Below are 53179 nucleotides of genomic sequence, written 5' to 3' on the forward strand. Positions count from 1 at the left end.
CGCCGGGCCTGAGCAGCTGCAGAAACAACGCCATGAACAGCAGCTCGGTCTTCTTCGTCTTCACCACCCGCTGCAGCCGGGCGCTGGTGCTCTCGTAGTCGAGTGAGCCGGCGAACGGCGGGTTGGCTAGGATCAGGGTGTATTTGTTCTCCTCGCTGGCGCTGTCTTCGGAGAGCGAATCGCGGTAGCTGACATCGGGGTTCTCCACCCCATGCAGCAGCATGTTCATCGCGCCGATGCGCAGCATCGTGTTGTCGAAATCGAAACCATGGAAGAGGCCATGGTTGAAGTGCTCGCGCAGATCCGGATCGCTGAGCACCTCCGGGTGGTGTTCACGCAGGTATTCGCCCACCGCCACCGGGAAACCGCAGGTGCCGCAGGCGGGATCCACCATCACATCGCGCGGCGTGGGCTCGGTCATCGCCACCATCAGTTCGATGATGTGGCGCGGCGTGCGGAACTGGCCGTTGGTGCCGGCGGTGGCCAGCTTGCCGAGCATGTACTCGTAGATGTCGCCCTTGGTGTCGCGGTCCTCCATCGGCACCGCATCGAGCAGCTCCACCACCTTGGTGAGCAGCGCCGGCGTTGGGATCGTGAAGCGGGCATCACGCATGTGGGTGGCGTAGGCCGACTCCTCACCACCCAGCTCCCGCAGGAAGGGGAACACCCGCTCGCCCACTACCTGGAACATCGAGGATGGATCACCCAGCTCCTTGAAGCGGCTCCAGCGCAGCTCGCTCCAGGGCCGCCCTTGGGGATCAGCTCCTTCCGGGAAGATGTGGCGCCGCATCGGCTGGCCCGAGCGCTGGCTGCGGCGCTCCTCCAGGGTTTCCAGCTCATCGAGCCGGCGGATGAACAGCAGGTAGGTGAGCTGCTCCAGCACCTCCAGCGGGTTGGCGATGCCGCCGCTCCAGAAGGCATCCCAGATCCGGTCGATCTGGTTGCGCAGCTCGCCGGTGAGCACCGAGGCCGCCGTGGTTCCGGGGGCGATGGCGGCCTGGGGGCCGGTGCGCCGGCACCGTTGCCGCTGCGGCGGGTGCGCTGGCCAGTGCCTGCCGCGGCAGCACGCGGTGGGGGTGCCACGCCTGGCGCCTTCAAACCGCCTCCGGGGCCGCGAGCCTTTTAGGCGTCGCCCATCGCCACCACCCGGTTCTTCACCTCCTCCAACACGTCATCGCTCAGGGGCTCCCCTGCCTCCTGCTCCAGGGCCTTGCGGATCTGGTCGTTGCTGATCCGGCTGCCGTCCTCCGGGATCAGGGCGATCAGGTCGTTGACGAGGTCGGCGAGGACGGGCATCAGGTCGGGGAAGTGGATGCTGGACTCAGGGAAGCAGAGCCGGGGACTGGGTCGGTGCCTGGCCTCAATGGGGTTCACGATGCCTGGTTGGGCACCAATCCGACTCAGTTGTCATGCGAAGGACGGTCCGTCCGCTGGTTGGTGGCCATGGCCCGCCTCAGCTCCGCCCCAGTTTGCCGCCAGTTACAGCGTGCTGTCTCCATTCGGAGTGGAACCTGCATCCTCAGGAGGGCGAATCTATGCACGCGCTGCATAGTTTTCCGTTTGCTCCCTTTCTGGCCTGCGCAGGAGGCTTGCCCTGACAGCCTCCCCCCTCCTGTGCACCGTCTGTTTGAGCTGGTATCCACTCCTCCTGGGCCTTCTCCACCCGCTGCCGCAGGATCCTGATCAGATGCCTGGCGGTGGCGCTGCTCAACAGCCGCCCTTCCGGCAACAGCAGCCAGAGCGTCTCCCGCAGCGATGGCTGTCCGGGGTGGGGGATCAGCTGCTGGGCCTCGAGCCAACCTGGCGTCACCAGAGCAGGGCAGATCGGCATCGACAGCTCGCGATCGCGCATGCGCTTCAGCCAGGCGGACACCTCCTGGCAGCTGGCCGGTTGCTGTTCGAGCTGAAAGCCATGCCAGGCGAGCGTTTCATGCAGCAACGGGGTGGCCCCCTTACGAGGCAGCAGCACCCTCTGCGGGATCGACTCCTCGAGAGAGGCCGTTGCATGGCAGACCAGCTGCATCGGCAGTTCCCCGAGCAGCACCGCCTGAATCCCTGACCAGTTGGGCCGTTGTTTGGCCTTCACGGTCCGTGGATGGCACCAGGTTGCGCCGATGGGCCCGCAGGCTGTAGCTGTGCCGGAAGGAGTACGGCACCAGCCGCTCGCCGCGGGATTCCACTTCATCCCGCAGGCTGCGCCAGGCCGGCTGGCGCTTGAGGTAGGTACCCAGGCCGTCGGCAGCGCCGTTTCCAGACTGAAGCGGCGGGAGGTGAATCAGCCTCGCCTGCCACCGCGCCAGCAGATTCCACGACACGAGGGCTCCTTCGTCCTGCAGCGGCAAGGGGTAGACCCTGCGAGGCTCTGTGATTCCGCCCCCGCTGCGCTTGCGGTAGTTGCACCACCAGTGGGGCTCGCCTGTGCTGCGGTCCATGCGAACACTGAGATGCAGCAGCTCCACTGGCCGCAGCCCGAGCTCCGCCATCAGCCGGATCGCATCGCGCCAACGCAGGCCTGCGGCATCGTCGGGCAGGGAGGCGATCAACCGCAGGATTTCGGCATCGCTGATGGGGTCGCCACCGCCCTTCCCCTCACTACCTGCGGGTTTGCGGCCCACGTGGTGGGACAGGTCGGAAGGCGGGAGCCAATGGGCGGGGAACTGCTCACGCTCGACGCAATGCCGCAGAAATTGGCTCAGGGACTGGCAGCGGATCTGTCGCATGCGCGATCCAGGGGCCCAGTCAGCCACACAGCGGTCAATCAGGTCCAAGGGCCGCCCAGGCGGGCGGCTGCCGCTGAGCAGACTCACCGCCATCTCCAGCACAGGTCGGTAGCCCTTGTCCCAGGTGGCTTCCGAGATGGTGTTGCCGTGCTGGAGTTTCTGCTTCCGGAAGCGCTCAGCTGCGCCCTGCCAGTCACGAATCACCTGTGGAGCCTTGCCGTCAGCCTGGTCAGCAGCAGCGCGAAGATCCAGGCCCTGATCCATCAGTTTATAGATGCTACGGACACGAATATAGGCATCACCAACGTCGTTATTGCTCCACTCAAAAGGTAGAACGACGGACTGTTCTGCCTGCCCTGGAAGTCTCACCTTGAGACGTATTCGCCCCCGAGATTCGACCGCGTTCCAACCGCTGGCGAGGTTGCGGACCTGCTCCCTGAAGGTCTTCTCCCAGTGCTGGAGGTTGACGACTTTCGGCATGGGCGTGCCCAAAACGTGCCCAAAACTAGCCGTTCCAGGCCGGACAGGGCAAGACAGCGCCTCCCAGAACCCTTGGTATGACTAGAAACGCCAGATGGGGCCTGGTGCCGGCTTTCGCTTTGGGAGCACTAGGTCGCAGGTTCGAATCCTGTCGCCCCGATTGAATTCTCGAGGATTGGCCCAAGGGCTTGCAAGAGAATCTGCAAGAGAACCCCCTCCTCACCAGCCTCTCCAGGTCCCGCCTGTCGCGTACAAGAGGTTCACCGGCCAGCCTCCAGTGGCATTGCCAAGGACGAAGCCCGTCCGTTCAGCTTCGTTCTCTTGCATCTCTTGCACCGTTCGGCTTGAGGCTGTCAGGTGCGGGGCAAGACTGAGACTCATGGCATCCCGTCTGATCGTCTCCGACAATCGTGACGACCCGGGCAATCCGTTGGTGCTTGACGGCGACGCCATTGACGCTGCAGCCAGAGATCCGCTGGCGATCGGCAAGTGATGGTCGACCAAGTGTGGGCAGAAGGAACTGATCCAACTGGCGGCGGTCTGTATTACGAGCGCAGCAGCAACCGGCATCGGCGGCTGCAGGCCTTCGAGACGGGGCACGAGGACTTCATGACCGGCGGTTGGGTACGAGTGCTGGCCACCGCGGAGCAGGTGCAGCGTGAGCGCCCCGGCATGGAGCAGGCAGCCAGGGCGGGCCTGGTGAAGATCCACGGCATCCACCGGGGCGTGCTGCTGGTGGAGTTCCTGGACGTTCCCTGGGGCTGAGCAGCCACCGCAGGGCTCTGGTCGTCGTCGGCCGTCCTTCAGCGTGCCACGGCTGAGCCGTGGCGTGCATCGGCCAGCCGCCGCCGCCCTCCGCGCTGGGGCCGGTGTGGTGGGTGGTAGCGGGCTTGGCCGCGCTCCCGCGGCTGCGGTGGCGTGGCGGCCCGTCCCTTGCGGTGCGCGGGGTGCTGGCTCAGGTGGCCTCGCGCGGCTGCGCGGCCGGTGTTGGTTTGGTGGCTCATTCAGTGCCCCTTCTTTGCATCGAGATTCCTCGGCTTCCAGTGGCATCGGCCCGTTGAGTTCCATTGCCCTGCAGCGGCTCTGCCGGCCCCGTACTGCGCTTGTACTGGTAGAATAAAGGTTGCGCCAAAGGCCACGAGCCCATCGCCGGCGGCAACGAAATCCTCAGACAACTTGCCCCGTTCGTTTGCTCTGTAGCCATGATCTTGTCTTCTGCTGCAGTGGCCCCGGCCGCTGCATTGGCCCTCCCTGGCCTGCTGCCTCGTCCTGTTCAGGTCCATCGCTCGGTGGTGATCGTCGCTGGGGGCGGCCGTGATCTGGCCTGGCCCGTTGAGCGCATCGCCTCCGCTCTGCTCCAGCGCAGCGGTGTCCGTGCCGTTCATCTCCTTCTGCATGGCGGTGCCCGTGGTGCCGATCAGGCCATCGGTCGGGCTGCCCATCAGCTCGGCTGGCGCGTCCAGTCCCTCGCTGCTGAGTGGCGTCGCTTTGGCCGCTGCGCCGGGCCCATCCGCAATCGGCAGCTGCTTGAGCAGGCGCTCATCGAGGCCCAGGCCCACACCTCCCCTTCGTTCTCTGCCTCGGTGCTGGTGATCGCCTTCCCCGGTGGGTCCGGCACCGCCTCGCTGGTGCAGCAGGCCCGCCGCTGCTCCTCCCGGTCCCCGGTGCCGTTCGCGGTGATGGAGGTCTCTGCGCCCTTCTCCCCCGAGCCCCTCGCCGCCTGAGCGGCGCCCTCCTGGCTTCCCATGCCGGCCCGGTGTTGTGGGTCGGCCCTGTTCCTTCTGCTCTCCATTTCCATGGCTGTCCTCTCTGCTTCCTCCTCCGCCCTTATCCCAGTCCCGCCCGCTGCCGTCGGCCCGGCCTGCTCCCTGCAGCGTTCCGGTTCCCTGTGGCAGCTGGGCATCGAGGCCCAGGAGCTCACCACCGCCATCGGTCTGCTCGCCGAGCAGCTGGAGGCCGATGACGACGACACCCGATCCCAGGGCCTCGCCGAGCTGGAGGCCGCCTTGCTGGCCGAGGAAGGCAATAAGGCGGCCCTGGCCGCCAAGGCCGATGCCACCTGCTGGGTGATCGAGCACCTGCGAGGTCAGGCCGCCTATCGCCAGCAGCAGGCCAAGCGGCTCACTGAGCTGTCCCGGTCCGATGCCAGCCGCGCCGATGCCCTGGAGGAATCTCTGGTCCTGGTCCTCACCCGCCTGCAGCCAGCGGCCACCCGTTTCTCGTTCCCCAATCACGAGCTCACCTCCCGCAAGTCCCAGGCCGTCGAAATCGACGACGAAGACGCCCTCCCCTCTGAGTGGCTGAGCTTCGCCACCACCAGCAAGCCCGACAAAGCCGCCATCAAAGAAGCCCTCAAAGCCGGCCGGCAGATCACCGGCGCCCAGCTCGTCTCCCGCCGCTCCTGGCGCATCCACTGAGGGGGGCAGAGCCCCCTTTGTGATGGGCGGCTGCAATTGCGGGGCCAGGCGCTGCAGCAGACCTCAGGCCACCAGATCCCAGGCCCCGGCATCGGCAGCAGGCCGTCGGGGCCGTCCCTCGATGCCACTTCTCACCCACACCACGCCATGACCGTCACCACCCCCACCCGCAATGGCCGCAGCGCCCCCAGCCGGCCGCCGACAGCCCTGGAGCTGATCCGCCGGGCTGACGCCACGCCGGAGCCCTTGCCCGCAGAGGCAACGCCCTCACCGCAACACTCACAAGGCTTCTCCCCCGAGCAGGTGGCTGCGCTGGCTGCCCCCCTCGATCGGGCCAATGTCCGCCAGCGGGAGCAGGGCCGCGGGAAGGTCAACTACCTCGAAGGTTGGCAGCTCATCGCCGAGGCCAACCGCATCTTTGGCTTTGACGGTTGGCAGCGGCAGACCATCGCGGTCCGCTGCGTCGCTCAGGCCGAACGGCTGATCGGGCGGGACCAGAAGCCCGGTTGGGGTGTCACCTACACAGCCCGGGTCCGGGTCACCGTCAATGCAGGCGGGCTCCCCTCCCTGATCCGCGAGGGCACCGGGGCTGGCCACGGCATCGACACCGATCTGGGCCAGGCCCATGAATCGGCCATCAAGGAGGCCGAGACCGATGCCATGAAGCGGGCGCTGATGACCTTTGGGAACCCGTTTGGCCTCGCCCTTTACGACAAACAGCAGCGGGAGGTCACTGGGGCCAGCGGGGCACCAACCTCCTCAGTGCGCCCTGCCGCTCGGCCGGCGGCAGCACAGTCGCCCAACGGCAGGCCGCAGCCCACCCAGGGCCCGCCCCCATAGGCGAGCGCTCAGCCCAGAGCTGCCTCACCAGCGGCCCAGGCTTCTGCAGCCTCCGAACCAGCTCAGGTGCCCCTGCCGGCCGACACCATCCAGCAGCTGCACAGCACCCTGCGCAGCCTGCCCCGGCCACTGCTCGACTCCCTCACCCACGGTTTTCGGCGGCGCTTCCAGGTGCCGGAGAGCGCCGTCACCATTGCCGATCGGATCACCCTCCAGTGCCATCACGACTGGATTGAGGCGTTTCTGGTGTCGCACTGGGAGGTGCGCTCTCCAGATCAGCACCGGGAGGTGCGCTCTGGAGATCAGCACCAGAGCAGCAGCGGCTGAACCTCCACGGATTGGTGACGGGATGAGACCGGCGCCGGCCTGAGCGATCAAGCTGGCCTTGTTCGGGTCTTCTCCGGTTTGGAGCTGAACCACTGGCGATATCCGTCAGACTGAAGGGATGGAGAAGACAGACCGCAACATCCAGCCAACCTCGCCATCCCGTGGCGCTGTTGCCCTTGAGCCACCAGGGAGCGCACCTCCCCTGGTGAACGATCCGGTGCAGCCGCTGACGGGCAGGGCCGGAGCCCTTGCCGCGGTTGAGCGTCTGTATCAGGAGCATGGCGATGAGCTGAAGCAGCTTGCCGATGCCTGAGCCGCAGTGGCTCGATCGCGACCTGGTCGATGCGCTTCATGACCAATCGCTGCGCCTGCACGGCGGGCTTGCCGGAGTCCGTGACGTCCATGTTCTGGAAGCAGCGATTGCCTCACCACGCAACCTCTGGGCCTACGACGGGGAAGAGAATCTTTTCCGCCTGGCTGCCCATCTGCTGGTGAGCCTGGCCAAGGCGCATGCCTATAGCGATGGCAATAAACGGATCGCCATCATCTCAGCCGTGGCCTTTCTGGGCGGCAACGGCATTGAGCTCTCGATCGGCGCCGGTGAGCTGGTGCCGCAGACGATTCGGGCAGCACGCTGCCGGGAGCAGGATCGAGGCGTAGAGGAGGAGGCCATCGCGCTCTGGCTCGAGCTTTCCAGTCGCATGAGCTCCTCATGAACGAGAACCACGCCGCATTCGATCAGCGCTTTGAAGCCGGGCAATCCGTCATCGAGGCGATTGACCTCTCCGCCGCAAGGCGTCCGTACCTTGAACCGAAGCCGGATCAAGAGGATCTCCGCTCACACAGTCAGCAAAAAGCGACATCCGAGGGCCCATGACGTTGTCCCGTATCCGTCACGATCCGGCTGTGATGGGCGGCAGGCCCTGCATCCGTGGCCTGCGCATCACGGTCGCCACGATCCTGAACCTCATGGCCAGTGGTGCCACACCGGAGCGCATCCTGCAGGCGTACCCCCAGCTGGAGGAGGCTGACATCGACGAGGCCCTGGCCTACGCAGCCTGTCAGTTGCCATAAAGCCCTGCACTTGCGCTGATCCTGTTCAACGGCTGCTCAGCCAGCACCACAGCCAGGCCACCGCCAGCTGCAGCCCCACAGTCGGCAGGCCGTAGGACAGCCAGGTGCGGAAGCCCAGCCGCGACCCGTGTTGCCGGGCCACCCCGGCCGCTACGAGGTTGGAGGAGGAGCCGATCACCGTGGCGCTGCCGCCGATCACCACCCCCAGCATCAGGGCTTCGAAGAGGGGAAGGGCGGCCGGCAGCGGAATCCCCCCTGCCGCCATCAGCCCGCTGCGACCGCAGGCCTCCAGCAGCAGCGGCGTCAAGGCCGCCACCAAGGGGATGTTGGGGATCAGGGCCGAGAGGGCGGCACTCACCAGCAGCAGCCACAGGCTGCTGGTCAGCACGTTCTCCCCCACGCGCTGGGCCAGCTGGGTCGCCAGGGCATCGAGGGCACCGCTGCGCTCCAGGCCCCCCACCAGCACGAACACGGCGGCGAAATAGAGCAGCGTCGCCCAGTCGATCGAGGCCAGCAAATCGTCCACCGGTTTCAGGCCGCTGTGGTGGCTGATGAACAGGGTGGCCACCGCGCCGCCGAGGGCCACCGCGGCCGGATCGAGCGGCACGGGCAGGGAGCTGCCGGTGATGAACAGCACCAGCATCAACAGCGCCACCAGCAGCAGCCACGGCAGGGCGCCGCGATGGTGGGCCGGAGCCGGCCGCAGGTCGGTGACCGGTAGCTGGGCGCGCCACAGGGGGCGATCGGCTGGTGCATCACTGCCACATCGTCGAGATCGGCGGCGACAGCCACCGCCGCGCCGATGCCGAACGCCGCGCAGGGAGGCGGCGCAAGGAGCAGGGATAGGGCGAGGAGACATTGACGCGAGGCGACAACCTGGCGCCGATCAGCGCAGCCCCCGGTGGTGAGCTCCGCGCTGCCGGCGGACTATGGGGTCCGCCGGCTCGTGCGCTCCGCCAGAGGTTGGGGCGGAGAGTCACCAGCGGTACCGGCCAACCGGGTTGTCGTCTGCTGCCGAACACGAAAAGCCAGTGCTGATCGGACTTCTGGCAGGCAGGTGGCTCAGTTTTCATGTCGCCGCCCCCAGGTTGTCGCCGGCGACAACCTGGGGGCGATCAGGGACTCTCACCGGCCAACTTGGTTGTCGCGAAACGGCCAAGGGGGTTGACGCGGATCAGCTCGATCCCTGGCGTTTCCAGAAAAGTCCAGAGCGCCTGCTTGCGCTGCAGCAACTGGCGACAGGTTCGCACCGTCTGGGCCCAGGGCGTCTGCTCGCCCCGCTCACAGCCCAGATCCACCACCCGCTGCAGCGTGGCCTCGAACGCCAAGCGGAGGGGGTGGCATCGATGCAGGAGCTGGGGCCGGTCGATCGCTCCGCTCTTCCACTGGTGCCAGTGAGCGAACAGATGCTGCTGCAGAGCCAGCATCTGGGCTCCGATCTCCCTGCTGGCGCCCTGGCGTTCAGCGATGGCCGCCAGATCCCGGATCAGGTGGGCCCAGCACAGCTGCCGCTGCTCCACGGGCAGGTGGTTGTAGGCCGAGAAGCGATCACTCACCACGATCCCTGCAAAGGTATGGCCCAGAAGCTCCATTGCCGCTGCACTTGAGCGGCTCAGGCCCTGCAGGAACACCGTAACCAGTGGTGTGACCATGACCCACTGCCAGCCGCGCCTGCCAGCAGGATTACAACCGTCGGCGTTGCCGGTGGGGGCGCCGGTTTCATCCACGTAGGCCACCGGCTGCTGCCGGGCCACCTCCAGGGCTTCCTCCACCGCCTGCTGCAGGGCTGCGCTCAGACGTGCCCGGATGGTGGCGATAGCGCCGCGGCTGATTTCCACACCCAGCAGCTGATCCAGCAGCGCCTGGGTTCGGCCGAAACTCAGGGGAAAGGCGCTGCCCAGCAGTCCCACCAGGCCGCTCAGGCGTGGGCCGTAGCGGCTGGGCTCCACATCCGCCGGCAGCTCGGCGCAGGTGCTGGTGGAGCAGCAGGGGCAGACCAGACGGTGCAGACGGTGTTCGATCACCACCGGGCTGATCGGTGGAATCTCGATCACCTGATGGCGCAGCGGCTCCGCATCCTCCCCCTGTAGGGCTTCCTGAAAAAGTGAGAGGGAGGTCAAGCTGTCAAAGAGCCGAGCCTGAGTGAGGCGGAGACTGGCCGTTCATGTGGGGCTGAGATGAGTGCTCACACACACGAATGGTGACCCCTTGCCTGGTTGATTGCACAGGAGAAGTTGCAGCCAGGACGCAAAAAGAACAAAAAGAAGCTCCAGCAGCTTCTCGAGGTTCATCACCAGAATATTGAGTGCGATGGTTGAACCCTGGGTCACAGCGAGCTTCTCACGTATCAGGCCCAGTCCAAAACGCCTCTTGCCTTGGCCGATCTTGCCTTCAACGGCATTCCTTTGGCGCTGGTCATCGATGAACTGCTGCTTCTCGGCAGCCACCAATTCAGGATCGTTCTTCGGCCGTCCAAGTCGCGGGCCACTCAAACGGATTCCATGGCGCTGGCAGAAAGCACGGTTCGATCTTGTGCGGTAGATCTGGTCAGCACAAATCACCTTCGGATAGTGACCATGGCGACGCCAATAGGAAATCGCTTGACCCTTGAGGTCTTCTCCTTCGTTGTAGGGGTCATAACTCAGGCGATCGAGGAAGGTGAATCCCTCGCCGGTGACAGAGATTGAGATCTTGGCTCCGAACTCAACATTGCAACGAGCTTTCCCGCGGACAATCGGCCTGATATGTGCCTGGCAGAGGCTGACGATGCGATCTGGGATACTTCTGCTGTCTGCGTGATAGAGAATGGTCTGCTGGCGGACCAGCTCGCTGATCACCAGCAACTTCCGGTAGATATGCCGTCCGGCGGCCAGAAGGCAGCCACCACAGGCGATCAGGGCGTCAACGCTTGCCAGATTCCGCTTGAGGTGACCAAGCTGCTGTTTGATCGCTTTGCGGATCTTGCTGATCCTTGGCTTCTTCTTTTTGGCCACTGCAAGAAACTGCCGCCTCGCCTTTTTGCGGTGTGTACGCGGCTTGTGGCCAAAGCGTTCCCTGACGTGGGGATGCATCGCATCAATCAGGATCTCAGTCATCTCCCTGGCTTCATTGAGCAGGGATAGATCGGTGGGATGACGGATATCCACCGGCGCACAGGTGGCATCGATCAAGAGTGAACCCTGATTCGGCTGCTTCTGCGAGGATGGCTTTGGTTGGTCGGGAGGACTGGTCGATCCGCCACTGCTGTCGTCATCCGCTGGGCCCTGGGGATCTGATGAGCGAATCATTTTCAGGCCGTGGCGCACAATCCGTTCATTGCAGTCATTCACAATCGCTTCTGGCAAGCGCTTGCGGAAATACACCATCATCGATGGATCAAACGGCGCCGAAGACTGGAACGCTTCCAAGCCAATGAAAAACTGGAGATAGGGGTTTTCCTTGATCTGCTCCACCAGTTCTTCATCCGTGAGCCCGAGACGGGCCTTGATGATCAAGGCACCCAGTGCCATGCGAAAGGGTTTTGCCGGTGCTCCAAAGCCCTTACAGAATTGCGCCGCGTAGTCGTCCTCCAGTTCATCCCACGGAATGAGCTCAGCCAGCTTGATCCACCGATTATCACCGGAGAGTTTGCCGCCAAACGGCAGGAAGAAGTTTTCGAACGAGAGCTGATAACGATGCTCACGCCGATACATGTGGAAACCTCCGGACCGCTTTTGGGCTCAGATCGGCCCGTTCACGCACATTTTACCGTCAGAAACTGCCGAGATCCATTGCACTGCAGTGGATCTGCCCTTATTCAGGAAGCCCCCTGTAGCAGGGTGCCGCAGCGGCGGCAGGCGTCCGGGTGGTGCTCGAGCACCTCATCCACACGCGCGATCGGCAGCAGCTCCGGCCCTGCTCCCGGGTGCCCCTGCTGACCACCCCGCTTGCGACCAGTGCCTTTGCAGCGGGTGGGCGGCTTAAAACCCGTGCCGTCACTGGAGGGCGGCTTGGAGGAGTTGCGGGAGTTGCGGCCGATCCGCTCGCGCAGGCTGGCCAGTTCCGTCGCCAGGTCGGTGAGCTGCGCTCGGAGCTGGTCGTTCTCCTGCTGTTGTCTCTGGAGCTGTGCAAGAACCTCAAGGAAGCCAGCCCTCACGCCCACCGGAGTGGAAGCCCAGTCCGCTTCTGAAATCCCGGCCGGAGGGGTGGTCATCGCAGGAAGTCTCTGCCTGAGATGCAACCGGGATTCAAGCCGACGTCAAGGGTTCAGTCGTATCGATGTTCGCGATGAGCTGTCCCGCCCCCCTGAATGGGTACCAGGGATGACAGGACTTGCTGCTCAGTGGTGCGGGACTGCACCTATGGCATACCGACAAGAACTTGAGGCCAAATGGGAATCTGAAGACCGGCAACCACCCGAATGGGGTGTTCGTAGAGCTGTGCTTAGGGACTCCTGAAAAACGACTCGCGTGCCTCACTGGGGCAAGCCGACGAACAGGGGTGATGGCAGCTCGAATCCGCGGCTTTACAGCAACCGGCGATTCGGCTGCCTCAAACTGGCAAATGCTTCTTGGCGCCACCAAGAGCCAGCCAAGACGTTGTAACGCACAAAAACCAGGAATAAATCGCGACAAAAAAGAGGCGGAGGAGCCTCAGGATCTTCTCGGCACACATCACCAGGAATGCCATCGAGATCGTCGTTTCTGCACCCTGAGGCAGGCGAGCCATGATCAACTGAAGTGAATACTTGCGCTTCCCTGAACCAAAGACACCCTCAACCTCGTTTCGCTTGCGCTGGTCAGCGCTGAGCTGCTGCTTGTGCACAGCGTTGACTCCTGGATCCTTCGGTGGCCTCCCAAGTCGTTTGCCAGATAGTCGGATATTGTTCCTCGTACAGAAGTTTCGATTCTTAGTGTTGATGTAGATGCGATCGGCGCAGATGCGCTCAGGGTAGCAGCCATGCTCTCGCTTGTACTTCTTGGCTTGTGAAATCAAGTCTTCGGACTCATTGTACGGATCCCAGCTGATCCTGTGAAGGAAGGCAAAGCCATTGCGCACGGAAACACTAATTTTGGCACCAAACTCAAAAGCGGCTCTTGCTTTGCCACGAGCAATGGGGCGAACATGTCGCTGAATCAAGTTGACGATGCGGTCGGGCATGCTGCGTGTCTTGGAGTACAGCAAGATCGTCTGCTGTCGGTGCAGCTCACTGATCACGAGAAGCTTCTGCCACCAATGCGTCTTGAGACCCGAAAGGCTTGCGCCAGAGGCGATCAGGGCATCGATGACATCAAGATTGCGCTGCAGGTAGTCGAGCTGGCGGCGTATTGCGGCTTTTGTTTTGCGACGACGTGGCTTTTTCTGCTTGGCGACATTGAGGAAAGCAGCACGCGCCCTGCCTCGATCATATCGAGGCTTATGCTTACGCAGATCTGGGTGCTGACTGCGCAGATCATCAATGATTCGTTCGGTTGACTCCCTCGCCTCATTGAGTAGCTTCAGATCAGTGGGATAGGTGATGTCGGCTGGCGTGCAAGAGGCATCGATGGTCAATGTTCCCCAGTTCTTGTCCTCGGGCCAATCTGCTGGCTTCACGAAATCGTCAATGGAGATCTGGGTTCCAGCATCAACACTTGGATCGTCGGGGTGGTCGTCATCTTGCCGTGACGACACAGCCTCGATCACCATGGCCTTACCGCGTTCTGCAATCAGTTCGTTGATCCGCTTGAGGTCATCCTCTGAGAAACGCTTGCGGAAATGCACCATCATCGACGGGTCGAATGGTGATTTACTGGTGTAGCCGGCAAAACCCAAAAAATACTGCATGTATGCATTTTCTCGGATCTGCTCGACGGTTTCCTCATCGCTCAAGCCAAGGCGCTGCTTAATGAACAGCGCACCAAATGCCAATCTCACAGACTTCGCGGGGGCACCAGTCGTGGGGCTGAACTGAGGGGCATACGTTTCTTCCAGCTCTTCCCATGGCATCAGAGAGGAGAAGATCACCCAGCGGTTGTCCGGGTCCAATGTTCCGCCAAAAGGGAGATGGAACGCCTCGATTGAAAGCTGCCTGTTATGGTGTTTCCGGTACATCTACTGGGTTGAACAGTTGCAGCAATCATCGATTGCCCCTTGCAAGGCCAGTTTAGCGAGCCTCGACCGCTGAAACCAGCTGCGCTGCAGTCGATCTGGCTTTTTCAGGAGTCCCTGCTTAATGACCTGGGGCCGGCGGCCTCATTCATAGCAGCCGGTTTTAACCTGAAATTTGACGTACAGCAGTTCGAACAGGAGGCCTGGCGCATTCTTGATGAAGTGGAGCACCAGCTCGGATGGATGTACGAGGTGCTTCACACAGACGGCAACAGCAGAGGTCGGTTGAACTATATGGTCTGGAGTGAGATATTTTCATGCTCTGAATGCTCTGGTGAAATTAACTTTGTAAGCGAAGCACTTGAATCCGAGACTGGGAAGGCTCGGGACTCGTTTCCGTGCCCACATTGCGGCTTTCAACTTAACAAAGACAGGCTTGAGCGTTGTTTCGTCACCAAGCTTGATCCTGTCACGCAAGAGCCATGGAAGCGAATTGACCTTCGTCCAGTCTTTATAAACTATAGCATTGGCAGAATTTCCTATGAGCGCCCTGTTACCAAGGATGATCTGGATATCTTGGCTCAAATCTACAAGTTGCCATACCCACACGAAGTGCCCAGCTTGATTTTTCCTGTTGAGAACATGTATCACGGCTCCCGAATAGAGCCAAAGGGATTTAAGAGTGCGCACCATTTCTACTTTTCTCGAACAGCGCATGCGCTTGGAATGCTATGGCGACTAGCCAGCGAAGTCAGCGAAAAGAATGCCTCGCTAGCTCGCGCACTGAAATTCTGGCTGGATAGCCACTTTGTAAATCTTTCGATCGAGAATCGCTACAGACCCGGCGTATCGTATCCGTATAATCTCCTGTCAGGAGTCTACTATGTATCGTCAATGATATGCGAGGCTGACTACCTTAAAGCATACGCCAATAAGCTAAAGCGCATCTCTAGTGCTTTTTCTCAGTGTTCAGCTTTCTCGAGCAGCAATGCAGCGATTACCACCGGTGATTGTGCCAGCCTTTCGGTCCCTAATGAATCTATCGACTACATCTTTACGGACCCACCCTTTGGTGCTAACATCTTTTACGCAGATCTTAATCTTCTCGTGGAGTCATGGCATGGCGTGATTAGCGACTCTGCGAACGAAGCGATTGTTGATTCAGCCAAGAAGAAGGGGGTGAACGAATATCAGAATCTAATGCGCCACTGTTTTTCTGAGTACAGTCGGGTATTGAAGCCTGGCCGTTGGATGACTGTTGTCTTCAGCAATTCCAGCAACAGCATCTGGCGTGCTATCCAAGAGGCAATGGGTGCGTCAGGATTCGTCGTTGCCGATGTCCGAACCCTGGACAAACAGCAGGGCTCGTATCGACAGGTGACCAGTACCGCAGTAAAGCAAGACTTGGTAATCTCGGCTTACAAGCCAACAAAGGAGTTGCAAAGACAATTTGATATCGGTGAATCCTCTGCAGAAAGCGCATGGGCGTTTGCGCGTGAACACCTTCACAATGCCCCTCGATTTGTAGGCAATGCAAATGTTATTGAAATCGTGGCCGAAAGAACACCCCAAATGCTGCTAAGGAACCCCTGAAAAACCCGATAGAATCAGTACAGTTCCAATAATGAGACTGGCAGCGGATGGCGGCCCCCTCCAGTTGGGTTTCACGGACTACGAGCAGACCTACGCCAAGAAGAAAACGCGCCGGCAGCGCTTCCTCGATGAGATGGAAGCCACAGTGCCCTGGGATCCTTTCCTGGCCTTGATTTCGCCTGTGTACCACAGGCCTTCTGCCAAGGGCGGGCGCCCACCGTTTCCGCTGGAGGTGATGCTGCGCATCCACCTGCTGCAGCAGTGGTTCACGCTTTCCGATCCCTTGATGGAGGAGATGCTGATCGAGACCCCCTGCTTCCGCCGCTTTGCTGGGATCGACATGGTTGAGGACCGGATCCCTGACGAGACGACGATCCTGAACTTCCGCCACCTCCTGGAAGAGAATCGGATAGCAGAGCAGATCCTGGAGACGGTGAACCAGAGCCTGCGGGAGAAGGGCGTGATGCTTAAGGAGGGTACGATCCTCGATGCCACAATCATCAACGCTCCCAGTTCAACCAAGAACAAGACGGGCGAGCGGGATCCTGAAATGCACTCGGTGGCCAAAGGCAACCAGTGGTTCTTTGGGATGCGGTGCCACATCGGTGTGGATGCAGCCTCGGGTCTGGTCCATTCCGTGGTGAGCACGGCTGCCAACGTCCATGAGCTGAACACGGCACCCGATCGCGGCCATGGCGAGGAACGCATGATCTACGGCGACTCTGGCCACATCGGCATCGAAAAGCGTGAGGCGTTCAAGGACTGCGAAGCAGAGATGCGCATCGCCATGAAGCCCGGACAGCGCCGAGTTCTACCGGACACCCCAGAGGGAAGACTGCTGGATCTGATGGAGGCGGCGAAAGCACATGTCAGGGCAAAGGTGGAGCATCCATTTCGGATCATCAAGTGCCAGTTTGGATTTCGGAAGGTCTTCTACCGAGGCATCCGCAAGAACAACCTCAAGCTGACGATGCTGTTTGCCCTCGCCAATCTCTGGATGGTGCGCGAACGTTGTCCTTCTACAGCGTAAATGACAGAATAAGTGTGCCGTAAGCGTTCAGGGGTCGGGACACCCCAGTGCGTCAGTCAATCTCCGATCTCTCCTCTGAGAGGGGCCATCTGTTCCTTCCACGTGTGATCGCTGCCTCAGCGATCCGGCACCAGCGATGGCATCACGCCGCCGAGGCGATGGGCAATCCAGGCCTGCTCCAGGAATTGCCAGACATCGCGGCCCTGCTGCCGCAGGGTGGCGGTGACGGTGAGCAACCGGCTGCGGCAGATGGCGCCGCCGGAGGACTGGACGCCATGGCTGATCTTGCGGTGAATCACCGATTGCCGCAGTGCCCGCTCGGCAGCGTTGTTGGTGGGCTCGATCCCTGGCGTTTGCAGAAAAGTCCAGAGCGCCTGCTTGCGCTGCAGCAACTGGCGACAGGTTCGCACCGTCTGGGCCCAGGGCGTTTGCTCGCCCCGCTCACAGCCCAGATCCACCACCCGCTGCAGCGTGGCCTCGAACGCCAAGCGGAGGGGGTGGCATCGATGCAGGAGCTGGGGCCGGTCGATCGCTCCGCTCTTCCACTGGTGCCAGTGAGCGAACAGATGCTGCTGCAGAGCCAGCATCTGGGCTCCGATCTCCCTGCTGGCGCCCTGGCGTTCAGCGATGGCCGCCAGATCCCGGATCAGGTGGGCCCAGCACAGCTGCCGCTGCTCCACGGGCAGGTGGTTGTAGGCCGAGAAGCGATCACTCACCACGATCCCTGCAAAGGTATGGCCCAGAAGCTCCATTGCCGCTGCACTTGAGCGGCTCAGGCCCTGCAGGAACACCGTAACCAGTGGTGTGACCATGACCCACTGCCAGCCGCGCCTGCCAGCAGGATTACAACCGTCGGCGTTGCCGGTGGGGGCGCCGGTTTCATCCACGTAGGCCACCGGCTGCTGCCGGGCCACCTCCAGGGCTTCCTCCACCGCCTGCTGCAGGGCTGCGCTCAGACGTGCCCGGATGGTGGCGATAGCGCCGCGGCTGATTTCCACACCCAGCAGCTGATCCAGCAGCGCCTGGGTTCGGCCGAAACTCAGGGGAAAGGCGCTGCCCAGCAGTCCCACCAGGCCGCTCAGGCGTGGGCCGTAGCGGCTGGGCTCCACATCCGCCGGCAGCTCGGCGCAGGTGCTGGTGGAGCAGCAGGGGCAGACCAGACGGTGCAGACGGTGTTCGATCACCACCGGGCTGATCGGTGGAATCTCGATCACCTGATGGCGCAGCGGCTCCGCATCCTCCCCCTGTAGCAGGGTGCCGCAGCGGCGGCAGGCGTCCGGGTGGTGCTCGAGCACCTCATCCACACGCGCGATCGGCAGCAGCTCCGGCCCTGCTCCCGGGTGCCCCTGCTGACCACCCCGCTTGCGACCAGTGCCTTTGCAGCGGGTGGGCGGCTTAAAACCCGTGCCGTCACTGGAGGGCGGCTTGGAGGAGTTGCGGGAGTTGCGGCCGATCCGCTCGCGCAGGCTGGCCAGTTCCGTCGCCAGGTCGGTGAGCTGCGCTCGGAGCTGGTCGTTCTCCTGCTGTTGTCTCTGGAGCTGTGCAAGAACCTCAAGGAAGCCAGCCCTCACGCCCACCGGAGTGGAAGCCCAGTCCGCTTCTGAAATCCCGGCCGGAGGGGTGGTCATCGCAGGAAGTCTCTGCCTGAGATGCAACCGGGATTCAAGCCGACGTCAAGGGTTCAGTCGTATCGATGTTCGCGATGAGCTGTCCCGCCCCCCTGAATGGGTACTGGGGAGGAGACCATTCAGCCCATTGGCCCACTGCTCTGCTGGCTTGTGCTGAATCCTGGCAGTGCGCATGCACCTGCTGGCAAGAGCCGGTGCCTCCCCACGCACCTGGGTCTCCGTGCCATCCAATCCGATCTCTGCTGCAGCGACTGATGATTTCCCCTGGGCAGCACGCCCCACCCTGACCGCCCTGCGGGACTCCCTCCAGATCACCGCCGACTGCTGGGCCCTGCTCGCCGCGCCCGACGGCAGCAGCCGCAAGGAGCAGTACCTGCCCAAGGGGGGAGCGCGAGCCCGAGACCGCCTATCGCAAGCGTCTTGATGCCGCCCGCCCCTCCGGCTTCTTCCGTGACGCCATGCGCACCTATGCCGGCATGCTCAGCCGTGGCAGCTGGATCAGCCTTCCGTCCAGCCTGAGCTCGGTGCTCACCGATGTGGACGGCCGGGGCACGGACCTGGGCGTGTTCCTGGCTTCCGCTGATCTGTTGGTGCTGCGGGATGGAGCGGCCCTGGTGCTGGTGCTGCCGCCCGAGCACAGCTGGCCCAGCGAGGGCGACCGACAGGAGGCACTGCGACGTGGTGATCGACTGTCGCTGCCGCGGCTGCAGCTGGTGCCGCGGGCCAACTGCCTGAACTGGGAGCTGCCGGTGTCGTATGGCCTGCCGGGGCTGATCGTCTGGCGGGAGCCGGTGAACCAGGCCTCCTCCCCTGAGGCAGATACCGCTGAAGCCCATGGGACAGCCGGGGCTGTGAAGCAGCAGATTCAGGCCCTGCTCGGCGATGCCGACGCTCCTGACCGCTGGCTCTACCGGAGCCTGGCGCTGCTCCACTCCGGGGATGCGGTAACGGGAATGCAGGTGGCCCACCATCCGGTATGCATCGACCCCCAGGCCAGTAGTGGCTGGCGGTTCGAGGAGCCTGTGGCCAGCACCTTCGAGGGGATCCACCGGCTGCCGGCCTGCTGGTACACCTCCGATTGCTCGGCCTTCGGGGATGGGGAGCTGCCGCACCTGGGTCTTGCGCACCAGTACCTCAATCACTTCCGCTGCAAGAGCGAGTACGAGGAACTGCTCTCCCGCACGGCCCTGCCGGTGGGCGTGCGGATGGGGATGGTGGACGCCATGGGCAACAGCCAGCCGGGCCTGTGGTGCTGGGCCCGAACACCTGCATGGACCTCCCCGCCGATGCGTCCTTTGAGTTCGTGGAGATCCGGGCCCGCTCGCTGGCGGAGCACCGGGCCTGGCTGCAGATCCTCGACGACACCATGCGCCGTGATGCCCTGATCCGCTCCCAGAACCGCGGTGCCGCCCGGACTGAGATGGAGATCAGCCTGACCGCCAGCCAGAGCTATGCGCTGCTGCAGGCGATGGCGATCCAGAAGGCCTCGCTGGTCCCGCCCCTTCTCCAGCACTGGAGCGCCCTGACCGGCGAGCAACTCACGCCGGGTGCCGGCTTGCAGGTGACGGTGAGCCCGCTCACCCCGCCGATCCAGCCGCAGCCCCAGGTGAAGGAGTGGATCGAACTCTTCGACAAGGGTGTGATCAGCCGGGAAGAGCTGCGCCACCAGCTGGCCCTGGCCACGGCGAATGCGATCAGCAGCCCGACCCTCGATGACAGCCCGGCGACCAGGGCGGGGGAGGGTGACGTTCCACCTGGTGCTGAGCCGGCAGCTGCTCAGCCGCCGATGGCTTCAACCACCTCTTCCAGGCCGAGGCCGCACTGACTGGCCACGTCCTTGAGGATCTGCCGCAACGTGCCGACCCGCAGGGGCTTGTGGGCCGGGATGGTGAGGTGCTGCTGCTGATCCCCGCCCTGGCGGCTGAGGCGCATGTGACTGCCGCTCTTCCGGGTGACCACATACCCGTAGGCCGCCAGCCGCTTGGCCAGGTCCACGCCATTGAGGTCGCGAGGGATCTTCACAGGGCCAGCAGTTCCTGGCGGACGTGGTGGAGCCTGATCAGGGGCGGGGCTGCTCCGTCTTCAAAGTGGCAGTGGACCGCATCGCGGATCTCACGGTGCAGCTCTTCCAGGCTGTCGGCCTCGGTGTGGATGGCGGCGCCTACTGCGCTGGCCCTATAGGAGCCGTCGTCGGCTTCCTCCACAACAAACAGGATCTCGTTCATGGCTCGGCCTTCTGGTTGAAGTCTGGCAGCGCTGCCAAGCCGCTGGCCTGGCTCGGCAACAGCAGTCGTGAGCAGGGACTCAACCCCACCCTCACCGGCCGGCCCTCGGATCCCCTGCCGGTGGGCAGCTGGCTGTTCATCCCCAAGCGCCGCGCCGCTGCCAATGCCGACACAAGCACCACCACACTCCCCTCGGGCTTCTACACGCCGGAAACCCTGGCGGCCTATCTGGGCGTCTCCACCTCGACGATCTACAGCTGGAACTCCAGCGGCTACGGGCCGCCCTTCGTGAAACTGGGCAACCTGGTCCGCTACACCTACGAGGACGTGGAGCTGTGGCTGGCCAGGCAGCTGGAGCTCTCGCGGGGGTGAGATGGCCACGCAGCGGTGATGGCTGGGCTGACCGAACGCGATGGGACCGGTGGCTTCGGGCGGGAACCCGCTACGGCCAGACCGTTCACATGCCGTTACAGTGCTTGTAACAATCTGAAACGTGCATGACCGATCCCGCTCCCCGCTTTGGCTTCGTCGCCTTCGCTGAAACCTGGAATGGCCGTCTGGCCATGCTCGGCTTCGTGATTGGCCTCGCCACCGAGCTGCTCACCGGGCAGAGCATCCTCCAGCAGATCGGCCTCGGTTGAACGCCATGAGCACCGACTACTCCACCGCCATCGCCGCCGTCATCGGCCTGGTCGTCGTCCTCACCGCCATGACGGTCTTTGTTCTCCGTCGCCCCAGCGATCTCGCTCCCACCCCCAGACGATGAACACCGGCACCCTCGCTCTTCTGCTGATCGGTGCCTGGCTCACCGCTGCTCTGTTGCAGCCGCGCGGCGCTGCCGACTGAGCACTGGCTTTCCGGCCTTCCGCTCCAGCTTCAGCTTCCATCCCCCATTCCAGAGATTCAATGACCAATACCTCCGCCAACGACCAGTGGTTCCAGCACCGCGCCGAGCAGCTCATCCACATGGAGCAGCTCAAGCGGGTTGAGCGGTTCAACGGTCGTGCCGCCATGCTCGGCATCGTGATCGGCATCCTCACCGAGGCGATCACCGGCTCCGGCATCGCCCATCAGATCGGCCTTGGTGCCCTGGTGGACGGCTATGCCGCGTGCCGCACCCAGTTCCTGCCCTTCTGCTTCTGAGGCTCCGCCCCTCCGGGCACACCCATCAGCCCCTGGCCATGCCGGGGGCTTTTCCATGATCAGCGCTCCTCACGTCACCACCCCATGACCGGCAACCTCCAGGCAATCGGTTTCCTCTTCTCCTGGGTGCTCGGCTGGGGAATCGGTGGTTCCCTGATCGATGCGGGGCTGATCAACGCGGGCGTCTATTCGCTGGAAGGACCCCAGCTGGGCACGCTCGCGACCTTCGTGATCTGGAGCCTGATCTGGGGTGGCGGTGGGGTCTGGCTCTACTGGCGCTGGACCCACAAAGTCACCAAATGGGGGGGGGGGGATGCAAGGTCAAGTCGAGCTAGAAGATCGGCGTGAGCAACAGGGATATTCATGGAAGCACCTGCCCTGTTCCACCCCGGCGGTTTCCAGCGATCAGCGTCAGCCCTCGGCTCCAGCCTCGCCACCGCAATGGATCGGTGGCTGCCGTGCTGCCGATGGCGTTGCCGCTTCACCCTGCTGGTGTTTGCGCCCTCGGCCGCCGTGCTGCTGCTGGCCGCCAGCTGGCTGGCACACAATGCGCGCCAGCAGGTTCTGACGGCCTTGAAACTGCATCAAACCCACGCCATCGCGCTGGCGAACCAGTCCCTCAAAGACAGGCTGGCTCAGGCCGAGGGCGACCTCGACATGCTGACGGCGCGGCCGGAGCTGCAGCGCTGGCTGGCCGAACCCAGCCCTGCCAACCGCGCCGCCCTGGCCCAGCTCACGGGCGTGGTGGCCGAGGCCAGCGGCCACTACGACCAGATCCGCTGGCTGGATGCCGCCGGTCGGGAGCAGGTGCGCATCAACTGGCGCGGCGGCCGCGCCACACCCCTGGCTGCTGACGCCCTGCATGACAAAAGCCGCCGTTATTACGTCATTGCCGCCAAGCAGCTGGCGCCGGGGAGCACCTACATCTCACCGCTGGATCTCAACGTCGAAAACGGGCGCATCGAAACGCCAGAGAAACCGGTGCTGCGGCTGCTCCGCCCGATCGCGCCGGATCCCGCCAACCCGCAGCGGCTCATCACCCTGGTGCTGAACCTGCTGGGCCAGCCGCTGCTGGAGAGCTTCTCCGCCGTGGGCACCGAAGCTGACAGCACCCTGCTGCTGCTCAACCGCAGGGGCTTCGCGCTCTACAGCCCTGACGGCAAGGCGGACTGGGGCTTCATGACGGGCAAGCCCGCCGCCTTCCCGCGCCGCGATCCGGCGGCCTGGCGGCTGATCCAGGCACAGACCAACGGCCAGCAGCTCCTGGCCAGCGGCCTGTGGACCTGGCAGTCCCTGCATCCGTTTCAGACCAACCTCTTCACCAGCGAACACGACGGCAGCGATCTGCGGCCGTTTGACACCAGGCCGCGCTGGATCGCCGTCAGCCACATCAGCGCAGCGCAGCTGGCGCAACGGCAATGGGCCGTCACCCAGCCGATTGCCATCAGCACCGCACTGGGCCTGGCCGCCCTGGCGGGATTCAGCGCCTGGGTTGGCCGCAGGCTAGAGCGGGGCCACCAGGCCGACAGTCGGCTCGCCCTGGTGGCCCAGAACGCGGCGAATGTGATCTACGCCGCCGATGCCCAAGGCCGCCTCATCTGGGTGTCGGATTCCACCCAGACGCAGCTGGCGCTCGACCCCAGCACCCTGCTGGGCCGTCCCCTCGCTGCCCTGCTCCTGGAAGACGACCGCCCCCTGGCCGAACAGGCCCAGGCGCAGCTCAGCCAGGGCCAGACGGCCACCTTCCAGGGCCGTATCCTCGATGGCGCTGGCGTTGAGCACTGGCTGGAGATCAGCAGCCGCTCGGCGGTGGCCGCCGATTGCAGCCTCCAGCAGGCGGGCGCCTGGCGCCTGATCGATATCGAGCACCAGCAGCAGCAAGCGCTGGACCAGGCCCAGCAGCACATGGCTGCCGTCACAGCGAATGCCCCGGTCGGCATGGTGCTCACCACCGCCGACGGCCGGTTTGTGGAGGTCAACCCAGCCTTCTGCGCCATGCTCGGCCTCAACCGCCAGCAGCTGCTGGCCTCCACCTGGCAGAAGATCACCTACCCAGCCGATCTGGACGACGATCTGGCCCTGGTGCAGCAGATCCTCAAGGGCGAGCGCAACACCTACCGCCGCCGCAAGCGCTTTCTCCATGCCGACGGCCATGTGATCTGCGGGGACCTCTCGGTGGCCACCCTCCGCCGGGATGACAGCGTGGTGGAGTCGTTCATCGCCCAGGTGATCGACATCAGCCGCAGCGTCAAGACCGAGCAACAGCTCAGGCAGGCCAGGGAGCACTACCGGCTGCTGGCGGAAAACGCCGCCGATGTGGTGCTCAAGTGCGACCACCGGCACCAGCTCAGCTGGATTTCACCCTCGGCGGCCGAGCTGTTCGGCAGCAGCACCGACAGCATCCTCAACAGCGCCCTGCCGGACTGGCTGCATCCGGACGACCGGCAGGCCTTCCAGGACTACCACCAGCGCCTGGCGCGTCAGCTCGCTCCCACCGCCAACGGAGCGGGCCAGCTGCTGCGCCTGCGCACCGGCGGCGGCAGCGACCGCTGGGTGGCGCTGCGGATGCAGCTGCTGCGCGATCGCGGCCACGCCATCCAGGGTGCCGTGATCAGCCTGCGCGATGTGCACGAGATGACCATCGCCCGCCAGCAGCTCGACAGCCAGCGCCTCTTCCTGCGCGCCACGCTCGACTCGCTCCTGGATCCGCAGCTCACCCTCGATCCGCTGCGCAACGAGAACGGGCGGATCGTCGACTTCCTCCTGGCCGACGGCAACAGCGCCAGCTACGCCTTCCTGGGCCAACCGGCCAGCCGCCTGTTGGGCCGCACGATCACCAGCATCTTCCCGGGGGTCGCCAAGCAGGGCCTGCTCGATTGCTACCGCAACGTGATGGACTCCGGCGAACCGCTGCTGCTCACCGATTTCGTCTACACCGACCAGGAAGTGCTGGACCGCGACCTCGTGGTTGATCTCAGCGCCGTGCGGGCAGCCGACAGCCTCTCGCTCACCTGGCGTGATGTCAGCGAGCGCTACAGCAAGGCGCAGGCCCTGGCCGCCTCAGAAGAGCGCTACCGCCTGCTGACCGATAACGCCATCAGGCTGATCGTGCGCATCCGGGACAACCGCCTGATCTGGCTCAGCAACAACGCCCAATCCATCCTCGGGGCGCCGCCTGAACAGTGGATCGGCCGGAGCGTGCAGGAGCTCCTCCATCCCGATGATCTGGCGCTCACCCTCAGCGCCCAGACCGCCCTGCAGCAGGGCGGAGCGATCGAGCGTCAGGGCCGGCTGCTCACCGCCGATGGCACCTACCACTGGTTCTCCATCGCCGCCAAGCCCTTCCTCGATGCCCATGGCACACCCGATGGCTTCCAAGTGTCGCTGTGCAACATCGATCAGGAGGTAGCCGCCGCAGCCGAACTCGATTACCGCGCCAGCCACGATCTGCTCACCGGACTGCTCAACCGCAATTCCATCCTGGAGCGCCTGGAGGCCCTGCTGGCTGATCCCGATCCGCGCGCCGGCAGCACCGGCGTGCTGTTCATCGATGTCGATAAGTTCAAGCAGGTGAACGACACCTGCGGCCATGCCGCCGGTGATGCCGCGCTCATCACCCTGGCCGATCGCATTCGCCACTGCCTGCGCCAGAACGATCTGGCCGGCCGCATGGGCGGTGATGAACTGCTGGTTGTGTTCCAGGGCCTCCATGCCCGCGAGCAGGCCACCGCCATTGCCGAGAAACTCCGGGCCGCTGGCTGCCAGCCCATCCCCCACAACGGTGGCAACCTTGAGGTCAGCCTCAGCATCGGCGTCGCCATCGCCAACCCAGGCGAAACCGTCGACACCCTCATCGCCCGCGCCGATGCCGCCATGTACTCCGCCAAGCAAGGCGGCCGCAATCAGGTGATCACCATCGACACCGACATCGATCCCAACAGCCAGCTCCAGCAGAACCACTCACGGGAGGCGGCCTGAGGCGGCTGCAGCAGGTGCCCGCCAGCCAGCACCAGAACGCTTGAGTACCCATCGCCGTTGGGCCACAAGGCGCTCTTCCAGCTCCACCGGAAGGTGGACCCGCACTGACAAACCCGGCACCTGAGTCAGCACGCCGTTGAGCCGTCTGCGACAGCAGGACCTGGTGCGCTGATCCGTCAAGGCCGCTGGGCGGTGTCGATCAGCAGGTTCTGCAGCAACTCTGTGCTGCTGATCAGCAGGTGAGCCATCCAGATGCTCGTCAGCCTCGGCTCCGCCATTCGATCGCCCCGGCACTGGCCGATGGCCTGCTTGATCTCAGCCAGCTCCCGGTCGATGTTGCGCACCATCGCCTCGGTGGTCTCGCGGGGCGTGGGGCGGGGAGGTGTCTGCATGAGTTGCGCCCTGGCGGGTCTTCAGCCGAACCGGTAGTGCTTGCGCATAGGGGCGTGCACATCCCAGGTGCAGCTCAGGCCCTGCTCGAACACCACCAGATCACCGGCTCCGAACCGGACCGGCTTACCGCCCTCCGGGGTGACGGTGACATCACCCTCCAGCAGCAGGCAGGTCTCATGCTCGTCGTAGGTCCAGGGGAAGGTGCTGACCCCACAGCCCCAGGTCGGCCAGCTCGTCACGCCCAGGCTCTGCAGCTCCGCCGGATCCGGGTTGGACGTGACCGTGATGCCGGCTGCCATGGCTTTCTGCGTGAGGACCGGGGGCATTGTCGGCGGCAGCCAGGTAATAGGCGGTGAGCACAGCGTCGCACCGAGAGGTGCGCTTGCAACTCCTCCGGGGCGTTCCTCCACGACAGCCGCGATGGGTCATGGCCACTGCCACCTCTGCTCCTCCTCCCGCCACCAGCACTGCCGCCGCCTCCAGCGGCCAGGGCGCTGACGACAACTACGCACCCGCCGGCCAGAACGCCGATGGGAGAACTGATCCCCAGGGCGACACCACCTCAGGCGAATCGGCAGCGCCGCCGGCAACGGCAGCCGCCGCTGCCGCTGATCCCGGAGCCGACGACAGCCGCTCCTCCGATCCGCTCAAGGCCGAACGCCGCAAGAACAACCAGCTGGAAAAGGAGATCCGCACCCTTCGCCAGCAGCTGAACCGCTTCTCGGAGATCAACCCCGAGGTGCCCCGTGACCCTCCGACTGCTGCACCTGTTCTTCTCACCCTTCAAAGCCATGAATGCTCTGCTCGATCGCATCGTCGCCGTGATCGCCGACTTCCAGTCACGCGAGGCGGACCTGCGCCAGCAACTGGCCGATGCCCTGGAGGATGACGCCGCGGACGCTGCTGCCATCGATGCGGCTCGCCGCGATGCCCTGGCTGCGATGGAACGCGCCGCCACGGCTGAGGCGCTGATGGCCCAGCTGCAGGCCAGCGCCGATGACGCCACCAGCCAGCTCACCGCCATCGACGCCTTCATCGATCCGTTCGTGCCGGCCCTCACCGAGGTTCAGGTCGCCGCAGATGACGAGGCCACAGCCGTCACTGAGCCGGATGCCGCCCCTTCTGAGGCGACGACTGTTGAGGTTGTCGCAGGCGACAACTCTGGTGCCCATGATGCTGCCCCTGAGCCGGACACCGATTCCGACGAACCCGCAGCGGCCTGATCGCCATGCCGCGCCGGAGCAAGGACTTCTACCGCGGCATCTCCTTCCAGCCGCCCGCTGCCGTCGCGGCTGCTGCCCGTCGCGCCCTCGAACGGCGCGCCCAGCAGCCGCCTTCTCAGCGGGGTTATGACGCCGGTGGGCCTGGCCCGGGCCCGCCAGCTCGCCAATCGCCAGGAGCTCGCACCGCAGACGATTGATCGGATGGTGAGCTACTTCGCTCGCCATGCTGTCGACAAGCAGGGCTCCACCTGGAGCACCTACGGCAAGGGCCGCCAGGCCTGGGATGGCTGGGGCGGCGACCCCGGCCTGCGCTGGGCCCGCTCCATCGCCCGCCGGATGGATGTCGCCGAGAAGCGCGGCAGACGCTGAACGGTCCTCAGGCCGGATCGCGATCGATCACCAGCAGCAGGCCGCCGATGATCGCCAGGTTCTTCAGCAGCTGAATCCGCTGCATGGTGTCGGCCACATCGCTATGGAAGATCAGCGTCGTCGGCACCAGGAACAGCAGCAGCAGGATCGCCCCCAGCCGTGCCTTCCAGCCGCTGATCACCAGAGCGGAGCCCACCGCCATCAGCGCCATCGCCGCCACCAGCAGCAGCGGCGCCAGCGGCAGGCCCTTGGCGGCGATCACGCCGGCCACGGCGCCAAAGCCCGTCAGCTTGCCGATCACGGCATTCACGAACACCAGGCACAGCAGCACCCGGGCGATCCGGTTCAGCAGGGAGGGTCTACGGGTCTGCTCGGTCATGGCGCTGCTGCATCTGGCGGCATTGTGCGCACCACTCGACTCGGGTGGCGTGCCGCAGGGAAGGCCCCTGCAAGCCGCTGACCCGCCGGGGCCTGTGCCAGGGGCCCGGAGGCCCCCAGCCTCAGAGCACCGCCACGGTGCCCAGGCGCCTGGCCTGCAGCTTGCGAGCCAGCTGATGCGCCAGCTGCGCCGGAATGAAGCGGGGCTTCTTCACCGGCACGCCACGGCGGCCATAGAAGACCACATGGCGCTCGGCATCATGCGTCTTGATGCCACCGGGATAGACATAGACCGCCAGCTGGCGGATCTCGCAGCGGGGAGAGGAGGAGGCCATCACGAAGGAGGCGAGGGACACCCGCGTCAGGCCTCGGCTGTAGCGACCCGGCCGAACCTGACGAAAACTGCCCGTCCATCGGCTTGCAGACATTGGGTACGGTCCGTGGCGAGACAGCTGGGGCAGCGGGCCTTCCTCCCTCCCCTCGCCGACCGTGTTGGCTACCGGGCCCCGCCAGTGCTGCACCTATCCGCCAGCAGGCTCTGTGTCTCCGGTGGATCAGCTGTGGTGATCTGCCGCGCCGTGGTGGTCGTCGGCCATTCGCTGGCCCGTTTCCCCGCTGAGTGGCGCTGTCTGGCCATGGCGGCTGCGACCAGCAAGAAGGCGAGGCACCAGCATGAGCCCCGCCTGGCGCCTGCCCTCAGAAGGGCAGCAGTGCCTCAAGCGCCGGATCAACGGACATGGCCGGCGCAGCTGCCCGCTGCTCAAACAGCACCTGGGCCGCCAGCTCAGCCAGCCGTGGCCAGCGCTCACCGCAGAACACCAGATCTTCCAGGAGCTGGCAGGAGATCTGGTGGCAATGTCCGCAGAGATCCAAGCCGCGGAAAACTGCGCATCAATCAGACTTCAGGGCAGACGATTTCTCTCAGGATCTCCACACAGGTGGCACGGAGATCCGGTGGCAGGGAACCGATGCGACGCCTGACCAGAGGCATCGCCACAGACGTCATCCGAATCAGGCGACACCGGGAGGACACCTTCAGTCCGCTCTGGCTGAACTGGGGGTGATCAGCCGGGATATCCAGCTCATCCCTGTGGGCTGCTCCTGCAACCTTTGAGCTGATGAAGGCAAGGAGAACATCCTGATGGCGGTCACTCAGGCAGATCACCATCGCCGGGCAGGGGTTGACGTTGGGCCCATCCGTGAAGGGAAACGCCACCAGGACGATTTCAGAGCGAGCCTGTATGAGCCCGCCGCGACCGGCTCGCCGTCACTGAAGCTGTAGAGATCAGGCTCCAAGGCAAGGTCATCGAACGCATGACCAGCCTGCGCGATCTGTGCCAGCTCATCGCTGCCGAGCTCGCCGCAGTCCTGCCCCAGCTGCTCCAGCAGCCAGCGGCGATCAGCGTCGGGGAGGCTCCGGATGACCTCCAGGAGGTTCCTGGTGAGTTGCGGGTTGGTCATGGATCGAGGCTATCGCCGTCCGCCATGCTCAGGATCGGCACTGGCCGGAGCGGAGTCGAGGCGTTGGGTCTCCAGGTCTCCTTCCCAGCAGAGGCACCCCCGAAAAGCCCGGATCTCGCCTTGCTGCTCAAGCTGGGGCAGCGTGGGCAAGCTCAAAGCCACCTGTCTCATCTTGCTGTGGGCACCCGATGCTTGCATTGTCTGAGCCAGTAGGCGGCCGCGATGGCTCAGGCATGTCCCGACGTTTCGTCCTACGAACGATAGTGGCTGCCCATGAGCCGGCAGCCGCAAGCGTCAGCAGACATTGTGTAAGACCCGATACAGGGACAATCACCACACCGTAGTTTTCAGGATCGAGATTCGCGGCGACAGGACAAAGATCGCCCGATTGCAGGTTTGCCTCGAGTCTGTTCTTGGTGAGACCAACCTTCAGGTGCAAGGGGAAGATGACATACTCCGGAATTGCTGTGATCATCTGTTTGATCCCGTACGTGCCGCTCACGATCCTGCGAGCCACTCCAGACAGATCGCCGGGCATTGATTCTTCCGACCGAATGCTCGACTGAGAGCAGCTAGCCGCAGATCTTTGCCATGTCGACAACCGCGTGGTCTGCATGGAGAAGCATTCGTGGTCCAGAGGAGCGCCGAGGCTTCTCAACAACCAAGTGCCACCCACCGTCCCATTTCTCAGCAGCACTGCCCCGGCAGCGCCAGGATGCCTGCAGGCATGTAGACGACGTGGCGGCGAGCACCATCACTCTTTGATTACCTTGCAGAGGCTGAGCCGATGTTCGGAGGAGCCATGCCAGACCAGACCACGCCTCTTGGAAGACCATCCCATGTGGTCGTCGTCGGAGCTGGATGGGCTGGCTGGGGAGCCGCCAAGGCACTCTGTGAAGCCGGACTTCGTGTCACCTTGATTGATGGAGGGCCTGATCCAACAGGTCGTCAACCAAGCACAACCAAGAGCGGCAAGCCTTTCGAGGCAGGCACGAGAGGGTTCTGGAAAGACTATCCCAACATCAATGCTCTCACCGATGAACTCGGCATTGGGGATGTCTTCACGGACTTCACGACGAGTGCATTCTGGTCGCCCGATGGGTTGGAGGCAACAGCGCCCGTCTTTGGAGATGCGCCCCAATGGCCAAGTCCCCTTGGTCAGATGGTAGCAACCATCACGAACTTCACACGACTACCCATTCAGGACCGGCTCAGCATTGCTGGACTTCTTTATGCGATGCTTGACCTCAACCGCAGTGAAAAGACGTTCCAGCAGTACGACGATCTCGATGCGCAATCACTCTTTGTTAGGCTCGGCATCAGTGAGCGGCTCATCAATGAGTTCTTGCGCCCCACCCTGCTGGTTGGCTTGTTCAAGCCGCCCGAGGAGCTTTCGGCTGCGGTTACCATGGAGCTTCTCTATTACTACGCCCTGGCCCATCAAGACTCATTTGATGTCCGGTGGATCAAGTCGAAAAGTATCGCCGAACATCTGTTTGCTCCGCTCAGTCGAAGGCTGATCTCCTGCCATCATCTGCAGGTCCTGGGCGGAACGTTGGTCACACGGGTGAATTTGGCGTCTCGCTTAAGAGTTTGCGGAAAACCGTCAGAAACGCCGCGTTCCTCCCTCGCGTGATCTGATTACGCGCTGTTCGGGCTGGATTCGTTGATTCAGCGGTTCAGAACGCCAGATTTCAGGCGTTTTGCCCCGTTGGGGCTTCCTGGAAGCCGCCTCGTTGGCACACCTCTGGGCAACCACCTGTTCATGCCGCCGCCATCGCCGGTTTGAGCAGGTTGCCCAGCCGGATCAGGTTGTAGGCGATCACGTGCAGGCCAAACACTGCACCCACCTTTTCGGTGCCGCGCAGCTTGAACTGACGCAGACCGCCCCACTGCTTGATCCAGCCAAACACCTTCTCGATGCCGCGGCGGGCATTGATCGACTTGCCGTAGCCCTCATGGCGAGTGGTGCGGCCATCAATGGCGGAACCACCAGAGCGAGCAGTGTTCTGAGCCACGTGAGGTGTGACTCCGATGCGGCGCATCTCTGCGACAAAGCCCCTGGTGTCGTAGTTCTTGTCGGCACCGATCGTTTTCTGGTGGGCACCGGGACGATCTGCCGCCATCACCTTGGCGGCATCCCGCTCTCCGGTGCCCGTCGCTTGCGTGACGCGACAGTCGACGATCAGGGCATGGCGGTTGTCCATGAGCACGTGCCCCCGGTAGCTGGGCAACGCCGGATGGGCCTTGGATTTGCGGCACAGCAAGGCATCCGGATCGACGCCGGAGCGATGGGTCTTGTTGCTGAGCTTGATGCCGCGGAAATCCCCTTTCGCGCGCTTCCTGCCGGGCTTTGGAGCACCAAAGCCCTCGCCAGGGCCCGATGGCGGCGGCGGCGGATCGTCCTGCCCATCAATTCGCTCCAGCGAGGCATGGGACGCCCAGGCCTGCAGCAGGGTGCCATCCACCGAGAAGTGCTCATCGCTGAGCAGCGGCCTGACCTCCGGCGCACCCATCAACTTCTCCAGGAAGCGCCCCATCACCTCCTCGTTGAGCAGCCGCTCGCGGTTCTTGGTGAACGTTGTCGGATGCCAGATCGGATCATCCGGGCTGAGACCCACGTAGCCGCAGGCCCGGCGAAGCCGTACCAGCGAAACAGCAGGTTGTAGTGGAGCTGCTCCAGCAAAAGACGCTCCGAGCGGATGCCATAGAACGCCTGCAGCAACGAGGCCAGAAGCAGCTGCTCGGGCGGCACCGATGGCCGGCCTTCTGAGGCGTACAGCGCGCAGAAGGTGGGATTGAGTCGATCAAGGGCCTGATCGGCCAGCTTGCGGATCCGCCGCAGCGGATGACTGGCCGGAATCCGATCCTCGACCGAGACGTAGGAGAACAGCGAGCCGGTGCGCTCCTGTCGACCTCGCATCACAGGGTGGGCGGTTGCCCCATTTTCGCAGGGATGGGCGGGTTTTTCAGCGAACTCTTAACGGCGCCATGGCCAGCAGAGCCTGCCTCCTCAGAGCCACTACCCCGATCTTTCTCCATCCCCTACTGCTCTCGATCCGATGCAGACGAACGCGCTGGTGTCCCGCTCCTGGAACGGGACACCGATCTCACGGCGAACCGCCGACGGCTACGTCAATGCGACAGCCATGTGCAAAGCCAACGGCAAGCGGTGGAAGGACTACCGCGAGTCCGACCGGTGCCAGCTCTATCTGGACGCCCTGGAAAGCGTGGCCGGAATTTCCGTCCACGCTCTTGTTGAGTCCCGCTCAGGCGGTGCCGGTGGCGGCGGCACCTGGGTCCATCCCCAGGTCGCGGTCGACCTGGCCCGCTGGATCAGCGCCCCGTTCGCGGTCTGGATGGACGGTTGGTTTCTCGAGAGCGCCCAGCAGGCCGCGCCGGCGCCAGTGGAGACAAACCCGCCCAGGCTCCGGGAGGCCGAGGTGATCGCCCTGGTGGAGCGCAGCATCGGCCTTTTCGAGCGGCTGGGGGGGCTGGATCAACGCGACAAGCTGCTGTTCAAGGACATCGTGCGTAGCAACGTGCTGACCGCCAGCTCGGGGCAGGCGCTTCTACCGGGCATTGGCGCCGATGAGGAGTTGACCCTGGGCGATGCCTGGCTGGAGGTGTTCCAGCAGGTGCTGCCGCGAACCCAGTTCTGCGCGGCAGGCAAGCTCGTCGCCAAGGCCTACCGAGAGGAGTTCGGCCAGGAGCCGCCCTGCCGTCAGCAGTACGTCGACGGGGCACCCCGCCAGGTCAGGAGCTACCGGCGCTCCTGGCTGGTCGACACACTGCAGCGGCTGCGCAGCCAGCTGGGGGGAAGCTGATGGGGTTACCAAGAGCACGCGCCAGCCGCCCTCAGCTTCCGGCCAACCAGGTCACACTCTCCAACGCCCAGGAATGGGCTGATGCACGATCAGCTGGCCAAAACCTCGGAGTCAGCGAGAAAACCTTGGGCCGCTGGCGCAAGGCCGGCTTCCTCCAGCCCGGAGTGCATTGGCGCCGCAAATTCCCGAGCACCAATTCACCCGTTCTATATCACCTGGAGCGCTGCAATACGGCGATGAATGAAGCAACTGCACGCTCTGCCGCCCTGCTGGAGACGTGAGTCAAAGCGATGAGGACGCTATTCACCCCACGAGTTGCCAGCAGCCTTCCAAGTCCCCCGCGGGGCCTGCAGTCGCAAGTAGGACAGCTCCCATGCGGAGACTGCACGGGGCGCCGCAGGTCCAGGCCTGAGGGCGCCCGGCCTACTCTGAGAAGGCTTCCTTGCCGAGGACATCAGAGGAGTACACACCATGCGTCTCGCCGAGCTGCAGCACCTGGCACCTCAGATCCATGAGCTGCTGGGCCGTTTCGGAGCGAGCAACCTGGCTGTCTTCGGGTCTGTCGCCAGGGACCAGGCGAGGCCTGGCAGCGATGTGGACCTGCTGGTGGATCTGCCAGATGGGGCCAGTCTGTTTGATCGTGCAGAGTTGAAGTCGGCCCTGGAGGAGCTGCTGCTGACGCGGGTGGATCTGATCCGGCGTCGCAACCTGAAGCCCGGCCTCAGGGATGTCGTGGAAGCAGAGTCCGTCGCACTCTGATGGAGCCGAGAGATCGCCAAGCTCTTGAAGACATCCTTGGAGTTCTGGATCGCGCTTTGGAGTTCCCGGTCCAGAACTACCAGACGCTGGAGAAGACAACCTATTTTCAGGATGCGGTGATTCGATGCCTGGAGGTGCTCGGAGAGGCCACAAAGCGATTGAGCAGTGAAGTCCGGCTCGCGAACCCTGAAATTCCCTGGCGTGCCATGGCAGGAATGCGCGACGTGCTGATCCATGCCTATGACCAGATCGATCTGGAGGAGGTCTGGATGGCCTATCAGCGCTTCCCTGAGATCAGGCGCCAGGTCGCCGACATCCTTGAGAAGAACGGGTAGGGCCGACTCTCTGATGGCTTCAAGGTGAGGCCGTCGGCAGTGTCGAGGCAACCAGGACGTCGTGTGCGCGCTGGAAGGCGGCTTCCGTACCTGCCGCCGAAGCCCAGGGATAGGAGCGCAGGTGTACCTCGAGGCTGTGTCCCATCGAGCGGGCCGCCGAGCCGGCATCGAGGTGCATCGACAGTGCCAGGGCGGCCTTGGGCTGGGAACCGCTCAGCTCCAGCAGATCGAGGATGTGCAAGGGCTCCAGCAGCTCCGGCGGGGGGTAGGCAAAGGCCGTGCGCCGTGATGCCAGAGAGCCTTGAACGGTGGTGGGACTGGCCACGCGATGGGGTGGGAGTGCATCCGTCCAGCGTCACAACGCCGCCGCTAGAACGAACCATTTTTCCTGCGAAGAAGGAAGCTGACCGCCTATGGGCCGGAACCATGCGGATCCCGCATCCTTTGCGCTGCCGGAGATCCAGATGCCTCGGCCGCGGTTATGCCAGGGGCATGCCAGCGAGTCCCATTCCCGTTCCGCCCATACCCAGGCCCCTCCCGGAGCTGCTCCCTCCAGGGGCGGATGGCTTCGCGGTGGTGGATCTGGAGACCACCGGCACCGGCCAGCTCTGCCGGATCGTGGAGATCGCCCTGCTGCTGCTCTCGCCCGAGGGGGAGCTCCAGCAGGAGTGGACGACGGTGATCGACCCGGGCGTCCCCATCCCCAATGCCGCCGTCCACGGCATCGATGACGCCCTGGCTTCCTCGGCCCCGGTGTTCGCGGATGTGGCACCCGAGCTGGCGGGCCTGCTGCACGGCCGCGTGCTGGTGGCCCACAACCTCGATCGCGGCTGTTTGCCTGGGCAAATCCGTGGCCCGATCCTGCGGCACCACTTCTGGGAGGCCGGCAGCCGCCACCCGGAGCTGGTGGTGAATCTGGGCGATGGGATCGACACGATGCCCAACCCCTTCCAGAGCCTGGGGAAGCTCTGCGCCGCCCGCGGCATCACCCTGACCGGCGAGGACGCCACCTGTTCTCTGAAACAGCCTCGCCATGGGTGACACCCGAGCCCTGGCGGCCCTGCTGCGCCACGGACTGCCCCATCTGCAACCCTCGCGTGCTGCCGCACGGGTGGCCGGATCCGCTGCCGCTGCCCGACCTGCTTCCCTGCGGCCGCGTCTCTCAGGGCTGCCCCAGCCGGCCCCGCCCAGCCACGACTGGTTGCCCACAACCGTGACCATTCCCTCTGCCGGGGGAACCATCGCCTTCCTCGGCGAGGACGCCCACGGCTGGGAATTCAAGGTGCAGAAGGCCCTGGAGCACGCCATCAGCCTCGGGCTCATTCCCGTCCCTCTTGATCCGGATGCCACGGCTGATCTGGTCGTCGTCAGCAGCGTGTTCATCGACAGCCCGCTGATGCGCCACCTCCGCACCGCCGGCACCGCGGTGGTGGAGAGCAACGCGTTTCTGGAAGCTCAGCGCGGGCGTGCGCTACCGGGGAAGCGGTGGGGGGAGCTCTGACCCTGGGCGGCAGGGTGATGCCAGCTCAGCCCCTTCAGCTCAGCAGGGCATCACGCACATCCGAGAGCCGCACCATCAGGGTGGAGGGATCGAGCGGGGAGGGCTCAAAGCCCATGTGCAGATAGAACGCTCTGGCTGCTGGTGATGCGGGCCTGGGCCTCGATGAGCGCCTGCTCAAGCAGCTGCCGATTGCGGATGGGGCCGGCACAGCGACCAAAGCGGCGCCACTCAGCCGCGAGGGACTGAACGCGCCAGCCGAGCTGATGAGCAGCCCGACCGATGACCTGATCAGCGCCACGGGCACCGCCATGAAGGAGGAGATGAACAGCCCGGCCACCGCTGCGCTGGAGCAGGGCAGAAGCGATGCGCTCAACGGGCCAGGCCAGATCACGCCCGCCCCCGGCGACGATGACCAGAGAGCGATGGAGCTGAACAGGGCGAGACAGCAGGCCAGGGAGGGCCAATGCAGCGGCCGGGGCCACTGCAGCAGAAGACAAGCTCATGGCTACAGAGCAAACGAACGGGGCAAGTTGTCTGAGGATTTCGTTGCCGCCGGCGATGGGCTCGTGGCCTTTGGCGCAACCTTTATTCTACCAGTACAAGCGCACTGCAGGGCCGGCAGAACCGCTGCAGGGCAATGGAACTCAACGGGCCGATGCCACTGGAAGCCGAGGAATCTCGATGCAAAGAAGGGGCACTGAATGAGCCGCCAAACCAACACCGACCGCGCAGCCGCGCGAGGCCACCTGAGTCAGCACCCCGCGCACCGCAAGGGACGGGCCGCCACGCCACCGCAGCCGCGGGAGCGCGGCTAAGCCCGCTACCACCCACCACACCGGCCCCAGCGCGGAGGGCGGCGGCGGCTGGCCGATGCACGCCACGGCTCAGCCGGGCACGCTGAAGGACGGCCGACGACGACCGGAGCCCTGCGGTGGCTGCTCAGCCCCAGGGAACGTCCAGGAACTCCACCAGCAGCACGCCTCGGTGGGTGCCGTGGATCTTCACCAGTCCAGCCCTGGCGGCCTGCTCCATGCCTGCGCGCTCCTTGCGCACCTGCTCTGCTGTGGCCAGAACCCGCACCCAGCCGCCGGTCATGAAGTCTTCGTGGCCCGTCTCGAAAGCCTGCAGCCGCCAATGCCGGTTGCTGCTGCGCTCGTAGTAGAGCCCGCCACCCGTGGGATCTGTTCCCTCAGCCCAGACTTGATCGACCATCAGCTTGCCGATCGCCAGCGGGTCGTGGGCTGCGGCATCGATGGCATCGCCATCCAGCACCAGCGGATTGCCCGGGTCGTCGCGGTTGTCAGAGACGATCAGACGGGATGCCATGAATCGCAGTTTGGCCTCCACCAAACAGCTTCAGCCGAACGGTGCAAGAGATGCAAGAGAACGCCGTTGAACGGAAGGGCATCCTCCACAGCAATGGCACTGGAGGCTGGCGGGGAATCTCTTGCACAGGGGTTGCGGGACCTGGCGAAGCCGCTGCGGGAGGGCTTCTCTTGCAGATTCTCTTGCAGGCCCCTTGGCCAATCCCTGAGAATTCAGTCGGGGCGACAGGATTCGAACCTGCGACCTAGTGCTCCCAAAGCTCGCGTTTTGCTGATTTGCAAACGCCAGGCCAGTGCTGGGATCTCGCCCCAAAAAGCAGTTTGCCACTGGGTTTGACGGTGCCGCTACTTGGCTCCCGATGCCGCAGCGTGCCACTCTGTGGGGCGGAATCTCTCCCCAAATCTCTCCCATGCCTCGTCCGGGTGACTGGGTAACGCTTCTGCGGGCAGGTCTCTCCCACAGCCTCTCCCAGGAGGGATGCCGCTCTGGGATCACGGTCAACGAGAAGCGGGGCAAGGCGCGCGTCAACATCGCTGAGTCGCTGGGGAACGGACGCCGCCGTCAGGTGCCGCTGCCGATCGACTGGTCGTCGGAGAACGTTGATGCGATCCGGGATGCCGCCCTCGCCGTTTATCGCAACCTCGTTGCCGGAAAGCCGATCGAGACTGTCATTGCGGGTCTCTGCGCAGCCCAAAGTGATGACGACTCTCAGGATCCATCCCCCGTGGATGCCGGGCTGATCAACTGGCCGGCGTTGGTGGAAGCCTTCCGTGAGCGAAAGATCGGCAGTGGCGAGATCAAGCCAACGACCTGGACCAACACGTATGTCCGCCGCATGCGATTGATCCTGGCTGCGGTCGATCGTTGCCAGACACCGGTGCAGCTACTCGAGGCCATCACCGCTCCCTGGGCGAATCAGCCTGGATGCCGGGGACGGCAGCTTCAGGTGCAGCAGACCGCTGCAATCCTGCGCTGGGGTGTTGATACGGGCCGCCTCCCTGCAACCTGGGCACCCCCTCTTGATCTGACGCCCTATGTGGGCAGACGGCGTGAGACGGCCTCTGTGACAACGCCGCTGACGGTGGACGAAATTCAGGCGCTGGTGGAGGCGATCCCGGATCCCAAGTGGCGCTATGCGTTTCAGCTGCTCTCCGCCTATGGATTGCGCCCGGAGGAACTGCAGCACCTTGAAATCCGCAACGGGCGTCTCTGGTGCAACTACTCCAAGGTCTCCAGTCGGGGGAAGACCGAGCCACGGCCCCTGCGGCTGTTGCCCTGCGATCCGTGGGCTGCAGCCTGGAATCTGGAGGCCACCTTCCGCTCGGATCGCCTCCCCCCAATGAAACCGGGCCTTGGTGCCGATTCAATGGGTCTCTACATGCGCCGCCGTGCACTCTGGCGCGAGCTGCGGCGTCGCTACGAAGAACAGGGCGAGAAATTGGTGCTCTATTCCTGCCGCCATGCCTATGCACATCGGGCCCATACGCTCTGCCCGATGCTGCCCACCAAATTCGTCGCGGCGGCCATGGGGCACAGCCTGGAGACGCACCTTGCCGCCTACAGCCGCTGGATCGGAGATGACGAAGTGGATGCTGCCTTCGAGCGGGCGTCGCAGCGGATGGAGCAGGATCTCCGTGCAGGCTGAAGGGTCTTGGGCTGCACATTTCAAGCAGCTCAAGGTCAACTGAGCTGCTTCTCCAGACGCTCGGCAGAGCCCTGCAGTCCATCAAGGATCGCGCCGGCCAATGGCTCTGGAAAACCGCTGGGCAGCTCCTGCTGCACCGTGGCGATCACCTCGGGGGTTCGGGCCACCAGGTCGGCCACCAAAGCCTCGGCCTCGGCGCCCAGCCCCATCCGGCTGGCGGTGCTGATCAGATGACGGAGTTGCACCTGCATGGGCTTGTTGGTGCGGCTCTTGGTCCCATGCCAGGTCATCGCCAGGCGCAGCTCCTGCTCGGGCCATTGGCCGGCTGCCTTGCCGATCACCGGCCAGGCCGAGAGCACGTCGTACAGCGGGGTGAGTCGGTAGCTGCCGCCCGGCAGCAGGAAGAGGCTGAAGTTCTTGGCGTGGCCGTCGATCGCTCGCAGCATCCAGAACAGCACCTGGGCCTGAAAGAAGCAGCGCAGATCCTCTGCTGCCTGGGCGGACTGGGCGAGCAGCTCGGCGATGGCCACCATGCCCGGACCGCCCTGGTTTTCGTATTTCTGCTCCGGCGGCGTGCCGGTGGCCTGGCAGAAGTCCTCGACCGGCAGACGCAGCCAGTGGTTGCCGCATGGATGCAGCCGCCGATCAAAGCGCTCCACGATCAGACAGCGCTGGCCGTCAAAGCTGGCCAGCGTGCTGGCAGCCATCGGCAGGCCATAGGCCGCCAGGATCCGGCCACAGAGCCACTCGTTCTCCACCGAAGAGGAGAAGTCGATCTGGCCGCTGCCCACCCGGCCCATCGGCAACTTGAACAGATGGGTGGTGGGGGTGCTGCCCTGGGGACGGCACCACCGGTTTTGATGCCAGAGCAGGGCTGTTTTCTCCTGGGCTCCGGCGATCGAGAGGCGCAGTTCCCCTTCGGCGCCGGCCGTGTCTCCCGGCAGCGGTTCTGCCACCACTCCCCGCAGCAGGCGGCCGATGGCTTCATCCGAGAGCGGGGTGGCCTCGATGCGATCCAGGCCGGCGGGTTCTTCCTCAGGGGGCAGGAGCTGCACCGCTCCGGCGCAGTCGCGCCCCACAGCCTCCAGCAGCTCAAAGGCGCTGGTGCCCCGCAGCGAGAACCGCCGCTGCAGCCGCCGAAGGATGGTCTCGTTGTCGGGGAGCAGGTTGGCGAACCATTGCTCAACCACCTCCCCTCGCAGCGCAGGCGCAGCCAGGCCAACCGGCAGCGAGAGCGAGAGGGGCCGGAACTGAGGCGAGCTCAGCCACACGGGGTCGTAGTGGAACTCCTGCGGGCCCCGTCCCGGTACGCGCCATTCCCCCACCCGCTCGCCGTTCATCCAGACGGCCAGCTGCCGCGTGTGGCTGGGGCGGCCCATCACCACTCCGCCGGTTCCGTGCGGCGCCGGCGGAGCCGCACCACCAGCTCCAGATCCAGGGCGGCGAGGATCAGCAGCAACCGCTCCAGGGTGAAACGGCCGGGATTGAGCTCCAGGGCCGAGAGGCGTGCCTGGCTGATGCCACCGGCCTTCTGCGCCAGGACCGACTGACTGAGACCGCACTGACGGCGCAGGGCGATCAGCAGCTGCGCCAACTGGGATGGGGCACGGATGACGACCTCCTCCTCAGCGGCCTGGATAGAGGACATAGCACTTGGATTCTGAGTATTCACAGGCTACTCGAAATCCGCGTAACCGTAATCCAGTTGGAAAGCAAGTGGGCTGGTGCCTTCGCCGCAGGCTCAGCGTTCCAGCAGCTGCCAGAAGCTCCACTTCTGCGAGAAGGCCTCCCGCAATCGCCCCACAAAGCTGTTGTGGCTCTCAAAACCCTTCCAATCGTCGATGCGGGCCTCCAGCGTGCCGCACTGGCGCAGGTGCTCGGCGGCGTAGCGGTAGCGCTTGGAGCGGCCCATCGAGGCCACGTCCCTTTGCGTGGTGTAAAACCCGAGGCCCGAATGCCCTGATCAGAGGGTGAACAGGGTGGAATGACGGGCTGTCATTCCGGAGATGCAGATGCACCTCTTGTAGCCACGATGATTCGGGACGATTGACCTGTCAAGTCTTTCGTCCAATCCCGGATATGTTGTGAGCTGAGGTGGTCTGTGCAGCCAGGGGTCGCAGCGGCCGGCCCCCGGGCGGCGATCAAGGCCGCTGCGCCCTGTGGGGGCGCTGCAGCCTCGATCACCTGGGGCCTGCGTCCTGCAGAGCAGGGGTGTCGCCCAGTTCCGGGATGGTCGCCATGCTCTCGGCGGAGAACATGCGGCGGCCCTCCAGCTGCCAGTGCTCGTGCTGCTCCAACAACACCGCACCCACCAGGCGGGTGATCGCAGGGTCGTTGGGGAAGATGCCGACCACCCTGGTGCGGCGCTTGATTTCTTCATTGACCCGCTCCAGCAGGTTGGTGCTCCAGATCTTGCGCCAGTGGTCCCTGGGGAAGGGCCGGAAAGCCAGCACGTCCTCCTTGGCGCCGTGCATGAGCGCAGCGGCCTTGGGGAAGCGCTCCGCCAGCGAGGCGGCCAGATCGTCCCAGCGTGACGCGATCTCCTCAGCGCTCTCCTGGGCGAACACGCTGCGCAGGGCGGCGGTGACCATGCCCTGGTGAGCCTTGGGGACGCACTGCAGCAGGTTGCGGGCGAAATGGACGCGGCAGCGCTGCCAGATGCTTCCCTGCAGCTGGCGGCGGATCGCCTTGGTGAGGCCGGTGTGGGCGTCAGAGATCACCAGCCTGACGCCACCCAGGCCCCGTTCCTTGAGATGGGCGATGAATTCCGCCCAGAAGGTCTCGGTCTCGCTGTCGCCGACCTTGAGGCCCAGCAACTCCCGGCGACCATCCTCGTTCACCCCCATGGCGACGACGACAGCGCGGGAGCAGACCTGCTGAGCCTTGCCCAGCCGCCCCTTGAGGTAGGTGGCATCGAGATAGATGTAGGCGTAGCCGCTGCTCTCCAGGGGCCGGCTCAGAAACGCCTGCACCTGCTGGTCGATCTCCTGACAGATGCGACTCACCTGCGACTTGGAGATGCCGCTCTGGGAGCCGAGCGCCGCCACCAGGGCATCGACCTTGCGGGTCGAGACCCCACCGATGTAAGCCTCCATGATCACCGCGTACAGGGCCTGATCAACCCGGCGGCGGGGTTCGAGGATCGAGGGGAGGAAGCTGCCCGCGCGCAGTTTCGGGATCTGCAGTGCCAGATCCCCCACCTGGGTGGTCAGGGTGCGAGGCCGGTAGCCGTTGCGGTGGCCGAGCCGCTCCTCGGTGCGCTCGTGCCAGTCCGCACCGAGGAAGGCAGCGAGCTCCAGCTCGATCAGCTGCTGCAGGCCGTGGCGGGCCAATTCAGGGATCAGCTCCCCGGCACTGCTGCCATCGAGTAGCGAGGCCAGCTCAGGTACGGCAGCATGGGTCTTGGGCATGGTCTGTCTGGTTGAGGTGGTTCTCAAACCAGGGAAACGGGCCTGCCCACCCCTTGCAACGTCAGCCGTGGAGCCGATCGCCTGAGGTGCGGACGCTCAGCCCGGCTACGCAGGGCTGAGGCCCTGGGGATTTACACCACTGGCTGGGACGCCAGCCCCATCGACAGGGCGAACACCACCATGGAGCGCAGCAGCAGGCTGGCGGCCACAGGATGCTCAGCGCTGAGGCGCTCGGCTGCAGGCTCGTAGATCTCATAGGCATCGCCATCCCAGTCGTGGCAGTGCTCGATCACGTAGCGAGCCGCGCGGGGCATGCTGGGCCAGAAGACAAGGAACTGCAGCGCCGCCAGCGGGAAGGGATGCTGCTCTGCCGCCGCCAGGGCCTGCTCCTCAGCCTCCACATCGGCGAAGTCATCCAGCCGCTGGAGGTACTCGCGCAGCACTGGAATCGAGAGGGTTTTGGAGAAGACCTGCCAGCGGTGCTGCTGCGCCTCCTCGCAGCGGCCCAGGGCGTCGAGCACAGCAATGCGGGTGGCGTGCCACGCCTCGGCCTCCATGATCTGGCTCGCCTTGGCGGCCCGCTCCAGCACGGCCAGGGCCTGCTCGGCCCGCCCGCCTCTGAGCAGATGGCCGGCCACCTCGGCGGCGGTATCAGGCCAGGTGAGCTGGGAGGGCTCAAACAGCTCCAGGTAGCCGTCCAGATCGCCACGGCCCCGGACGAGCTGCTCCATCGTGTAGCGATCGACGCCACCCCGCTCCAGCAGCGCCTCCTCCAGCTGAAGCAGTCCTGCCTCGCCAAGGACAGGTGCCAGGGCCGGGATCAGTCCTTCGAACTGGCCGTAGCCGTTCTCCTGCAGCAGCTCGGCCGCATGCTCCACCAGCTCCTGAGGCTTGGTGCCAGCCGCAGCAGCGAGGCATGCGAGCGCATCGACGCCGCGCTGGAACAGGCCGATCACGTCGATCTGGGGCATGGCGAGAAGGGCTCAGGCGTCAGTGAACAAAGCCTCAGCCCCCTGACCCGCTTTTGGCTCAGTTCTCCTGCGAAAGAGCAGAGGCCGGAGATCTCCCCGGGCGGTGTGCGCCCCGGGCTGAGCCAGAGCAGGTAGCGAGCTGGCGCTCGTAGGTGAAGTGATTTCGCTTTGTTCGGGCGATTCCAGCGACATTGTGAAGATTGCTGCGGATTTGCCGCTCGTTCATCACCCTTCTCGCCTCAGTCGCCATAAGGGGCGATGCCGGAACTATTCATCCCACGCATAGATCCATCCTCTTCACCATCGCTGCCATCTGCAGCTGCATTCCGAGGATGGAAGCCGATGTGCTCCCCGGCATGGTCTTCCTGCCCCCAACCTCCGACTTCCCACCTTATCCCGAACCGCTTGAACGTGAAGAGCTCAACAGCACCTACCTGGAACTGCGCAATTGCTACTCCAGCCTGATGCGCAGCCGAGCTCAACACCGGCGTCTGGCCAATAAGGCCAAGGACGAAACAGCCCTGCTCAAGGAACGGATCACGGCCCTCGCCAGCCGCGATCTCCCCCAGCGCAAGGAACTCTATGAGCTCCTGGAGATCGTGACGGCCATCGCCGGTGACATTGAAGATGCCGGCGATGATCTGGTGAATGGCTTCAGCCGCTACAAGAAAGGTCGCCATAGCTTTCAAGGTGGCGGGTATATCGGTGATCTCGTTCGTGCGGTGATTCATTTCATCAATCGCTGGGGCCGTACCAAAGACCGCCTTGGCGATCTCAAGCAGAAGCAGCAGGAGTTGATCAACAAGTCCAAGGATCTGCTCCCGCCACCGCCACCCCCCGGCGGCAATGGCAACGGTCACGGACCCGCAGCTGGAACACCCACACCGCCTCCAGTCAGTCCGCCGCAGCCCATCGACGTCAGCATGAACGGGAGTCAGCACCTGCAGCCGGCCGAGCCCACGGGCCCCCAGGCACAGCAGCCACCACAGCAGCCTCAGCCGCAGCCCGAGGATCAAGCCAAAGGAGCCGACGACCATGGGTGAGATCGCCGATACCCTCCGCTCCACCCTGCAGCAGCTGGCCCAGGCCGATGCCCGGCTCTATCGCGGCCTGGCGGAAGAGCTGGGCGACAGAGCCACGGCAGTCGAGGAACCCCGCGCCCAGATCCAGCCCGAGGGCGGCACACCCGCCACGGAGGCTCAACTCCTGGCCCTGAAGAACGACGCCCTGCAGGAGCTCTGTGCCCAGAGGGGCATCAAGGTGCCCAAGCGCCCCAGGAAAGATCTGATGGTGGGCCTGCTGCTGGCCGATCCCAACGGCCCGCCGCCCCTGTCCCTGCTACCTCCTTCCAAGACCAAAGCCACTGCAGGTGGGAAGGGCACGGGGGGCAAGGCTGGCGCCACCGAGCTGCAGGCCCTGGAGCAGCGCCTGGTTCGGCTGGAGCAGCTGGTGCTGCTGATCGCTCAGCAGGTGGGTGTGCCCCATGAAGCGATCGAGCGGCTGCTGCCGCCGGCTGCTCCAGAGCCCTGAGAGAGCAGACAACCCGCGACAGGCGCCCTAGATTCGCTATTCGCGAATGCCGAATGGCCCCTGCGACCGTGGCCCGTTCACCCTCCAATCCCCAGCTTGTGCTGCGCCCGCAGGATCTGGTGGTGCTGCTGCGCCTGGCCTTGGACTCAGGCCCTGCCCCCACCTACGCGGTCCTCGGCGCTGAGCTGGGGATGACAGCCTCGGAGGCCCATGCGGCGGTGGAACGTGCCGTCGCCGCCAAGCTGGCGATCAAGGATGGAGCCGGCAAGCCAACGGTGGTCAGGGCTGCCCTGAAAGCTTTCGTGCAGCACGGTGCTCGCTACTGCTTTCCGGCGACGCAGGGCGGGCTCAGCCGCGGCGTTCCCACCGGCTACGCCGCCTCCCCCCTCAACGAGCAGATCCGGCCGGGCAACGACCCGCCACCGGTGTGGCCGTGGACGAAAGGAACGGCCCGCGGCATCGCCTTCCATCCGCTCTATCCCAGTGTTCCCGAGGCGGCGGAGCGCAACCCGGCCCTGGGGGAACTGCTGGCCCTGTTCGATGCGGTGCGCGGCGGCATCGCCCGTGAACAGGCCCTGGCCCTGACGCTGCTGGAGGAGCGGCTACAGCCATGAACCCCAACACTGACACCGCGATTAAGGTTGAGGCAACGTCTATGCGGTCGGCGAGAGCCGCTGCCGTCATGACCCCAGCCGATTCAGCCATTCAGGAGCCGGAAGCTCCCTTCTCCATTCGCCGCCGCCAACGCGGCGGCAGACGAATCGTGGCGGTGAGCAGCTCGGTGAGCGCGATGGATGCCCTGCGAGCCCGTATCCGTGCCCAGAGCAAAACGGTGGCCGATCACATCGCGGCTGATCCTGAGGCCCAAGCCTTCATTGACGACTGGGCCACACCTGAGCCCATCACCCGCTGACGACCAGCGTGGAGCTCAAGGCTGGGCAGATCGTCACCGTTGACTGGCGCAAGGATCCAGACCACCCCGCCCAGGATCCCCAGCCCCCTGAGCCGAACAAGCTCCGGCCGGCTGTCGTGGTGCAGGACATCGAGCTGTTTGACCCCGCTTACCCCACGGTGCTGGTGGTGCCGATGACAGGCGACCCAGCCCGGGCGATCCCCGATCTGACGGTGGTGCTGCAGCCCAGTCCCAGCAACGGCTGCAAGAAGGTGAGCGACCTGCTCCCGCAGAGCCTGACCTGCGTGGCCAAGACACGCATCACCGCAGCCACCAACTCACAGATCACCCCAGCCGAACTGCAGCAGCTGCGCCAGTTGGTGGGGCTGACCATCGGCGGCCTGAGCTGACGCATTCTGAGCCGATGACGAAGAACCGCGACACGCTGGAGAAACTGGGCCGCTTCCTGCTGCGCGGTCTTCGCATCGGCGCCAGCACGGTGTCGATCGTGGAGCTGCTCCGCAACGACTGGACCGGCGGCATCAGTGCCGGCGTGGCCTGGTTGGTATTCCTGCAGGTGGAGCGGCGGTTGCCGCCCCTCAGCTCAGATCCCCAGGACTGATCCGCAGCTCGGCGTGGCCGGTGGCTGGATCCAGCTCTCGCCGGAAGCGCCACTCCGGCAGCAGGCCGACCACCAGCTCGGCGGTGGTGCGCACCAGCGAGCCGGCGCAGAGGTGCCCTCCGATCGCGGTACCGCTGCTGTCGGCGATGGCGATGTGCAGGTGGGCGCCATCGGGTGAGAGGGTGCCCGAGAGGCTGAGGATCTCCAGCTCGCCGTGGATCGCCCTGGCCTCGGTCGCACCGGCCAGGCGCAGTTGGGCCAGCGACAGGCTGCCGACGGCACTGATCACGCAACCGGCCTGCTCCTGCTGCGCTCCCATCCAGGCCTCCAGTACCAGGCGCAGGTCATCGCTCGGCTGCAGCCGCAACGGCACCACCTTCATGGGGTTGGCTCCTCCACCAGCGCCTGCACCATCACCAGGGCATCGACATAGCCCCGTTGCCGGTGGCGAAACGCCCCAGGCAGGGTGCCGACCACCTGAAAGCCGTTGCGCTGCCAGCAGCGGATGCCGGCGGTGTTGGTGCTCACCACCAGGTTGAACTGCATCAGCCGGAAGCCGAGTCGCCGCGCCGCCTGCAGGGAGTGCTGGCAGAGCCTGCTGCCGATTCCCTGGCGCCGAGCGTGCTCGGCCACCACATAGCCCGCATTGGCGACGTGGGCGCCGAGGGCCAGCGAGTTGGGCCTGAGGTAGTAGGTGCCCACCAGCGCACCCGCGGCATCCACGGCCACCATCACCGCCTGGCTCTGCTCCACCCACGTCACCTGGGCCTCCGCCTCGCTGATGGCCGGGTCATGGGGGAAGGTTTCACCGGCGCGGAACACCGGCTCCAGCAGCCCCCACACAGCCGGCCAGTCGGCCGCCGCGTAGGGGCGGATCTGCAGGGGGGTGGTGTGCGTGGCCAGGGACAAGCAGCGGCCGGAGTCAATTGTCTCGTTCAACGGCCCTCAGGGGCCATACACCGCAAGCCCCCTGTGCTGGAAACCGTCGCTCAATCCTCTTCTGCAGCGCCAAGGGGGATGAGTTTGATCTGCTTGCGGCCCAGCTTGATCTCGAACTCATCGCCGGGTTCCAAGCCCAGCTGAGCGGTGTAGGCCTTGCCGACCAGAAGATTGCCGTTGAACTGAACCTTGGCCACATAACTCAGGCTGCGGCCTGCCTTACCACGTCCGCCACCAGCTCCGGTGCCCAGGCTCATGCCCTTGGCCTCCAGCAGCGCCTCATAGAAGGCCGTGAAGTTCAGTCGCTCCGTGCCGTCCTTCTTGGTGCTCACATAGCCGCAGCCCCGTACCAGATCAGACTTGGAGGCATCGCCCAGCTCCTTGACTTTGGCGAGCAGATCAGCACCGGTCAGCATGATGCGGGAGTTGGGTGGATCGACAGCCTCTTTTTGCCAGGCCTGCAGGCGTTGTCAACTGCCGTGGTTGTAATCCATGTCCGGTGAAAGCTGCCCCGGAGTGAGCCACTCCGCCAACTTTGTATAGCGCCTGCGGCCCAGGTGGTTCTTCACGGCCATGGCCAGGGCCTTCTTCTGGCCCACCAGCACCACCAGCTGCTTGCCGCGGGTGAGCCCCGTGTACACAAGGTTCCGCTGCAGCATCGCGTAGTGCTGGGTGAGCAGCGGAATCACCACCGCTGGGTACTCGCTGCCTTGGCTCTTGTGGATCGTGCAGGCGTAGGCCGGCACCAGGGTGTCGAGCTCTCCCCAGCCATAGATCACGGCCCGGCTGCCGGCGGCGCCGGCCTCGCTGGTTGGGAACAGCACGCACAATTCGCTGTTGTCTGAGTCGATCGCATCGATGGTGCCCACATCGCCGTTGAACACCTCCTTCTCGTAGTCGTTGGCGATCTGCATCACCTTGTCGCCCGGCGCGAACCGCCAGCCAAAGCGCTCCACGTGCTCGGGCGGATCTGGGTTGAGCAGCTTCTGCAGCTCGATGTTCAGCGAGCGCGAGCCGCAGCCGCCGCGCGCCATCGGGCAGAGCACCTGCACCTGGGCGATCGGATCGAGGCCAAAGCGCGCCGGGATGCGCTCGCCCACCACCTTGAGGATCAGGGATACCGCCTGCTCGGGCGTCTCGGCCGGCAGGAAGTAGAAGTCGCTGCTTACGCCCTCGGCCGGGGCCCGCAGATCGGGGATGGTGCCGCCGTTGATGGCGTGGGAAGTGGTGATGATCCGGCTGGATGCCGCCTGGCGAAACACCTCGGTGAGCCGCGTCACCGGCAGCGCACCGCTGTTGATCGCATCGGCCAGCACCTGCCCTGGACCCACCGACGGCAGCTGGTCCACATCGCCCACCAGCAGCAGCGCTGCCTCCGGCGAGATCGCCGCCAGCAGCGAGGCCATCAGCGGTACATCCACCATCGAGGTCTCGTCCACCACCAGCAGGTCGCACTCCAGCGGCAACTCGGCGCCACGCCGGAAGCCGTAGCTGGCGGGGTCGAACTCCAGCAGCCGGTGGATGGTTTTCGCCTCCAGGCCCGTGGCCTCAGCCATGCGCTTGGCGGCGCGGCCAGTGGGAGCGCAGAGCTGGATGCGCAGCTTCTTGGCCGCCAGGATCTGCAGGATGGCGTTGATCAGGGTGGTCTTGCCGACTCCCGGCCCGCCGGTGATCACCAGCACCTTGCTGGCCAGCGCCTGCTGCACCGCTTCCCGCTGGCTGGCGGCCAGCTGCAGGCCCAGGCGCTGCTCCACCCAACCGATCGCCTTGGCCGCGTCGATGGCCCCCCAGGGCGGTGCCCCCTGCGCCAGCTCCAGCAGCGCTTGGGCAATCTGGCGCTCGGCTTTGTGCAGGTGGCTCAGAAAGATCGCCGGCTCGCCCGCCAGGCTGTCGGCCACCACGGCACCTTCTGCAAGCTCGAGATCCAGGGCTGATTGGATCTGGACCGGCTCCAGGGGCACGCGGCTGGTGGTCCCGGCATCGGCACCCGGCTCAGCGGCGGGCCGCTCCACCGCCAGCAGCTCGCCGGCCAGCTTGAGCAGCTCGGCGGTGGGCAGGCCGCAGTGGCCCTCGCCACTGGCCTCCAGCAGGGCGTAGTTGATCCCCGCCCGCAGGCGGATCGTGGCGGTGGGTTCGATGCCGAGGCGGGCGGCGATGGCGTCAGCGGTGCGGAAGCCGATGCCGCGGATGTCGCGCGCCAGACGGTAGGGGTTCTCCGCCATCACCTGCACGGCGTCATTGCCATAGGTCTTGAAGATCCGCACCGCCCGGGCGGTGCCCACGCCATGGCTGTGTAGGAACACCATGATTTCGCGCACCACCTTCTGATCGGCCCAGGCCTGGGCGATCCGGCCGGCGCGCACCTTGCCGATGCCCGGCACCTCCCGCAGGCGCTCCGGCGCCTGCTCGATCACCTCGAACACCTCCGCCCCGAAGACCGCCACGAGCTTGCTGGCGTAGATCGGGCCGATGCCGCGGATCATCCCGGAGCCCAGGTACTTCTCGATCCCCTCGGCGGTGGTGGGCGGTGAGGAGCGCAGGAAGGCGGCCTTGAACTGCTGGCCGTGCTCGCGGTCGTTGACCCACTGGCCGGAGACGGTGACCCATTCGCCGGCGCTGATCTCGGCGGCATGGCCCACCACCGTCACCAGATCGCGATGGCCGCGCGCCTTGATCCGCAGCACGCAGAAGCCGTTGCTGGCGTTGTGGAAGGTGACCCGCTCGATCGAGCCGGCGAGCACCTCGGTGGGCTCGGCTGTGGTGTCCGCCATCCCGCGGGACCGGCCAGCGACCGGCTTGTTCATGCCTCCCCGCGGTGCCATCGGGCCATGCTTACAGCCTCTTGCAACGTCCTCCTCGGCTGCTGACGTACTCCCGGCAATATGGGTGGAAGTCCATGGCCGATGCAACCGGCATCGGCAGGGCCAGCACCGATGAGCGAAATCTGATGCTCGACGACGAATTGGAGTACGACAAACGGTGTCAACAGATCCGCCAGGAGAATGCAGCCCTTCTTGGCGAATTCAATCATTGGCTCAAGAAGGCTGGCCTTGGCGCGGCAACGATCAGAAGCCATTGCACCAATCTAGACTTCTATTTGAATCACTTTCTGCTCTACGCAGACACGTTGACGCCTGCCGATGGGGTCAGCTGTGTTGGCGAGTTTCTTGGCGACTGGTTTATTCACAAGGCCATGTGGTCCAACAAAACCACGGTCAAGGCCAATGCCACCAGCCTGAAGAAGTTCTATGGCTTCATGGCCGAGCGAGGGCTGATCAAGCCTGAAGAGTTCGCCTCACTGAAACAGCAGATCAAGGATGAGCTGCCGGACTGGCTGGGCGCAGTCGAGAGATACAACGACCCGGGTGCTGACCTCCTTGAGGATGGCTGGCCGATCTGAAATGGACGTCGCGCCGCAGCCGTAGATGTTGTCTGGCTGCGGCTGCGGGCTTGTCACAGCTGGTGAGGTCAGCCGGCCTGGTGACCAGCCTGGTGCTGGTCTGCCAAGCGCACCTCCCGGTGCGACACCAAAAACGCTTCGATCCAGTCGTGGTGTCGCCTCTGGTTGATCCGATCGGCGATGGTCACCGCCTCCTGTCCGCCGACAATGAAGTTGGCCGGTCGGCGACAAGCTCGTTGGCCGGTTGGGTGAGTGCTGGAGACCCTGGCGCCGATGCGCAAGGCCCAGGGGATGCCAGCACCACTGACCAGCCACCAACGCAGGCTTTACATGGGGACTCCTGAAAAATCCAGATCCATTGCGCCGCGGCTGGTCTCAAGCATGAGAAGCCGCTAAAATGGCCGTGAACCAGGCAATCCGTGATTGCCTTTACTCCTGATCACTCCAGATGTACCGGAGGCACAATAACGGTCAGATCTCAATCAAGGAGTTCCACCTGCCATTTGGCGGCACACTTGATCCCGAGAATCGCTGGGTTCAACTGGAGGGGCTGATGCCATGGGATGAGCTGGAACAAGCCTATGCCCCTCAATTCAACGCCACAATTGGCGCTCCAGCCAAATCAGTGCGGATGGCCTTTGGTGCTCTCTACATCAAACAGAAGTTGGGGTTAACCGACGAAGAGACTGTCCATCAGATCAGAGAGAACGCCTATATGCAGTTCTTTCTCGGCTTTGCGGGTTACACAGCCAAGGCACCGTTTGATGCCTCGATGATGGTGCATTTTCGCAAACGCTTTTCTGACGAGGATCTGCGCCGTATCAATGAGCTGGTGGTGCAGCGCGGCAAAGAGATCCTTCTGGAAGCACTTGCTCAGGTAGCAGACGATGACGACCATGATGATCCTGATTCCAGAGGAGGAGGCGCTCAGCTGGAACTTGATGCGTTGATCAAGCCTGCTGACTGGCCAGAAGGAAAGAATTGGGGCACTCTCACGATTGATGCTAGTTGCACTCCTGCCGACATTACCTATCCCAGAGACCTCAGGCTCCTCAGCGAGGCTCGCACAACGACCGAGCGAGTCATTGATGATCTGTGCAGTCAGTCATCGGGATTCAGGAGACATCGACCTCGCTACGACCGTGGCCTTGCTCGTGCTCATTTCCTGAGAGTGGCGAAGCAAAAACGGCCACGCCGCCGAAAAGTGAAGGCTGCCATTAAACATCAGCTTGGATATGTGCGGCAGAATCTCAAAGCCATTGATGCTCTGATCGGCTGTGGGGCAAGGCTTTCTGAGCTCAAGAGGCATTGGTGGCAGAAGTTGTTGGCCTGCAGCGAGTTGGAGCGGCAGCAGGGCCTTCTGCTCGCCTCTCAGACCAACAGCATTCCAGACCGCCTGGTGAATCTTGTGCAGACCCATATCCGCCCAATGGTGCGAGGCAAAGCACGTGCTGCGGTGGAGTTTGGTGCCAAAATCAGTGTTTCGGTTCAAAACGGCTTTCCGTTCTTGCACCGCATCAGCTGGAACCCCTACAACGAAGGAGAAGACCTGATCGCTCAGGCGGAAAAATACAAGCTGGATACAGGATCTTACCCAGAGCGCATCTGCGCCGACCGGATTTATATCACGGCCAAGAATAGGCATTTCTGCATGAGGAACGGTATTCGCCTCTCCGGCAAGCGATTGGGCCGCCCGCCCAAGGATCCTGATGTCACCACTGCACACAAGCAGCAGCTCCGATCTGATCAAGCTCGACGCAATGAAGTGGAAGGCGTCTTTGGATATGGAAAGCGCAAGTATTCCCTGGATCTGATCATGGTTCGTCTACCAGCTGGTGCCGAATCCTCCATCTCAATGGCCTTTGTCGTGATGTGCGCGGAAAAGGTCTTGAGGCTGCTGCGCCTCTTTTTTGCCCTTCTTTTTGGGTGGATCTACAGCTTTCTTATGGCCTGGTCAGCGATCAGAGCTCCTGCGGTCATCTGCAAGCCAGACTTTTGAGATCTGGCCCACTTGATGTCACGGCGCTTGCCGGCCTGATTAACGCGAAGCAAACGGACGAATTCGGCGCCGATGGGCCGAGAATCTTTTTCAGGAGTCCCTACATGGCCAAACGACGAGGCGGCAGCAGCCAGGAGGCTGCGGCTGCAGCGGCAGGCATCTCCGTGCGCAGTGCCCGCCGGATTGACAGGAACCAGATCCAGCCGCGGGCAAATCAGCCCCGTGGCCGCACCCGGCCCGATCCGCTGGCAGGCGTGTGGGAGGAGGTACTGGTGCCGCTGTTGCAGCGGGCGCCCACATTGACGCCGATCACGCTGCTGGAGCATCTGCAGCGCCAGAAGCCCGATGTGGACTGGGTTCCGCTGCAGCGGACCCTGCAACGGCGGGTACGGGAATGGAAGGCACTGCATGGCCCGGATCCGGAGGTGATCTTCCCGCTGAGCTACGAGCCCGGTGAGATCGCCTTCTGTGATTTCACCCAGCTCAAGGGAGTGGCGGTGACGATCGCCGGCCAGGTGTTCCCCCATCTGCTGTTCCACTACCGCCTGGCGTGGAGCGGCTGGAGCTACGCCCAGGTGGTGCAGGGCGGTGAGAGTTTTGTTGCCCTCTCCGAGGGTCTGCAGAACGCCCTGGCTGCCTGTGGTGGGGTGCCGGCAGAACTGCGGACCGACCGAT

General features: G+C 64.3%; 66 protein-coding genes and 2 pseudogenes (2 of these 68 running past the window's edge). 36 read left to right on the plus strand and 32 right to left on the minus strand.

Going from position 1 to position 53179, the window contains the following annotated elements; all coding sequences use genetic code 11:
* From H8F25_RS04290 to H8F25_RS04305, 4 genes are all read right to left on the minus strand, one after another.
* Positions 1-964, minus strand: the 5' portion of a protein-coding gene (locus tag H8F25_RS04290; protein WP_197212156.1) for a class I SAM-dependent DNA methyltransferase. The gene continues 485 nt to the left of window position 1, outside the view; 964 of the gene's 1449 nt are visible here — the first part of the coding sequence; the start codon lies at positions 962-964; its stop codon lies beyond the left edge, outside the window.
* A 158-nt stretch (positions 965-1122) separates the two neighbouring features.
* On the minus strand, positions 1123-1296 hold the full coding sequence (locus H8F25_RS04295; protein ID WP_197212157.1) for a hypothetical protein: 174 nt from the start codon (positions 1294-1296) through the stop codon (positions 1123-1125).
* Positions 1297-1519: 223 nt separating this feature from the next.
* Entirely contained in the window at positions 1520-1969 is a 450-nt protein-coding gene (locus H8F25_RS04300) for a hypothetical protein (protein WP_197212158.1), read from the minus strand.
* Complete coding sequence (locus H8F25_RS04305) at positions 1953-3200, minus strand: site-specific integrase (protein ID WP_231597073.1); 1248 nt, start codon at positions 3198-3200, stop codon at positions 1953-1955. The genes H8F25_RS04300 and H8F25_RS04305 overlap by 17 nt, the downstream gene beginning before the upstream one ends.
* 492 nt (positions 3201-3692) lie before the next feature.
* On the opposite strand from H8F25_RS04305, the gene H8F25_RS04310 reads away from it, so the two are divergent.
* The 9 genes from H8F25_RS04310 to H8F25_RS04350 all read left to right on the plus strand — a co-directional run bounded on the left by H8F25_RS04310 (position 3693) and on the right by H8F25_RS04350 (position 7858).
* Complete coding sequence (locus H8F25_RS04310; protein WP_197212160.1) at positions 3693-3965, plus strand: hypothetical protein; 273 nt, start codon at positions 3693-3695, stop codon at positions 3963-3965.
* Positions 3966-4402: 437 nt separating this feature from the next.
* Complete coding sequence (locus H8F25_RS04315) at positions 4403-4924, plus strand: hypothetical protein (protein WP_231597075.1); 522 nt, start codon at positions 4403-4405, stop codon at positions 4922-4924.
* 72 nt (positions 4925-4996) lie between these two features.
* The gene (locus H8F25_RS04320; protein WP_197212161.1) at positions 4997-5617 is read left to right on the plus strand and encodes a siphovirus Gp157 family protein; all 621 of its coding nucleotides are present in this window, start codon (positions 4997-4999) and stop codon (positions 5615-5617) included.
* 147 nt (positions 5618-5764) lie between these two features.
* Positions 5765-6457 (plus strand): RAD52 family DNA repair protein, encoded by a 693-nt coding sequence (locus tag H8F25_RS04325; protein ID WP_197212162.1) that lies wholly within the window; start codon positions 5765-5767, stop codon positions 6455-6457.
* Between the two features lie 66 nt (positions 6458-6523).
* Positions 6524-6784 (plus strand): hypothetical protein, encoded by a 261-nt coding sequence (locus H8F25_RS04330; RefSeq protein ID WP_197212163.1) that lies wholly within the window; start codon positions 6524-6526, stop codon positions 6782-6784.
* A gap of 118 nt (positions 6785-6902) precedes the next feature.
* On the plus strand, positions 6903-7097 hold the full coding sequence (locus tag H8F25_RS04335; RefSeq protein ID WP_197212164.1) for a hypothetical protein: 195 nt from the start codon (positions 6903-6905) through the stop codon (positions 7095-7097).
* A complete protein-coding gene (locus tag H8F25_RS04340) occupies positions 7090-7500 on the plus strand; it encodes a type II toxin-antitoxin system death-on-curing family toxin (protein ID WP_197212165.1) in 411 nt (136 codons plus the stop codon). The genes H8F25_RS04335 and H8F25_RS04340 overlap by 8 nt, the downstream gene beginning before the upstream one ends.
* Positions 7497-7661, plus strand: a complete 165-nt coding sequence (locus H8F25_RS04345) for a hypothetical protein (protein WP_197212166.1) — start codon at positions 7497-7499, stop codon at positions 7659-7661. The genes H8F25_RS04340 and H8F25_RS04345 overlap by 4 nt, the downstream gene beginning before the upstream one ends.
* Positions 7658-7858 (plus strand): DUF433 domain-containing protein, encoded by a 201-nt coding sequence (locus tag H8F25_RS04350; protein ID WP_197212167.1) that lies wholly within the window; start codon positions 7658-7660, stop codon positions 7856-7858. Before H8F25_RS04345 ends, H8F25_RS04350 begins: the two co-directional genes overlap by 4 nt.
* A gap of 25 nt (positions 7859-7883) precedes the next feature.
* Here the strand turns inward: H8F25_RS04350 and H8F25_RS04355 are convergent, their stop codons facing one another.
* From H8F25_RS04355 to H8F25_RS04375, 5 genes are all read right to left on the minus strand, one after another.
* Positions 7884-8717: an SLC13 family permease gene (locus H8F25_RS04355; protein WP_197212168.1), complete on the minus strand. Its 834-nt coding sequence runs from the start codon at positions 8715-8717 to the stop codon at positions 7884-7886.
* Positions 8718-8973: 256 nt separating this feature from the next.
* The gene (locus H8F25_RS04360; protein ID WP_197212169.1) at positions 8974-9978 is read right to left on the minus strand and encodes an IS66 family transposase; all 1005 of its coding nucleotides are present in this window, start codon (positions 9976-9978) and stop codon (positions 8974-8976) included.
* Positions 9979-10020: 42 nt separating this feature from the next.
* The gene (locus H8F25_RS04365) at positions 10021-11550 is read right to left on the minus strand and encodes an IS5 family transposase (protein WP_231597077.1); all 1530 of its coding nucleotides are present in this window, start codon (positions 11548-11550) and stop codon (positions 10021-10023) included.
* A gap of 104 nt (positions 11551-11654) precedes the next feature.
* Positions 11655-12050 carry a DUF6444 domain-containing protein gene (locus H8F25_RS04370; RefSeq protein ID WP_197212170.1) on the minus strand — a complete coding sequence of 132 codons (396 nt, stop codon included), beginning with the start codon at positions 12048-12050 and terminating at the stop codon, positions 11655-11657.
* Positions 12051-12388: 338 nt separating this feature from the next.
* The gene (locus H8F25_RS04375; RefSeq protein WP_197210823.1) at positions 12389-13930 is read right to left on the minus strand and encodes an IS5 family transposase; all 1542 of its coding nucleotides are present in this window, start codon (positions 13928-13930) and stop codon (positions 12389-12391) included.
* A 39-nt stretch (positions 13931-13969) separates the two neighbouring features.
* Between H8F25_RS04375 and H8F25_RS04380 the strand changes: the two genes are divergently transcribed.
* Positions 13970-15520 (plus strand): DNA methyltransferase, encoded by a 1551-nt coding sequence (locus H8F25_RS04380; RefSeq protein WP_197212171.1) that lies wholly within the window; start codon positions 13970-13972, stop codon positions 15518-15520.
* 31 nt (positions 15521-15551) lie between these two features.
* Positions 15552-16550: an IS5 family transposase gene (locus H8F25_RS04385; RefSeq protein ID WP_231597079.1), complete on the plus strand. Its 999-nt coding sequence runs from the start codon at positions 15552-15554 to the stop codon at positions 16548-16550.
* A 116-nt stretch (positions 16551-16666) separates the two neighbouring features.
* Here the strand turns inward: H8F25_RS04385 and H8F25_RS04390 are convergent, their stop codons facing one another.
* Positions 16667-18178 carry an IS66 family transposase gene (locus H8F25_RS04390; protein WP_197210264.1) on the minus strand — a complete coding sequence of 504 codons (1512 nt, stop codon included), beginning with the start codon at positions 18176-18178 and terminating at the stop codon, positions 16667-16669.
* A 458-nt stretch (positions 18179-18636) separates the two neighbouring features.
* Between H8F25_RS04390 and H8F25_RS04395 the strand changes: the two genes are divergently transcribed.
* Complete coding sequence (locus H8F25_RS04395; protein ID WP_197212172.1) at positions 18637-19563, plus strand: hypothetical protein; 927 nt, start codon at positions 18637-18639, stop codon at positions 19561-19563.
* Positions 19449-20003, plus strand: coding sequence for a hypothetical protein (locus tag H8F25_RS04400; protein ID WP_231597082.1), 555 nt, complete (start codon positions 19449-19451; stop codon positions 20001-20003). Before H8F25_RS04395 ends, H8F25_RS04400 begins: the two co-directional genes overlap by 115 nt.
* Here the strand turns inward: H8F25_RS04400 and H8F25_RS04405 are convergent.
* Both H8F25_RS04405 and H8F25_RS04410 read right to left on the minus strand, forming a co-directional pair.
* Complete coding sequence (locus H8F25_RS04405) at positions 19955-20200, minus strand: type II toxin-antitoxin system HicA family toxin (RefSeq protein WP_197212174.1); 246 nt, start codon at positions 20198-20200, stop codon at positions 19955-19957. The genes H8F25_RS04400 and H8F25_RS04405 overlap by 49 nt on opposite strands.
* Positions 20197-20403 carry a 2-oxoisovalerate dehydrogenase gene (locus H8F25_RS04410; RefSeq protein WP_197212175.1) on the minus strand — a complete coding sequence of 69 codons (207 nt, stop codon included), beginning with the start codon at positions 20401-20403 and terminating at the stop codon, positions 20197-20199. Before H8F25_RS04410 ends, H8F25_RS04405 begins: the two co-directional genes overlap by 4 nt.
* 15 nt (positions 20404-20418) lie before the next feature.
* Between H8F25_RS04410 and H8F25_RS04415 the strand changes: the two genes are divergently transcribed.
* From H8F25_RS04415 to H8F25_RS04435, 5 genes are all read left to right on the plus strand, one after another.
* Positions 20419-20775: an AlpA family transcriptional regulator gene (locus H8F25_RS04415; RefSeq protein WP_197212176.1), complete on the plus strand. Its 357-nt coding sequence runs from the start codon at positions 20419-20421 to the stop codon at positions 20773-20775.
* Between the two features lie 125 nt (positions 20776-20900).
* Entirely contained in the window at positions 20901-21044 is a 144-nt protein-coding gene (locus H8F25_RS04420; protein WP_197212177.1) for a chlorophyll a/b-binding protein, read from the plus strand.
* A gap of 265 nt (positions 21045-21309) precedes the next feature.
* Entirely contained in the window at positions 21310-21546 is a 237-nt protein-coding gene (locus H8F25_RS04425) for a high light inducible protein (RefSeq protein WP_197212178.1), read from the plus strand.
* A gap of 84 nt (positions 21547-21630) precedes the next feature.
* Positions 21631-21894, plus strand: coding sequence for a hypothetical protein (locus H8F25_RS04430; protein WP_231597084.1), 264 nt, complete (start codon positions 21631-21633; stop codon positions 21892-21894).
* Between the two features lie 15 nt (positions 21895-21909).
* The gene (locus tag H8F25_RS04435; RefSeq protein ID WP_197212179.1) at positions 21910-25524 is read left to right on the plus strand and encodes a PAS domain S-box protein; all 3615 of its coding nucleotides are present in this window, start codon (positions 21910-21912) and stop codon (positions 25522-25524) included.
* A gap of 176 nt (positions 25525-25700) precedes the next feature.
* Here H8F25_RS04435 and H8F25_RS04440 read toward each other — a convergent pair whose 3' ends face one another.
* Both H8F25_RS04440 and H8F25_RS04445 read right to left on the minus strand, forming a co-directional pair.
* Positions 25701-25916, minus strand: a complete 216-nt coding sequence (locus H8F25_RS04440; RefSeq protein ID WP_197212180.1) for a hypothetical protein — start codon at positions 25914-25916, stop codon at positions 25701-25703.
* Between the two features lie 21 nt (positions 25917-25937).
* Positions 25938-26216 carry a cupin domain-containing protein gene (locus H8F25_RS04445; protein WP_231597085.1) on the minus strand — a complete coding sequence of 93 codons (279 nt, stop codon included), beginning with the start codon at positions 26214-26216 and terminating at the stop codon, positions 25938-25940.
* Positions 26217-26663: 447 nt separating this feature from the next.
* Here H8F25_RS04445 and H8F25_RS04450 point away from each other — a divergent pair, with 447 nt between their 5' ends.
* Positions 26664-27140 (plus strand): hypothetical protein, encoded by a 477-nt coding sequence (locus tag H8F25_RS04450; protein WP_197212182.1) that lies wholly within the window; start codon positions 26664-26666, stop codon positions 27138-27140.
* Between the two features lie 126 nt (positions 27141-27266).
* Positions 27267-27509 (plus strand): hypothetical protein, encoded by a 243-nt coding sequence (locus H8F25_RS04455; RefSeq protein WP_197212183.1) that lies wholly within the window; start codon positions 27267-27269, stop codon positions 27507-27509.
* A 7-nt stretch (positions 27510-27516) separates the two neighbouring features.
* Here H8F25_RS04455 and H8F25_RS04460 read toward each other — a convergent pair whose 3' ends face one another.
* The 4 genes from H8F25_RS04460 to H8F25_RS18095 all read right to left on the minus strand — a co-directional run bounded on the left by H8F25_RS04460 (position 27517) and on the right by H8F25_RS18095 (position 29103).
* Positions 27517-27888, minus strand: coding sequence for a DoxX family protein (locus H8F25_RS04460; RefSeq protein WP_197212184.1), 372 nt, complete (start codon positions 27886-27888; stop codon positions 27517-27519).
* Between the two features lie 121 nt (positions 27889-28009).
* Positions 28010-28243, minus strand: coding sequence for a hypothetical protein (locus H8F25_RS04465; protein ID WP_231597086.1), 234 nt, complete (start codon positions 28241-28243; stop codon positions 28010-28012).
* Between the two features lie 340 nt (positions 28244-28583).
* A complete protein-coding gene (locus H8F25_RS04470) occupies positions 28584-28760 on the minus strand; it encodes a hypothetical protein (RefSeq protein ID WP_197212185.1) in 177 nt (58 codons plus the stop codon).
* A 22-nt stretch (positions 28761-28782) separates the two neighbouring features.
* Positions 28783-29103, minus strand: a complete 321-nt coding sequence (locus tag H8F25_RS18095; RefSeq protein ID WP_370525814.1) for a hypothetical protein — start codon at positions 29101-29103, stop codon at positions 28783-28785.
* A 1047-nt stretch (positions 29104-30150) separates the two neighbouring features.
* On the opposite strand from H8F25_RS18095, the pseudogene H8F25_RS04475 reads away from it, so the two are divergent.
* Positions 30151-30927: pseudogene (locus H8F25_RS04475) on the plus strand (NAD(P)-binding protein); the annotation flags it as partial.
* 184 nt (positions 30928-31111) lie between these two features.
* On the opposite strand, the pseudogene H8F25_RS04480 reads toward H8F25_RS04475, so the two are convergent.
* Positions 31112-32271, minus strand: a pseudogene (locus H8F25_RS04480) (IS5 family transposase).
* Between the two features lie 139 nt (positions 32272-32410).
* Here H8F25_RS04480 and H8F25_RS04485 point away from each other — a divergent pair.
* From H8F25_RS04485 to H8F25_RS04500, 3 genes are all read left to right on the plus strand, one after another.
* On the plus strand, positions 32411-33175 hold the full coding sequence (locus tag H8F25_RS04485; protein ID WP_231597087.1) for a KilA-N domain-containing protein: 765 nt from the start codon (positions 32411-32413) through the stop codon (positions 33173-33175).
* A 471-nt stretch (positions 33176-33646) separates the two neighbouring features.
* Positions 33647-33934: a nucleotidyltransferase family protein gene (locus H8F25_RS04495; RefSeq protein WP_197212188.1), complete on the plus strand. Its 288-nt coding sequence runs from the start codon at positions 33647-33649 to the stop codon at positions 33932-33934.
* The gene (locus H8F25_RS04500; protein WP_197212189.1) at positions 33934-34269 is read left to right on the plus strand and encodes a DUF86 domain-containing protein; all 336 of its coding nucleotides are present in this window, start codon (positions 33934-33936) and stop codon (positions 34267-34269) included. The genes H8F25_RS04495 and H8F25_RS04500 overlap by 1 nt, the downstream gene beginning before the upstream one ends.
* A 19-nt stretch (positions 34270-34288) precedes the next feature.
* Here the strand turns inward: H8F25_RS04500 and H8F25_RS04505 are convergent, their stop codons facing one another.
* Positions 34289-34594, minus strand: a complete 306-nt coding sequence (locus H8F25_RS04505) for a hypothetical protein (protein WP_197212190.1) — start codon at positions 34592-34594, stop codon at positions 34289-34291.
* A 167-nt stretch (positions 34595-34761) separates the two neighbouring features.
* Here H8F25_RS04505 and H8F25_RS04510 point away from each other — a divergent pair, with 167 nt between their 5' ends.
* A complete protein-coding gene (locus H8F25_RS04510) occupies positions 34762-35310 on the plus strand; it encodes a 3'-5' exonuclease (protein ID WP_197212191.1) in 549 nt (182 codons plus the stop codon).
* On the plus strand, positions 35303-35770 hold the full coding sequence (locus H8F25_RS04515; RefSeq protein WP_197212192.1) for a hypothetical protein: 468 nt from the start codon (positions 35303-35305) through the stop codon (positions 35768-35770). The genes H8F25_RS04510 and H8F25_RS04515 overlap by 8 nt, the downstream gene beginning before the upstream one ends.
* A gap of 104 nt (positions 35771-35874) precedes the next feature.
* Here the strand turns inward: H8F25_RS04515 and H8F25_RS04520 are convergent, their stop codons facing one another.
* Positions 35875-36273, minus strand: coding sequence for a hypothetical protein (locus H8F25_RS04520; protein ID WP_197212193.1), 399 nt, complete (start codon positions 36271-36273; stop codon positions 35875-35877).
* Positions 36274-36709: 436 nt separating this feature from the next.
* Positions 36710-37096 carry a hypothetical protein gene (locus H8F25_RS04525; RefSeq protein ID WP_197212194.1) on the minus strand — a complete coding sequence of 129 codons (387 nt, stop codon included), beginning with the start codon at positions 37094-37096 and terminating at the stop codon, positions 36710-36712.
* Between the two features lie 409 nt (positions 37097-37505).
* Here H8F25_RS04525 and H8F25_RS04530 point away from each other — a divergent pair, with 409 nt between their 5' ends.
* Positions 37506-38741: a hypothetical protein gene (locus H8F25_RS04530; RefSeq protein WP_197212195.1), complete on the plus strand. Its 1236-nt coding sequence runs from the start codon at positions 37506-37508 to the stop codon at positions 38739-38741.
* Positions 38742-38776: 35 nt separating this feature from the next.
* Here the strand turns inward: H8F25_RS04530 and H8F25_RS04535 are convergent, their stop codons facing one another.
* From H8F25_RS04535 to H8F25_RS04555, 5 genes are all read right to left on the minus strand, one after another.
* Entirely contained in the window at positions 38777-40120 is a 1344-nt protein-coding gene (locus tag H8F25_RS04535; RefSeq protein ID WP_231597088.1) for a type II toxin-antitoxin system HipA family toxin, read from the minus strand.
* Positions 40120-40389: a helix-turn-helix domain-containing protein gene (locus H8F25_RS04540; RefSeq protein ID WP_197212196.1), complete on the minus strand. Its 270-nt coding sequence runs from the start codon at positions 40387-40389 to the stop codon at positions 40120-40122. Before H8F25_RS04540 ends, H8F25_RS04535 begins: the two co-directional genes overlap by 1 nt.
* Before the next feature lie 93 nt (positions 40390-40482).
* Positions 40483-40653 carry a DUF6880 family protein gene (locus tag H8F25_RS04545; protein ID WP_197212197.1) on the minus strand — a complete coding sequence of 57 codons (171 nt, stop codon included), beginning with the start codon at positions 40651-40653 and terminating at the stop codon, positions 40483-40485.
* A gap of 268 nt (positions 40654-40921) precedes the next feature.
* Positions 40922-42151, minus strand: coding sequence for an IS256 family transposase (locus H8F25_RS04550; RefSeq protein WP_197212198.1), 1230 nt, complete (start codon positions 42149-42151; stop codon positions 40922-40924).
* Between the two features lie 131 nt (positions 42152-42282).
* On the minus strand, positions 42283-43122 hold the full coding sequence (locus H8F25_RS04555; RefSeq protein WP_197212199.1) for a DUF6880 family protein: 840 nt from the start codon (positions 43120-43122) through the stop codon (positions 42283-42285).
* Positions 43123-43322: 200 nt separating this feature from the next.
* Between H8F25_RS04555 and H8F25_RS04560 the strand changes: the two genes are divergently transcribed.
* The 6 genes from H8F25_RS04560 (at position 43323) to H8F25_RS04585 (ending at position 46166) form a co-directional block, all read left to right on the plus strand.
* A complete protein-coding gene (locus tag H8F25_RS04560) occupies positions 43323-44165 on the plus strand; it encodes a hypothetical protein (RefSeq protein ID WP_197212200.1) in 843 nt (280 codons plus the stop codon).
* On the plus strand, positions 44158-44652 hold the full coding sequence (locus H8F25_RS04565; RefSeq protein ID WP_197212201.1) for a hypothetical protein: 495 nt from the start codon (positions 44158-44160) through the stop codon (positions 44650-44652). The genes H8F25_RS04560 and H8F25_RS04565 overlap by 8 nt, the downstream gene beginning before the upstream one ends.
* Positions 44653-44720: 68 nt before the next feature.
* Positions 44721-45266, plus strand: a complete 546-nt coding sequence (locus tag H8F25_RS04570) for a hypothetical protein (protein WP_197212202.1) — start codon at positions 44721-44723, stop codon at positions 45264-45266.
* A gap of 68 nt (positions 45267-45334) precedes the next feature.
* Positions 45335-45565 carry a hypothetical protein gene (locus tag H8F25_RS04575; RefSeq protein WP_197212203.1) on the plus strand — a complete coding sequence of 77 codons (231 nt, stop codon included), beginning with the start codon at positions 45335-45337 and terminating at the stop codon, positions 45563-45565.
* An 8-nt stretch (positions 45566-45573) separates the two neighbouring features.
* Positions 45574-45954: a type II toxin-antitoxin system PemK/MazF family toxin gene (locus tag H8F25_RS04580; RefSeq protein ID WP_197212204.1), complete on the plus strand. Its 381-nt coding sequence runs from the start codon at positions 45574-45576 to the stop codon at positions 45952-45954.
* 14 nt (positions 45955-45968) lie between these two features.
* Positions 45969-46166, plus strand: coding sequence for a hypothetical protein (locus H8F25_RS04585; protein WP_197153737.1), 198 nt, complete (start codon positions 45969-45971; stop codon positions 46164-46166).
* On the opposite strand, the gene H8F25_RS04590 is transcribed toward H8F25_RS04585, so the two are convergent.
* The 4 genes from H8F25_RS04590 to H8F25_RS04605 all read right to left on the minus strand — a co-directional run bounded on the left by H8F25_RS04590 (position 46144) and on the right by H8F25_RS04605 (position 49876).
* Complete coding sequence (locus H8F25_RS04590) at positions 46144-46548, minus strand: PPC domain-containing DNA-binding protein (RefSeq protein ID WP_197212205.1); 405 nt, start codon at positions 46546-46548, stop codon at positions 46144-46146. The two genes, H8F25_RS04585 and H8F25_RS04590, sit on opposite strands and share 23 nt — an antisense overlap.
* Positions 46545-47075 (minus strand): GNAT family N-acetyltransferase, encoded by a 531-nt coding sequence (locus H8F25_RS04595; protein ID WP_231597090.1) that lies wholly within the window; start codon positions 47073-47075, stop codon positions 46545-46547. The genes H8F25_RS04590 and H8F25_RS04595 overlap by 4 nt, the downstream gene beginning before the upstream one ends.
* 80 nt (positions 47076-47155) lie before the next feature.
* The gene (locus tag H8F25_RS04600; protein WP_197170685.1) at positions 47156-47521 is read right to left on the minus strand and encodes an AbrB family transcriptional regulator; all 366 of its coding nucleotides are present in this window, start codon (positions 47519-47521) and stop codon (positions 47156-47158) included.
* Positions 47522-47575: 54 nt separating this feature from the next.
* On the minus strand, positions 47576-49876 hold the full coding sequence (locus H8F25_RS04605) for an ATP-dependent RecD-like DNA helicase (protein ID WP_231597091.1): 2301 nt from the start codon (positions 49874-49876) through the stop codon (positions 47576-47578).
* 125 nt (positions 49877-50001) lie between these two features.
* Here H8F25_RS04605 and H8F25_RS04610 point away from each other — a divergent pair, with 125 nt between their 5' ends.
* Entirely contained in the window at positions 50002-50505 is a 504-nt protein-coding gene (locus H8F25_RS04610) for a recombinase (protein ID WP_197212207.1), read from the plus strand.
* Positions 50506-50573: 68 nt separating this feature from the next.
* Here H8F25_RS04610 and H8F25_RS17565 read toward each other — a convergent pair whose 3' ends face one another.
* Positions 50574-50786: a hypothetical protein gene (locus tag H8F25_RS17565; RefSeq protein ID WP_231597092.1), complete on the minus strand. Its 213-nt coding sequence runs from the start codon at positions 50784-50786 to the stop codon at positions 50574-50576.
* Between the two features lie 167 nt (positions 50787-50953).
* Between H8F25_RS17565 and H8F25_RS04615 the strand changes: the two genes are divergently transcribed.
* On the plus strand, positions 50954-52504 hold the full coding sequence (locus H8F25_RS04615; RefSeq protein WP_197210800.1) for an IS5 family transposase: 1551 nt from the start codon (positions 50954-50956) through the stop codon (positions 52502-52504).
* Positions 52505-52608: 104 nt separating this feature from the next.
* Positions 52609-53179: the 5' portion of an IS21 family transposase gene (gene istA, locus H8F25_RS17570; protein WP_231597093.1), read on the plus strand. 989 nt of this gene lie beyond the right edge of the window; only the first 571 of its 1560 coding nucleotides appear in the window; the start codon lies at positions 52609-52611; its stop codon lies beyond the right edge, outside the window.

The sequence above is a fragment of the Synechococcus sp. CBW1004 genome (genome assembly GCF_015840715.1).
Taxonomy (GTDB): Bacteria; Cyanobacteriota; Cyanobacteriia; order PCC-6307; family Cyanobiaceae; genus Cyanobium.

Coding starts and splice junctions, on each gene's coding strand:
- H8F25_RS04305 (WP_231597073.1), bottom strand. CDS start 3,200: ATGCCGAAAGTCGTCAACCTCCAGCACTGGGAGAAGACCTTCAGGGAG.
- H8F25_RS04365 (WP_231597077.1), bottom strand. CDS start 11,550: ATGTATCGGCGTGAGCATCGTTATCAGCTCTCGTTCGAAAACTTCTTC.
- H8F25_RS04355 (WP_197212168.1), bottom strand. CDS start 8,717: ATGTCTCCTCGCCCTATCCCTGCTCCTTGCGCCGCCTCCCTGCGCGGC.
- H8F25_RS04375 (WP_197210823.1), bottom strand. CDS start 13,930: ATGTACCGGAAACACCATAACAGGCAGCTTTCAATCGAGGCGTTCCAT.
- H8F25_RS04425 (WP_197212178.1), top strand. CDS start 21,310: ATGACCAATACCTCCGCCAACGACCAGTGGTTCCAGCACCGCGCCGAG.
- H8F25_RS04530 (WP_197212195.1), top strand. CDS start 37,506: ATGCCTCGTCCGGGTGACTGGGTAACGCTTCTGCGGGCAGGTCTCTCC.
- H8F25_RS04615 (WP_197210800.1), top strand. CDS start 50,954: ATGTACCGGAGGCACAATAACGGTCAGATCTCAATCAAGGAGTTCCAC.
- H8F25_RS04295 (WP_197212157.1), bottom strand. CDS start 1,296: ATGCCCGTCCTCGCCGACCTCGTCAACGACCTGATCGCCCTGATCCCG.
- H8F25_RS04385 (WP_231597079.1), top strand. CDS start 15,552: ATGAGACTGGCAGCGGATGGCGGCCCCCTCCAGTTGGGTTTCACGGAC.
- H8F25_RS04545 (WP_197212197.1), bottom strand. CDS start 40,653: ATGGGCCGCTCCAAGCGCTACCGCTACGCCGCCGAGCACCTGCGCCAG.
- H8F25_RS04335 (WP_197212164.1), top strand. CDS start 6,903: ATGGAGAAGACAGACCGCAACATCCAGCCAACCTCGCCATCCCGTGGC.
- H8F25_RS04400 (WP_231597082.1), top strand. CDS start 19,449: ATGGACCTCCCCGCCGATGCGTCCTTTGAGTTCGTGGAGATCCGGGCC.
- H8F25_RS04370 (WP_197212170.1), bottom strand. CDS start 12,050: ATGACCACCCCTCCGGCCGGGATTTCAGAAGCGGACTGGGCTTCCACT.
- H8F25_RS04565 (WP_197212201.1), top strand. CDS start 44,158: ATGGGTGAGATCGCCGATACCCTCCGCTCCACCCTGCAGCAGCTGGCC.
- H8F25_RS04410 (WP_197212175.1), bottom strand. CDS start 20,403: ATGAACGAGATCCTGTTTGTTGTGGAGGAAGCCGACGACGGCTCCTAT.
- H8F25_RS04345 (WP_197212166.1), top strand. CDS start 7,497: ATGAACGAGAACCACGCCGCATTCGATCAGCGCTTTGAAGCCGGGCAA.
- H8F25_RS04515 (WP_197212192.1), top strand. CDS start 35,303: ATGGGTGACACCCGAGCCCTGGCGGCCCTGCTGCGCCACGGACTGCCC.
- H8F25_RS04340 (WP_197212165.1), top strand. CDS start 7,090: ATGCCTGAGCCGCAGTGGCTCGATCGCGACCTGGTCGATGCGCTTCAT.
- H8F25_RS04460 (WP_197212184.1), bottom strand. CDS start 27,888: ATGACCGAGCAGACCCGTAGACCCTCCCTGCTGAACCGGATCGCCCGG.
- H8F25_RS04590 (WP_197212205.1), bottom strand. CDS start 46,548: ATGAAGGTGGTGCCGTTGCGGCTGCAGCCGAGCGATGACCTGCGCCTG.
- H8F25_RS04605 (WP_231597091.1), bottom strand. CDS start 49,876: ATGGCGGACACCACAGCCGAGCCCACCGAGGTGCTCGCCGGCTCGATC.
- H8F25_RS04430 (WP_231597084.1), top strand. CDS start 21,631: ATGACCGGCAACCTCCAGGCAATCGGTTTCCTCTTCTCCTGGGTGCTC.
- H8F25_RS04585 (WP_197153737.1), top strand. CDS start 45,969: ATGACGAAGAACCGCGACACGCTGGAGAAACTGGGCCGCTTCCTGCTG.
- H8F25_RS04610 (WP_197212207.1), top strand. CDS start 50,002: ATGGCCGATGCAACCGGCATCGGCAGGGCCAGCACCGATGAGCGAAAT.
- H8F25_RS04500 (WP_197212189.1), top strand. CDS start 33,934: ATGGAGCCGAGAGATCGCCAAGCTCTTGAAGACATCCTTGGAGTTCTG.
- H8F25_RS04550 (WP_197212198.1), bottom strand. CDS start 42,151: ATGCCCAAGACCCATGCTGCCGTACCTGAGCTGGCCTCGCTACTCGAT.
- H8F25_RS04420 (WP_197212177.1), top strand. CDS start 20,901: ATGACCGATCCCGCTCCCCGCTTTGGCTTCGTCGCCTTCGCTGAAACC.
- H8F25_RS04315 (WP_231597075.1), top strand. CDS start 4,403: ATGATCTTGTCTTCTGCTGCAGTGGCCCCGGCCGCTGCATTGGCCCTC.
- H8F25_RS04445 (WP_231597085.1), bottom strand. CDS start 26,216: ATGGCAGCCGGCATCACGGTCACGTCCAACCCGGATCCGGCGGAGCTG.
- H8F25_RS04435 (WP_197212179.1), top strand. CDS start 21,910: ATGGAAGCACCTGCCCTGTTCCACCCCGGCGGTTTCCAGCGATCAGCG.
- H8F25_RS04555 (WP_197212199.1), bottom strand. CDS start 43,122: ATGCCCCAGATCGACGTGATCGGCCTGTTCCAGCGCGGCGTCGATGCG.
- H8F25_RS04320 (WP_197212161.1), top strand. CDS start 4,997: ATGGCTGTCCTCTCTGCTTCCTCCTCCGCCCTTATCCCAGTCCCGCCC.
- H8F25_RS04525 (WP_197212194.1), bottom strand. CDS start 37,096: ATGGCATCCCGTCTGATCGTCTCTGACAACCGCGACGACCCGGGCAAT.
- H8F25_RS04455 (WP_197212183.1), top strand. CDS start 27,267: ATGACGCCGGTGGGCCTGGCCCGGGCCCGCCAGCTCGCCAATCGCCAG.
- H8F25_RS04350 (WP_197212167.1), top strand. CDS start 7,658: ATGACGTTGTCCCGTATCCGTCACGATCCGGCTGTGATGGGCGGCAGG.
- H8F25_RS04310 (WP_197212160.1), top strand. CDS start 3,693: ATGGTCGACCAAGTGTGGGCAGAAGGAACTGATCCAACTGGCGGCGGT.
- H8F25_RS04325 (WP_197212162.1), top strand. CDS start 5,765: ATGACCGTCACCACCCCCACCCGCAATGGCCGCAGCGCCCCCAGCCGG.
- H8F25_RS04485 (WP_231597087.1), top strand. CDS start 32,411: ATGCAGACGAACGCGCTGGTGTCCCGCTCCTGGAACGGGACACCGATC.
- H8F25_RS04390 (WP_197210264.1), bottom strand. CDS start 18,178: ATGACCACCCCTCCGGCCGGGATTTCAGAAGCGGACTGGGCTTCCACT.
- H8F25_RS04535 (WP_231597088.1), bottom strand. CDS start 40,120: ATGGGCCGCCCCAGCCACACGCGGCAGCTGGCCGTCTGGATGAACGGC.
- H8F25_RS04600 (WP_197170685.1), bottom strand. CDS start 47,521: ATGCTGACCGGTGCTGATCTGCTCGCCAAAGTCAAGGAGCTGGGCGAT.
- H8F25_RS04495 (WP_197212188.1), top strand. CDS start 33,647: ATGCGTCTCGCCGAGCTGCAGCACCTGGCACCTCAGATCCATGAGCTG.
- H8F25_RS04540 (WP_197212196.1), bottom strand. CDS start 40,389: ATGTCCTCTATCCAGGCCGCTGAGGAGGAGGTCGTCATCCGTGCCCCA.
- H8F25_RS04520 (WP_197212193.1), bottom strand. CDS start 36,273: ATGAGCTTGTCTTCTGCTGCAGTGGCCCCGGCCGCTGCATTGGCCCTC.
- H8F25_RS04440 (WP_197212180.1), bottom strand. CDS start 25,916: ATGCAGACACCTCCCCGCCCCACGCCCCGCGAGACCACCGAGGCGATG.
- H8F25_RS04510 (WP_197212191.1), top strand. CDS start 34,762: ATGCCAGCGAGTCCCATTCCCGTTCCGCCCATACCCAGGCCCCTCCCG.
- H8F25_RS04395 (WP_197212172.1), top strand. CDS start 18,637: ATGCGCACCTATGCCGGCATGCTCAGCCGTGGCAGCTGGATCAGCCTT.
- H8F25_RS04575 (WP_197212203.1), top strand. CDS start 45,335: ATGACCCCAGCCGATTCAGCCATTCAGGAGCCGGAAGCTCCCTTCTCC.